Origin of the sequence: Verrucomicrobium sp. BvORR034 (assembly GCF_000739635.1) — a bacterium.
Taxonomy (GTDB): Bacteria; Verrucomicrobiota; Verrucomicrobiia; order Verrucomicrobiales; family Verrucomicrobiaceae; genus Verrucomicrobium.
Map to the genome: position 1 here is coordinate 1 of NZ_BATQ01000011.1, position 50,783 is coordinate 50,783.

General features: G+C 61.3%; 40 protein-coding genes. 25 read left to right on the forward strand and 15 right to left on the reverse strand.

Annotated features, from left to right (window positions below):
• From BV034_RS02170 to BV034_RS02190, 5 genes are all read left to right on the forward strand, one after another.
• A partial coding sequence (locus BV034_RS02170; RefSeq protein WP_050023671.1) for a TetR/AcrR family transcriptional regulator occupies positions 1 to 629 on the forward strand: 629 nt, incomplete at its 5' end.
• 93 nt (positions 630 to 722) lie between these two features.
• The gene (gene trxA, locus BV034_RS02175) at positions 723 to 1,043 is read left to right on the forward strand and encodes a thioredoxin (RefSeq protein WP_050023673.1); all 321 of its coding nucleotides are present in this window, start codon (positions 723 to 725) and stop codon (positions 1,041 to 1,043) included.
• 28 nt (positions 1,044 to 1,071) lie between these two features.
• Complete coding sequence (locus tag BV034_RS02180) at positions 1,072 to 1,515, forward strand: DUF5069 domain-containing protein (RefSeq protein ID WP_050023674.1); 444 nt, start codon at positions 1,072 to 1,074, stop codon at positions 1,513 to 1,515.
• A 26-nt stretch (positions 1,516 to 1,541) separates the two neighbouring features.
• On the forward strand, positions 1,542 to 2,147 hold the full coding sequence (locus BV034_RS02185; RefSeq protein ID WP_050023675.1) for a pyridoxamine 5'-phosphate oxidase family protein: 606 nt from the start codon (positions 1,542 to 1,544) through the stop codon (positions 2,145 to 2,147).
• A 4-nt stretch (positions 2,148 to 2,151) separates the two neighbouring features.
• On the forward strand, positions 2,152 to 2,562 hold the full coding sequence (locus tag BV034_RS02190) for a nuclear transport factor 2 family protein (RefSeq protein ID WP_050023676.1): 411 nt from the start codon (positions 2,152 to 2,154) through the stop codon (positions 2,560 to 2,562).
• Between the two features lie 421 nt (positions 2,563 to 2,983).
• Here BV034_RS02190 and BV034_RS02195 read toward each other — a convergent pair whose 3' ends face one another.
• A complete protein-coding gene (locus BV034_RS02195) occupies positions 2,984 to 3,643 on the reverse strand; it encodes a hypothetical protein (RefSeq protein ID WP_050023677.1) in 660 nt (219 codons plus the stop codon).
• Between the two features lie 780 nt (positions 3,644 to 4,423).
• On the opposite strand from BV034_RS02195, the gene BV034_RS02205 reads away from it, so the two are divergent.
• The 7 genes from BV034_RS02205 to BV034_RS02235 all read left to right on the forward strand — a co-directional run bounded on the left by BV034_RS02205 (position 4,424) and on the right by BV034_RS02235 (position 10,708).
• Complete coding sequence (locus tag BV034_RS02205; protein WP_265592528.1) at positions 4,424 to 6,430, forward strand: PAS domain S-box protein; 2,007 nt, start codon at positions 4,424 to 4,426, stop codon at positions 6,428 to 6,430.
• Between the two features lie 19 nt (positions 6,431 to 6,449).
• Positions 6,450 to 7,109 (forward strand): response regulator transcription factor, encoded by a 660-nt coding sequence (locus tag BV034_RS02210; RefSeq protein ID WP_050023741.1) that lies wholly within the window; start codon positions 6,450 to 6,452, stop codon positions 7,107 to 7,109.
• A gap of 212 nt (positions 7,110 to 7,321) precedes the next feature.
• Positions 7,322 to 7,918 (forward strand): isochorismatase family protein, encoded by a 597-nt coding sequence (locus tag BV034_RS02215; RefSeq protein WP_050023686.1) that lies wholly within the window; start codon positions 7,322 to 7,324, stop codon positions 7,916 to 7,918.
• Positions 7,919 to 7,976: 58 nt separating this feature from the next.
• The gene (locus tag BV034_RS02220; RefSeq protein WP_050023688.1) at positions 7,977 to 8,801 is read left to right on the forward strand and encodes an alpha/beta hydrolase; all 825 of its coding nucleotides are present in this window, start codon (positions 7,977 to 7,979) and stop codon (positions 8,799 to 8,801) included.
• Between the two features lie 41 nt (positions 8,802 to 8,842).
• Positions 8,843 to 9,595 (forward strand): glucose 1-dehydrogenase, encoded by a 753-nt coding sequence (locus BV034_RS02225; protein ID WP_050023689.1) that lies wholly within the window; start codon positions 8,843 to 8,845, stop codon positions 9,593 to 9,595.
• Between the two features lie 48 nt (positions 9,596 to 9,643).
• Entirely contained in the window at positions 9,644 to 10,138 is a 495-nt protein-coding gene (locus tag BV034_RS02230; protein WP_050023691.1) for a hypothetical protein, read from the forward strand.
• A gap of 75 nt (positions 10,139 to 10,213) precedes the next feature.
• Positions 10,214 to 10,708, forward strand: a complete 495-nt coding sequence (locus tag BV034_RS02235) for a hypothetical protein (RefSeq protein WP_265592529.1) — start codon at positions 10,214 to 10,216, stop codon at positions 10,706 to 10,708.
• Positions 10,709 to 10,729: 21 nt separating this feature from the next.
• Here the strand turns inward: BV034_RS02235 and BV034_RS02240 are convergent, their stop codons facing one another.
• The 3 genes from BV034_RS02240 to BV034_RS02250 are packed head-to-tail and all read right to left on the reverse strand — an operon-like array spanning position 10,730 to position 13,167.
• Positions 10,730 to 11,989 carry a cyanate transporter gene (locus BV034_RS02240; protein WP_050023694.1) on the reverse strand — a complete coding sequence of 420 codons (1,260 nt, stop codon included), beginning with the start codon at positions 11,987 to 11,989 and terminating at the stop codon, positions 10,730 to 10,732.
• Positions 11,989 to 12,498, reverse strand: a complete 510-nt coding sequence (locus tag BV034_RS02245) for a nucleoside deaminase (protein WP_050023696.1) — start codon at positions 12,496 to 12,498, stop codon at positions 11,989 to 11,991. Before BV034_RS02245 ends, BV034_RS02240 begins: the two co-directional genes overlap by 1 nt.
• A 27-nt stretch (positions 12,499 to 12,525) precedes the next feature.
• On the reverse strand, positions 12,526 to 13,167 hold the full coding sequence (locus tag BV034_RS02250; protein WP_265592531.1) for an ankyrin repeat domain-containing protein: 642 nt from the start codon (positions 13,165 to 13,167) through the stop codon (positions 12,526 to 12,528).
• A 115-nt stretch (positions 13,168 to 13,282) separates the two neighbouring features.
• Here BV034_RS02250 and BV034_RS02255 point away from each other — a divergent pair, with 115 nt between their 5' ends.
• The gene (locus BV034_RS02255) at positions 13,283 to 14,149 is read left to right on the forward strand and encodes a LysR substrate-binding domain-containing protein (protein WP_063768653.1); all 867 of its coding nucleotides are present in this window, start codon (positions 13,283 to 13,285) and stop codon (positions 14,147 to 14,149) included.
• A gap of 389 nt (positions 14,150 to 14,538) precedes the next feature.
• Here BV034_RS02255 and BV034_RS02260 read toward each other — a convergent pair whose 3' ends face one another.
• Positions 14,539 to 16,005: a Gfo/Idh/MocA family oxidoreductase gene (locus BV034_RS02260; RefSeq protein ID WP_050023698.1), complete on the reverse strand. Its 1,467-nt coding sequence runs from the start codon at positions 16,003 to 16,005 to the stop codon at positions 14,539 to 14,541.
• A 433-nt stretch (positions 16,006 to 16,438) separates the two neighbouring features.
• On the opposite strand from BV034_RS02260, the gene BV034_RS02265 reads away from it, so the two are divergent.
• Together BV034_RS02265 and BV034_RS02270 are read left to right on the forward strand one after the other, a co-directional pair.
• On the forward strand, positions 16,439 to 17,449 hold the full coding sequence (locus tag BV034_RS02265) for a HEAT repeat domain-containing protein (RefSeq protein WP_050023700.1): 1,011 nt from the start codon (positions 16,439 to 16,441) through the stop codon (positions 17,447 to 17,449).
• A gap of 94 nt (positions 17,450 to 17,543) precedes the next feature.
• Positions 17,544 to 17,924 carry a response regulator gene (locus BV034_RS02270; protein ID WP_050023702.1) on the forward strand — a complete coding sequence of 127 codons (381 nt, stop codon included), beginning with the start codon at positions 17,544 to 17,546 and terminating at the stop codon, positions 17,922 to 17,924.
• Between the two features lie 51 nt (positions 17,925 to 17,975).
• Here the strand turns inward: BV034_RS02270 and BV034_RS02275 are convergent, their stop codons facing one another.
• A complete protein-coding gene (locus tag BV034_RS02275; RefSeq protein ID WP_265592532.1) occupies positions 17,976 to 20,531 on the reverse strand; it encodes a response regulator in 2,556 nt (851 codons plus the stop codon).
• A 230-nt stretch (positions 20,532 to 20,761) separates the two neighbouring features.
• Here BV034_RS02275 and BV034_RS02280 point away from each other — a divergent pair, with 230 nt between their 5' ends.
• The gene (locus BV034_RS02280) at positions 20,762 to 21,331 is read left to right on the forward strand and encodes a carbohydrate binding domain-containing protein (RefSeq protein ID WP_050023706.1); all 570 of its coding nucleotides are present in this window, start codon (positions 20,762 to 20,764) and stop codon (positions 21,329 to 21,331) included.
• A 474-nt stretch (positions 21,332 to 21,805) separates the two neighbouring features.
• Here BV034_RS02280 and BV034_RS36780 read toward each other — a convergent pair whose 3' ends face one another.
• From BV034_RS36780 to BV034_RS02305, 6 genes are all read right to left on the reverse strand, one after another.
• On the reverse strand, positions 21,806 to 22,066 hold the full coding sequence (locus tag BV034_RS36780; protein ID WP_050023708.1) for a hypothetical protein: 261 nt from the start codon (positions 22,064 to 22,066) through the stop codon (positions 21,806 to 21,808).
• A 413-nt stretch (positions 22,067 to 22,479) separates the two neighbouring features.
• Entirely contained in the window at positions 22,480 to 22,638 is a 159-nt protein-coding gene (locus BV034_RS35555; protein ID WP_265592533.1) for a hypothetical protein, read from the reverse strand.
• 203 nt (positions 22,639 to 22,841) lie between these two features.
• The gene (locus BV034_RS02290) at positions 22,842 to 24,263 is read right to left on the reverse strand and encodes a DUF1501 domain-containing protein (RefSeq protein ID WP_050023710.1); all 1,422 of its coding nucleotides are present in this window, start codon (positions 24,261 to 24,263) and stop codon (positions 22,842 to 22,844) included.
• Positions 24,260 to 27,067 carry a PSD1 and planctomycete cytochrome C domain-containing protein gene (locus tag BV034_RS02295; RefSeq protein ID WP_265592534.1) on the reverse strand — a complete coding sequence of 936 codons (2,808 nt, stop codon included), beginning with the start codon at positions 27,065 to 27,067 and terminating at the stop codon, positions 24,260 to 24,262. Before BV034_RS02295 ends, BV034_RS02290 begins: the two co-directional genes overlap by 4 nt.
• 49 nt (positions 27,068 to 27,116) lie before the next feature.
• Positions 27,117 to 28,739, reverse strand: coding sequence for a LamG-like jellyroll fold domain-containing protein (locus BV034_RS02300; protein WP_050023714.1), 1,623 nt, complete (start codon positions 28,737 to 28,739; stop codon positions 27,117 to 27,119).
• A 10-nt stretch (positions 28,740 to 28,749) separates the two neighbouring features.
• The gene (locus BV034_RS02305; protein WP_050023717.1) at positions 28,750 to 29,292 is read right to left on the reverse strand and encodes a sigma-70 family RNA polymerase sigma factor; all 543 of its coding nucleotides are present in this window, start codon (positions 29,290 to 29,292) and stop codon (positions 28,750 to 28,752) included.
• A gap of 149 nt (positions 29,293 to 29,441) precedes the next feature.
• Here BV034_RS02305 and BV034_RS02310 point away from each other — a divergent pair, with 149 nt between their 5' ends.
• Together BV034_RS02310 and BV034_RS02315 are read left to right on the forward strand one after the other, a co-directional pair.
• Positions 29,442 to 30,587, forward strand: a complete 1,146-nt coding sequence (locus tag BV034_RS02310) for a M20 family metallopeptidase (protein WP_050023719.1) — start codon at positions 29,442 to 29,444, stop codon at positions 30,585 to 30,587.
• A 43-nt stretch (positions 30,588 to 30,630) separates the two neighbouring features.
• Positions 30,631 to 31,572: an amidohydrolase family protein gene (locus BV034_RS02315; RefSeq protein WP_050023721.1), complete on the forward strand. Its 942-nt coding sequence runs from the start codon at positions 30,631 to 30,633 to the stop codon at positions 31,570 to 31,572.
• 252 nt (positions 31,573 to 31,824) lie between these two features.
• Here the strand turns inward: BV034_RS02315 and BV034_RS02320 are convergent, their stop codons facing one another.
• Entirely contained in the window at positions 31,825 to 32,958 is a 1,134-nt protein-coding gene (locus BV034_RS02320; protein ID WP_050023723.1) for an aminotransferase class V-fold PLP-dependent enzyme, read from the reverse strand.
• Positions 32,959 to 32,964: 6 nt separating this feature from the next.
• Entirely contained in the window at positions 32,965 to 34,221 is a 1,257-nt protein-coding gene (locus tag BV034_RS02325; protein ID WP_050023725.1) for an MFS transporter, read from the reverse strand.
• A 235-nt stretch (positions 34,222 to 34,456) separates the two neighbouring features.
• On the opposite strand from BV034_RS02325, the gene BV034_RS02330 reads away from it, so the two are divergent.
• From BV034_RS02330 to BV034_RS02345, 4 genes are all read left to right on the forward strand, one after another.
• Positions 34,457 to 39,022 carry a hypothetical protein gene (locus BV034_RS02330; protein ID WP_265592535.1) on the forward strand — a complete coding sequence of 1,522 codons (4,566 nt, stop codon included), beginning with the start codon at positions 34,457 to 34,459 and terminating at the stop codon, positions 39,020 to 39,022.
• A gap of 101 nt (positions 39,023 to 39,123) precedes the next feature.
• The gene (locus BV034_RS02335; protein ID WP_063768654.1) at positions 39,124 to 40,404 is read left to right on the forward strand and encodes a Gfo/Idh/MocA family oxidoreductase; all 1,281 of its coding nucleotides are present in this window, start codon (positions 39,124 to 39,126) and stop codon (positions 40,402 to 40,404) included.
• Complete coding sequence (locus tag BV034_RS02340) at positions 40,401 to 41,534, forward strand: SGNH/GDSL hydrolase family protein (protein WP_265592536.1); 1,134 nt, start codon at positions 40,401 to 40,403, stop codon at positions 41,532 to 41,534. The genes BV034_RS02335 and BV034_RS02340 overlap by 4 nt, the downstream gene beginning before the upstream one ends.
• A 54-nt stretch (positions 41,535 to 41,588) precedes the next feature.
• The gene (locus BV034_RS02345) at positions 41,589 to 44,027 is read left to right on the forward strand and encodes a nucleoside hydrolase-like domain-containing protein (RefSeq protein ID WP_050023732.1); all 2,439 of its coding nucleotides are present in this window, start codon (positions 41,589 to 41,591) and stop codon (positions 44,025 to 44,027) included.
• 240 nt (positions 44,028 to 44,267) lie between these two features.
• On the opposite strand, the gene BV034_RS35560 is transcribed toward BV034_RS02345, so the two are convergent.
• The gene (locus BV034_RS35560; RefSeq protein WP_265592537.1) at positions 44,268 to 45,929 is read right to left on the reverse strand and encodes an SMP-30/gluconolactonase/LRE family protein; all 1,662 of its coding nucleotides are present in this window, start codon (positions 45,927 to 45,929) and stop codon (positions 44,268 to 44,270) included.
• A 326-nt stretch (positions 45,930 to 46,255) separates the two neighbouring features.
• On the opposite strand from BV034_RS35560, the gene BV034_RS02360 reads away from it, so the two are divergent.
• The 3 genes from BV034_RS02360 to BV034_RS02370 all read left to right on the forward strand — a co-directional run bounded on the left by BV034_RS02360 (position 46,256) and on the right by BV034_RS02370 (position 50,699).
• Entirely contained in the window at positions 46,256 to 48,565 is a 2,310-nt protein-coding gene (locus tag BV034_RS02360) for a redoxin domain-containing protein (protein ID WP_050023735.1), read from the forward strand.
• Positions 48,566 to 48,645: 80 nt separating this feature from the next.
• Positions 48,646 to 50,202: a tyrosinase family protein gene (locus BV034_RS02365; RefSeq protein WP_050023737.1), complete on the forward strand. Its 1,557-nt coding sequence runs from the start codon at positions 48,646 to 48,648 to the stop codon at positions 50,200 to 50,202.
• Between the two features lie 44 nt (positions 50,203 to 50,246).
• Positions 50,247 to 50,699: a hypothetical protein gene (locus tag BV034_RS02370; RefSeq protein WP_265592538.1), complete on the forward strand. Its 453-nt coding sequence runs from the start codon at positions 50,247 to 50,249 to the stop codon at positions 50,697 to 50,699.
• Positions 50,700 to 50,783: the final 84 nt, after the last annotated feature.

Below are 50,783 nucleotides of genomic sequence, written 5' to 3' on the forward strand. Positions count from 1 at the left end.
GGGCGCGAGGATGGACTGGGAAAATTCCTTTTGACAATACAGACAAGTCTGTCTATGATCTCGCCATGTCCGATGCTCGCAACCAGATCCTCAGCACCGCCGCCGCGTTGTTCGCGAGCCGCGGGTATGAGCTGGTGGGCATCAATGAGATCATTGAGAAGTCCGGTGTGGCCAAGGCGACGTTCTATGCCCACTTCAAGAGCAAGGAGAAGCTCTGCCTGGAGTGGCTGAAGGCCGATGCGGCAGAGACGGCGACAGCGCACGAGAAGCTCCTGGCAGATCCTCGGACGCCGCTGGAGAAGGTGGCAAAGAAGTTCGACGGACTGCGTCGGTATGTGAAGGGCTCCGACTTCCGCGGGTGCCCGTTTTCGATCACGGCCTCCATGTTGGAGGCTTCCAGCGAGGTTCGGGAAACGATCCGCGCGCACAAGGCGGGCAACCGCGAGTTTTGGCAGGAGCTGGCGGCGCAGGTCAGAGGCGGGGCTTCGGCAGAGTCCCGGCTTCTTGGTGACACGTTTTTCCTGTTGTACAGCGGTGCGGTGATGGAATCGCAGAACGCCCGCAATACCTGGCCGGCTGACTCTGCCAAGACAGCGGCACTGGCGCTGTGCGAGGGCCTTCCGGCATAAGCAGAAAGAGTTTTTCATTGAACACAAAACAGACAGACTTGTCTGTCTATATTAAACCCCAAAGATTAAATCGACTGCGAAAGTACCAAGTTTATGAAAGCCATTGAACTCAGTTCCCAATCCTTCGACCGTACGCTTGCCTCCACCTCCCAGCCCGTACTGGTGGACTTCCACGCCGAGTGGTGTGGTCCGTGCCGCATGATGGGCCCGGTGATCGAGCAGGTGGCGGGTGAGCAGCAGGGCAAGGCGGTGGTGGCCAAGGTGAATGTGGATGAGGCCCCCGATCTCGCCCAGCGCTACGGCATCAGCAGCATCCCCACGCTGATCGTCTTCAAGGACGCCCAGCCGGTGGCGACGGTGCGCGGCGCGCAGTCCAAGTCGGCCATCGAATCCCTGATCGCCCGCGGCGCTTAAAAGGCCCCATCCAACCGTATCACTCCCCATGAAAGCACCTGACCTCACCCAAGCCCCGCCGCGTAGCCCCCGAGTCCGTCTGGGCGGATACACCATCCTCCCCCGCATCCTCGACAAAGCGCGTGCAGCGATCGCTGGCACTCTTGGGGAGTACCGTTACGGCAACCCCACTGACTGGCACTTCTACCGCTTCACGGGCATCGATCCCGATGCCCTGCTGGAGAGAGTGAAGGCCGGTGGTGGGGACTGGGCGATCCTGCAATGGGTTCAGGAAACGGCGCCCAACAAGCGCAGCCCTTTTGAAATCGCCCAGTGGGCGGCCTGGACGGAAACCTTTGCCTACCATGGCGTCGAACGCCGCGACTGGTTTACGGCCGAGATCCGGCGGCTGAATCCGGAGCGGGATGACATTGCCACCGTGTTCGACCGTCTCGATCTTGACGATTATGTGGCCTTCGGTGGCGAGGCCTGATTTGAACTTCCAACTGTATCCTTGTCATGGCTGAGCGATATCGTGAAATGGTCAGCACCCCCGCCGTACTGGAGGCACAGCAGCATTACTTTGGCAAGGCCAGAGTGCCTGCCGCCGCCAGCCAGGATGACCGGTTGACTCCCGAAGAAGCGATGTTCATTGCCACCCGGGACAGCTTCTACATGGCCAGTGTGGCGGAGACCGGCTGGCCCTATCTGCAGCATCGCGGAGGTCCTCCAGGATTTCTCAAAGTCCTGTCACCCTCCGAGCTGGCCTTTGCGGACTTCCGCGGGAACCGGCAGATGCTCAGCACCGGCAATGTCTCCGTGAACGATCGCGTCAGCCTGTTCCTGATGGACTACCCCAACAAGGAGCGGCTCAAGATCATGGGCCACGCCAAGGTGCTGGATGCCCGCGAGCATCCTGATCTGGTGAAGAAGGTGGCTCAGCCGGAAATGGCCGCCCTCACGGAGCGCGTGTTCGTCATCCAGGTTGTTTCCTTTGACTGGAACTGTCCACAGTACATCACCCCGCGCTATACGGCTGAAGAGGTGGAGGCGGCGGTGGCGCCGATGAGAGCCCGCCTCGCTGAACTCGAAGCCCAACTTGCAAGCCAACCGAAAGCAAAATAGAACCATGAATCCAAGACCTCCCCTCCCTCCCTTCACCGAAGAATCCGCCCGGGCCAAAGTCCAAGCTGCGGAAGATGCCTGGAACAGCCGTGACCCGGAGAGGGTCTCCCTGGCCTACACCGAGGACACGGAATGGCGCAACCGGGCGGAGTTCGTCAACGGTCGTGCCGCAGTTGTCGAGTTCCTCCGCCGCAAGTGGTCGAGGGAGCTGGACTACCGGCTGAAGAAGACGCTCTGGGCCTTCACTGGCAACCGCATTGCCGTGCGTTTTGAATACGAGTGGCATGATGACAGCGGCCAGTGGTATCGCAGCCACGGCAACGAGAACTGGGAGTTTGATGAGCTGGGGTACATGAAGTGCCGCTATGCGAGCATCAATGACCAGCCCATTGCGGAGGCGGAGCGGAGGCTTTGAGGTCGGTGCGTCGGTGCGTCGGTGCGTCGGTGCGTCGGTGCGTCGGTGCGTCGGTGCGTCGGTGCGTCGGTGCGTCGGTGCGTCGGTGCGTCGGTGCGTCGGTGCGTCGGTGCGTCGGTTGGGGTTCGAGGTAATCTCTTAAGAAATCGCAATGATGGGCCTCGCGGTCCTGACCGCATAAATGCGGAACTCCAACCCTGCTGGAGGACCGGAGAGGGTTGGAGTTCCGCGTTTACGCGGTGTATCTACTTTGCCAGACCGTGCCGTCAGTAAAAGGAGCGAGGGACATTCCTGTCCCGGTTCGTTGCAAACGTCCCATGAGATTGCATGGGGTCTCGTGGCCAGGCCATCTGGGCTGTAGGGCGACACCGCATACTCCCAGCGTTCTTCATGGAAAGGCCCAGTGTCTGTCGAAGCTGCGCTACCGCGAATTTGTATCCTGGGGATAAGGTGTAAACTGGCGCAGGATCTCGTCGACTGTCTTTAGCACGGTCTTGGCCTCCGCACTCTCAGGGTTGGCTGGTATGACTAGTCGGCGCCCTTCGGTCCAGACGCCATGTGAACGCCAGTGGAACTGGGGGCGCATCCGCACTTGTTCTTCTGCTGTCAGAAATTCCAGGTAAGTGGCCCACTCCTCGGTAGATGTCGGAGCGAGAAACTGGTGCATTCGCATGTAAGGTACGTCGGGTGGAAACTTGAACGGAATAGTGTTCAAGGCCTTTTCCAGGGCTGCGTTGGCGGTTTCCTTCTGTTTTGTGGCCAGTTCTGTATAGTTTTCGGGATCAATGAAGGGCACCAACTTGATGGAGAAAGAGGACTGGCGAAGCTCATCTACCGATTCGCTCTTCAGACCTCCGTAGCGTCCATTCACCATGATAGTGCAGGTTAGGTTGATCGTCCTGTTGTTTGCGGCAAAAAACACGGTCCAATGCTCATCGATGATGGAGCTAAGCAACGCCAGCAGTTCGATTTCGGCCTGAACGGGAGACAGTTTTTTGTCTTCTGCGTGGGAACTACCAGCAACGATGCATGCGAGGAAAAACGTAAGAATGTTTCGCTTCATCTGGATTTGGGTCTTCATGCCTGACAGTCTGATCAATCTCGAGGCAGTTTGGTAAACATCACACTTTTCAAGTCGGGTGTAGTTGTCGATTCAATTGGGCTAGTGCGCCCTCGCTCCACTCCTCCAGCACATTGAGGAAATCAGCGATGCGCCTGGCATCGCGGGATCCTTCTCTTAACGCAGTTGTCTCGCTGCCGAACGAAGACTCGGACCTGAGGATGTGCACGGTTCGTTCCCTGCAGCGGGCTGTAATATAGTAGGGCCAGGAGTGCCTGGACCAGGCGGGTGCCACTACGATTGCGGTGCAGCCGGATATGTCAGACGTGTGCGGGCGATGCCCGCCCCACTGATGCCATATCCGCATGAACTGGCGGTCGATCACGAGTTGGTAGGGAAACACAAGCAGACGAAGCGACCAGAGCAACCAGAGTCCCGCAAAGCCGAAGGCGAAGAATGTAAGCCCCACAGCTGCCGCAATGGGAGAAAAATTCATGGAATGGAAAATGTCGATGCACGCTTTCCCTGTGGCGTAGAACCAAACTCCAAGAAACGCGGTCACCAGAATGGCGCACGCTGCCATGCCCCTCCGGGAGCCTCGTGAGCGTGGTGCCCGAACGAGCAGATGCGATGGGGGTCTGGCGGTTTGCTCCGCTTCCATGGGAAGTTTTTTGCCGTGAAATGGGAGAAGGTGCAAGCCAATTCCCGCAATCTGGTGCGCCGAAGGGGAGAGGAATGTCGCGCCTGCCTTTTCGACGTTGATCGCCTGCCAATTCATGGTTCGATGTCAGGGTGAGCAAGGTGCCGCCCGATCCCCAGACTCAACTCCCACCGGTCTCGGAGGCCGGATTGCGCCGGGAACTAGAGCGATGCCGGCAACGGCTCGCCGATTGCCATCGTCGCATGGAGCAGATGGAGGGTTTCTTCCACCACATCGCAGAGGCCGTTTTCATCGCGGAGCCCGATGGGGTGATCGTGGAGGCGAATCCGGCGGCGGTTGCTCTCACTGGCTACTCGGTGACGGAGCTCAAGGGAATGCGACCGTGGGATCTCGTGGTGTGTGCGGACAAGGAGGAAATTCAGGCGCATTTGGCTTCCGCCACTGCCGGAGAAGCCCGGACCGTGTGGCGCACACTCCGCTGTCAAAATGGCGTGACCAAGGAAGTGTCGCTGCGGCTGGCTCGAGGTCACTTTGGTGGACGGGAGCTGGTCATCTGCTCCTGCCGCGATGTCACCGAGCAGCGGGCCACTCAGACTTCATTGGAGTCCGCCCTGCGCGAGATGGAGGATCTGAAGGAGCAGTTCCAGCTCGCCACCCACACGACACCTGGCCTGATCTGGAGTGCGATGCCGGACGGGCACGTGGATTTCCTGAACCAGCGCTGGCTCAGCTACACGGGCCTCAGCATGGAGGAGGCAGCAGGGTGGGGGTGGGCGGCGGCGGTGCATTCCGACGACCTGTTGCAGCTCGAAGGCTACTGGCGGGCGATGCTGGTATCCGGCAAGGCGGGGGAAATGGAGTGTCGCCTGCGCCGTCATGATGGCGTGTACCGTTGGTTCCTCTTTCGAGGAGTGCCGCTGCATGATGCCTCGGGGACGCTCGTGAAGTGGTATGGCCAGACCACGGACATTGATGACCGCAAGCGGGCGGAAACGATGTTGAACTCGGAAAAGCGGATGCTGGAGATGATCGCGCGTGGCGATGACCTGACCGCAGTGCTGGAGCGCCTCTGTGAAATGATGGAGGAGGCCTTTCCCTCGACTCTCTGCTCCATTTTGCTCTACGAAGAATCGACTCAGAAGCTGTGGCACGCGACCTCATCGCGCCTTCCAGGAGCCTTGGTGAAAGCGGTGGACGGTGCCTTGGTGGGGCCTGAGACGGGGCCCTGTGGTCGTGCCGTGCACTTCCAGCAGCAGATTGTGGTGGCGGATATTGAGACGGATCCCTTTGGCTGTCTGTACAGAGATGCCGCACTGGGGAGCGGACTGCGTTCCTGCTGGTCGTCTCCTATTCTGGCATCCAATGGCCGGGTTTTGGGCACCTTTGCCAGTTATACACGCAAACCGGGCTGGCCGACCCCACGCGAGCAGCGTCTCGCGGAGCAGTGTGCCCATCTCGCCAGCATCGCCATCGAGCGCAAGCAGGCCGCGGACGATCTGCGGGCTTCGGAGCAGCGGAGGGCCTCAGCGGTGATCGAAGAGCGAAACCGCATGGCCCGTGATATTCACGACACTCTGGCCCAGGGTTTCACGGGGGTGATCATTCAGCTGGAGGCGGCGGCGGATGCCCGGGGCCAGCATCTCGAGGACGAAGCAGATCGACACATCGCACGTGCCAGTGAGCTGGCCCGGGAGAGCCTGGCAGAGGCGCGCCGTTCGGTGAGGGCCCTGCGCCCTCTCGCGCTGGAGACCCGGCCCCTGGTGGATGCCTTGGCAGAACTATTCCAGAAAATGACATCGGGAACGGGTGTGCAGGCTAGGCTTCACGTCGAAGGGACACCACGAGGCTTGCCATCCGGATGGGATGAGAATCTCCTGCGTATTGGCCAGGAAGTCCTGACCAACACCCTGCGTCATGCCGGTGCGACCGAGTTTGAAACGCGGCTCACGTTCGGTGCGGAATCGGTCCAGTTTCTGTTGCGTGACAATGGGAGGGGATTCGATCCCTTGGCGCGGCATGATGGATTCGGCCTGGTGGGAATCCACGAGCGTGCTGGGACCTTGGGTGGGACGGTGGCGGTCGAGGGAGGCCCCGGCAACGGAACCCGGGTGGTCATTGTCTTGCCCTGCGGCAAAAATGCGGAATGATACCGGGCATCTGCGCTCCATGACCCAAGGTTCTAGCACACACTCCCTCTGCGACGGTACCGGCACCATCCGGGTGCTGGTGGCGGATGATCATGTGACGGTGCTGGAGGGGCTGGCGTCCATCATTGGACGGCAGCCGGACATGGAAGTGGTGGGTCAGGCGGCCAATGGGAGGGAGGCGGTGGAGCTGTGGGGCAGGTGTCAGCCCGACGTGGCCCTGCTGGACCTGCGCATGCCGGTGCTGGATGGCGTGGGGGCGATCGAGGAAATACGGCAGCGGCAGCCGTCCGCCCGGGTGGTGGTGCTCACCACATTTGACACAGATGCGGACATCTCCATGGCGATCAAGGCTGGAGCGAAGGGGTATCTGCTCAAGGATGCGCCGCGGGAGGAACTGCTGGCCTGCATCCGGAAGGTGTATGCCGGGGAGACCGTCATTTCGCCCAGCCTCGTGGCGAAGCTGGCCTCTGGTCTGGCCAATGAGCCGCTAACCGGGCGGGAGCTGGAGGTGCTGGGGCTGCTGGCCAAGGGGCGGAGCAACAAGGAGATCGGCACGCATCTTTACATCGGGGAGACGACAGTGAAGTCCCATTTGCGGAGCATCTTCGCGAAGCTCAATGTCTTGAGCCGGACGGAAGCCGTGGCCGCGGCCAGCAGGCGGGGATTGGTGCAGCTTTAGACCGCCATAGGTGCCAGAGTGGCCGCATCCCTCTTCGAGGAAGAGCTGCCTTCCAGACTCGAAAACTGCGGGCATCTCATCCAAAAGGAGGAGGCATTTCTCATCCCTCGGAGGGGTGGGAAATCCGCCCGCCCGGGCAATGGCGGAAGACGAGGTCGTGGAGCAAACTGGAGGCGGTCAACTGACGCCCACCACGGGAAGGGAATGACGACATGAGTGTGAGCACCACCGACAAAGGCCTGCTGACCCCGGACAACTGCACGGTGATATTCATCGACTTTCAACCTGAGATGCTTCCTGAAGATTCCAGCCTGAATGAAAACTCGCCAGCGGGTCTGCTTGCCCGGACGACAGCGCTTTTCAGCCTCCCGGTGATCATCACAGTGGCGGGAGGCGGAGCTGCCGCTCCCTGGCTGTCGAGCCTGTTTCCTGAAACCCAAGTGGTACACAGGGCGGGGATCAACGCCTGGGACTGCCCGAAGTTCCAGAGGGAGCTTCGCCAGTCTGGGAGGAGGAATCTGGTGATGGCCTCACCTTTCGCAGAGGTTTCCCTGGCCTTGCCGGCGCTTCAGGCGCTGACGGATGGCTATGGCGTGTATGTTGTGGAAGATGCCTCCTCAGGGCGCAGCAAACGGGCACAGCGTGCCGCCTTCCGGCGCATGGAGCAAGCGGGTGCTGTGTCTCTCACGGCAGTCCCTTTCCTGCTGGAGCTGCAACGCGACTGGTTCGACGGACCGCACCGTGATGCCGTGAGGTCCCTCCTCGCGGACCAAGGGGTGCGAGTGCCAAGCCCTGGCTCCGCATCCTGACTTCATTTTCAGAACTCCTTCAAACGAGCAAGCAAAACCATCAAACCATCCATCCAACATGAGCAAGTTCACCACCAAAGACGGCACCGAGATCTACTACAAAGACTGGGGCAAGGGGCCGGTTATCACCTTCAGTCACGGCTGGCCTCTGACCGCCGACGCGTGGGAAGCACAGATGTTTTTCCTCGCATCCCAGGGTTTCCGCTGCATCGCGCACGACCGCCGTGGGCATGGGCGCTCCAGCCAGCCGTGGGATGGCAACCACATGGACCAGTACGCGGACGATCTGGCAGAGCTGTTTGATCTGCTGGATCTGAAAGACATCGTCATGGTCGGTCACTCGACCGGTGGTGGCGAAGTGGCGCGCTACATCGGTCGCCATGGCACGGCGCGGGTTTCCAAGGCTGTGCTCATGGGAGCGGTGCCACCGATCATGCTCAAGACGGAGGCCAATCCAGGTGGTCTGCCCATGGAGGTCTTCGAGGGCTTCCGCCAGGCTTACCTTGCTGATCGGTCCCAGTTCTTTCTGGACGTGGCCAGCGGACCCTTCTTCGGCTTCAACCGGCCGGGAGCCAAGGTTTCGCAGGGACTCATCCAGTCCTGGTGGATGCAGGGGATGATGTCTGGTCACAAGAACGCGTATGACTGCATCAAGGCCTTCTCTGAAACCGACTTTACCGAGGATCTCAAGAGGTTCGATGTGCCTACGCTCATCATCCACGGAGATGACGACCAGATTGTGCCCATCGGTGCTTCCGCCCATGAGGCGGTGAAACTCATCCCCAACGCCGAACTCAAGATCTATCCCGGTGGCACCCACAGCCTGGGGGACACCAGCAAGGATCAGCTCAATGCCGACCTGCTCGCCTTTGCGCAGAGCTGAGATCTCCCCCGGGGAACAAACTTTCATCCGTCCATCTTCCTATGTCCACTCAATCAAAACTGTCCGGCAAGACAGCCATCGTCACCGGAGCCTCCAAAGGCATCGGTGCCTCCGTTGCCAAGTACCTCGCCGCTGAGGGCGCGTCTGTGATCGTCAACTACTCGTCCAGCAAAGAAGCTGCTGATCAGGTGGTGGCGGAGATCATCGCCGACGGCGGAAAAGCCGCAGCCGTGCACGCCAACATGTCCGAACAAGCGGACATCGAGCGTCTCTTTGCCGAGACCAAGGCGCTCTATGGCCAGCTCGATATCCTGGTGAACAACGCTGGGGTGTACGACTTCGCTCCGCTGGGGCAGATCACGGAAGAGCACTTCCACAAGATGTTCAACCTCAACGTGCTCGGGCTCATCCTCGCCATGCAGGAGTCGCTCAAGTACTTTGGCGAGGCGGGAGGCGCCATCGTCAACGTGAGCTCGGTGGTGGCCACCTATTCCCCAGCCAACTCCGGCGTGTACAACGCCACGAAGTCTGCTGTGGACGGCCTGACTCGCACGTTCTCCAAGGAACTGGCTCCCAAAAAGATCCGGGTGAACTCGATCAATCCAGGACCTATTGAAACGGATGGCGTGCATGCCCAGGGGCTGGCTGACAAGTTCCGGGAGATGGGGGCGGGCCTGCCCTTGGGGCGTGTGGGCCAGCCTGCGGACATCGCCACCGGCGTGGTGTTCCTCGCTTCCGATGACTCCTCCTGGATGACCGGTGAGACCCTCTACGTCGCGGGCGGTCTGCGGTGAGTTCAGGAGTCAACACATCCTCTTTCAACCTCATCAGAAAGGAACACCATGGGATTGACCACATTGGGCCTCATTCACACCGTCATCAGTCTGGTGGCGGTCTTTGCCGGAATCTACGCCTTCATCAGGGACAAGCAGATCATCACCGGCAATACGGTGGGCCAGATCTACCTCTGGGGTACCGTTCTCACCTGCCTCACAGGATTTGGCATCTTCCAGCATGGGGGCTTTGGCGCTCCACATGCACTCGGCGTCATCACTCTGGTGGTGCTGTTGATTGCCTGGGGTGCTGGCACCCGCGGCTGGTTCGGCAAGTCCGGCAAGGTGGTGGAAGTGGTGAGCTACTCCGTCACCTTCTTTTTCCACATGATCCCGGCCATCACGGAGACCACGACACGTCTGCCGGTGGGCAATCCGTTGGTAAAGGATCGCGAAGGACCGGAGCTGCAAGCCGCGGCGGGTGTATGCTTGGTGCTGCTGCTGATTGGGGTCTTCTTGCAGGTGCGGCGACTGCGTGCAGGGAAGCCCGCAGGGGCGCGGTGATATTCCTTGTCATCCCAGGGTGAGGTGGCTTCAATCAGGACTCGTGGCTTGCCTGGTCGGCAGCCACTTTTCCTCATGAAAGCCGCTGCTCCGCTTCGCCTTGTCGTTCTGCTATTGTGCCTGCTTGGGGTGAGTTGCCGCACGCTGAGTCCAAGCGGTGAACCGCCTTCCTACTATGGAAGGTTGTTCAAGTCGGCCGACTCGGTGGTGCTTTATTCCCTGAATCCACGGCGAAGCCGTGATGCTGTCGATGAGACGCTGCATGGGTACAAGATCCTTGGGCAAACTCCCCTCGACAAGGAGCAGTCCCGGCAGGTGGCGGAGGAGCTGTATAGGGCACAGAAGGCGTCTGATGGATCGAGTGTGAGGTGCTTTGTTCCGCGGCACGCGGTGCGGACGGTGGCAGCCGGGCACATCCACGATTTCCTGATCTGCTATCAATGCTACCAGGTCTATTGGTTTCAGGACGGCACGCAGGTGGCGACGGTGACCGTGGAAGGTTCGCCTCGCTTCCTGAACAAGTTGCTTCAAGACGCAGGCATTCCCTTGTCTAACAAAGGTCCTGGCTGATCTGACCCCTTGTGGAAGGGTTCACGGAAGGGAAGCATCCGGCTCTGGAGACCGCCCCCGTGGGGTTGCGTTCTCCCTGCAGGCCAGGGCATCTGTATATCCTGCTGGGGACAGTCTGGCTGTCAGTCCTGCCACGACGGCGATGCAACCCAGATGCACCAGCCAGCCAGCGGTGAATCCGTCCGTGTAGTCGTGCAGCACGGCAGCCAGCCAGGGGGCAAGGGCGGCGAGGAGGAACCCGCCTCCTTGCATCACTGCGCTCAGAGCGGCGGCATGAGCCGGGCGATGGTCATGGTCCAGAGCCACCACCATAAAGAGAGCGAAGAAACCTCCCAATCCTGCGCCGCCGACCGCAGCCCAAAGCTTGGGGTAGAGGTCGGGCCATGCTACCAGTCCCATGAACGCAACTGCCTGCAAGGCCAGCGAATGCCAAAGCCAGGTGCGCCGGTCCAGATTGCGACGGGCGAGGATGGGCAGCAGCAAGGCGGCCGCTGCTTGAGAAAGGGTCATGACTGCCACCAGACTGCCGCTGCCCGCCGCGCTCCAGCCATGCGTCTGATAGAACGGGGCAAGCCAGGCCACGAGAGAGGAGTAACCGCCGTTGACCAGGCCAAAGCAGAGCATGAGCAGCCAGGCCCGTGGACAACGCAGGAGAGGCGCAAGAGGAACGGGGCGGGTCTGTGAGCAGGTGTCAGATGCCGGCAGGGCAATCCATGCCAGCCCCAGGGCCAGCAGACAGGGCAGACCCAGGATGGCGAGAGCAATGCGCCAGTCTCCCAAGGTGTGGGCCATCAGGGGCGAAAGTTGTGCTCCCAAGGCTCCGCCGCCCATCATGGCCGCAGAGTAGAGTCCCATCACGGGTGCCAGCCAGAGGGGCATTTGCGCCTTGATCACGGCAGGAAATACCGCCTGTACGACGGCCACACCCAACCCGCACAGGGCGGCCGTGCCAATGAGGGCGAGACCACTGTGAGCCTCAAAACGCAAAAGGGAACCCAGCCCAAGCATGGCGAGCGCGATCAGGATGGCGCGTCGCGAGCCAAGCTTGCGGGCTACCCAGGGTGAGGCAAAAGCTCCGGCCCCCATGAGAGCGACTGGCAGAAAGGTGAGCCAGGCCATGCCCTGCTGGGAGAGGCCTGTGCTACGCTGGATGTCCGCAGCCAGCGGGCCGGCGGCGGTGAGGAAGGAGCGCAGGTTCACACCCGTCAACACCACGGTGGCCAGCAGCAGAAGCGTGTGGGCCGGGCGGGTGGGCAAGGTTGTTTCCTCGTGGGGATGCATCACGAGAAGGCGGTGGCCGGGATGCCGCGGGCATTGGCCCATGCCTCGTAGGGATGCTGCCCTGTGATTTCAGGCGGGACGTGCACGAGGCGGAGGTGACGCAGGCTGGTCGTCATGCCCAGTTCCTCGTAAATCGCGGCCGTGGACAGGCCATAGGGCTCAGCCTCCCGGTTGGTAAAGGCGTAGGTGACCTCGCTAATGCCCGCCATCCGCATGGCGGCCAGGCACATGGGGCAGGGGTGCCCACTGGCATAGACGGTGCAACCCTCCAGCAGCGGAGACTGCAGCACCTGGCTGGCGGCGCGCACGGCCTGCATCTCCGCGTGCGCGGTCGGGTCGTTGGAGAGGTTTATTTCATTGACCCCGCGGGAGATAACCCGCCCGTACTTCACCACCACGGCACCAAACGGCCGGCCCCCTTCAGAGATGTTGGTCACAGCCAGATCAATGGCTTCCTGGAGAAAGACATCCGGTGCAACAGAGGTGGGGGTGACAAGGGTCGTCGTCATGATTTTGAGCAAGGCGTGGCGCTGACCTCAGCGACCGCCGGCGGCCAGGAGCAGTCCGGCCATTTCAATCTGCCCACGCTGGTTCGCGTGTTTCAAAGCCGTGACCCCTTCGCCATCGGGAAGGTTTACATCGGCCCCTGCATTCAGGAGCAGTCGGGCGATTTCCACATAGGCCGCGCCGCCATCGCCAAAGATCACTGCCTGGAGCAGAGCGGTCCAATCGAGCCAGTTGATGTGATCCACCTCCACCCCGCTCTCAAGGAGCACCTTCACCGTTTCCACATCCCCGCGCTCTGCGGCGGCCATGAGGGCGGTGCTTTCAAAGCGGTCCGTGCTGTGGACATTGGCCCCATGGCGGAGCGTCAGCGCCAGCAGATCCGGCAGGCCTTGGGAGGCGGCCGTCATGAAAGGACTGGCGAGCACGGCATCCCGGGCGTTCACGTCCGCTCCTGCTTCCATCAGCAGTCGGGCCGTTTCCACGTGATTGCCCTGCACGGCTGCGAGGAGGGCGGTGCGGCGACGATGGTCACGTGCCTCCAGCGGCACTCCTTCATGGAGGGCTGCCAGAACCGCCCTGCTGTCGCCCCGGCTGGCTGCCGCCACGAGTCGCACCGCCGATGAAGAATCGGTGGTGGCCGAGGCGTGAGCGGAAAAGGGGTCCGAGATCATGGCGCAGAGCGGGAAGCAATGGTGACCGGGACGGCATGGGAACAGGGGTTTGAGAGTTCCCGTACCGTTTTGGACGCTACGCAATCTGCTTAGTATTTGGAAATTAAATCATGACATGCTATCTATTGAATTTGTGAATGTTTCCCTGCTCGACCTGGAACTGCTCCGCACTTTTGTGTCGGTGGTGGACTGCGGCAGCTTCACGGTGGCGGCGGGGCGCCTGAGTTCCACCCAGTCCACAGTGAGCCAGAAGATCGCCCGGCTGGAGGAGCAGGTCGGTCATGCGGTGTTGGACCGCAGCCGTCGCGATGTCCGCCTGACGGCGGCCGGGGAGAGGCTGATTGGCTACTCGCGCCGTCTGCTGGCGCTGAACGAGGAGGCGGTGGATGCCCTCTCCCGTGGGGTGGTGGAGACGACGATTCGTCTGGGGGTGCCGGAGGATTTCGCTGCCGGGCGGCTCACCGGCATGTTGGTGGAATTCACCGGCAGGCACCCCAATCTGAAGCTGGAGATCACCAGTGGTCTGAGCCGCGACTTGCGGCGGCTTTTTGAGAGAGGTGAGCTGGATCTGGGGCTCATCAAGCAGCGCAAAGGGACGGAGGAAGGCGTCCAGCGGTGGCGGGAACCGCTCTGCTGGGTGGACAGCCGGGCGAATCCAGCCTTTGACCGGGATCCCGTGCCTTTGGTGGTGTTCCCACCCCATGGGCTCTACCGGGATGACATGATCCACACCTTTGAGACCCTCGGGCGGAGCTGGCGGATTGTCTATTCCAGCTCAAGCCTGGCGGGCATTCAGGCGGCCGTGGCAGATGGGCTGGGCATCAGTCTGTTGCCGGTGCGCACCGTGCTGCCCGCTCATCAGGTCTTGGGAGAGGCGCATGGATTGCCGTTGATCGACAACATGGAGATCGCCACCTACCACCGGACGGATGCCGGTGAGCTGATCACGGAGCTGGCGCATCAGCTTTCTCTACTCATCTAGGCCCTTTTAGAAGTGAGGTGATGCTTCGGGCTGGACGGGTCGAGAGAGGTTCGCGTGGGGTGCAAAGGGACGTCGCTGGCATCCGCTCCGGGATGCCATACCCATTTTGATCTTCCGGAGGTGTCAGTCGCTACGCTCCTTCAACCATCCGGCTAATGGCTGTGATGCCTCCGGCATCGGGTGGCGGACTGCGATACCGATGAGAGCATTTCAAGTAGCACCTCAACATTTAGACGAGGGCACTGCTTTGTGATCACAATAAGAAGAAAAAAGAACGCCCCGCCGGGGTGCGAATCCAGCGGGGCGCAGCGCCTGTCAGAGTGAGGAAGCTGGGCGGACGGTCCTGTGGGGCCGGCCACCCATTCTGGCGGACGAATTGTTGTCAGCGATCAGGCTTTGGCCTTGAGCCAGCCGTCGCGGTAGGAAGCGCGCTTGATGTACTTGTTGGCGCCTTCGTCGTTGGTCACCTTCATGGCTTCCTTGTCCCACTGCACGGTCTTGCCGGAGCGGATGGCGAGGTTGCCGAGGAGAACGAACTCCGTAAGCGGGCAGGAGTAGTCGAAGTTGGAGCTCGGGGTGCCACCATTGACGATGCAATGAGCCCACTCGCCCTGCGGATTGTTCGGCTTCGGACTGCGAGCCTCGGTCTTCTTGATGGTGCCGGCGGCCATGGCCTTCTTGGTGTCCAAGAACTTGGCGCTGGGGTAGATGGAAGGGCTGGCGCAATAGGCGTCGCCTTCGTACACCACGGCTTCCGTACCCTGGAAGATCATGCCGCTGCTGGCCTTCTTCCAGCCGTCTTCGCTGAGGTCGGCCATCATTTCGGGTTTGGCCGGCTTGTTGGCCTGACCGTCTTTGACGCCGTCCTGCCAGCTCACCACGAGAGGCTCGGGGTTGTTTTTGCCGGGGGCGAAGTGGTACTTCAGGCTGCTCCAGGTCGGGGCGCAATGCTCGCTGACCTCGCCGCTCTCCACCTCGATCTTCACCGGGATGGCCTGGCCGAGGATGCTGAAGGTGGCGTCCATGATGTGGCAGCCCATGTCGCCGAGGGCACCGGAGCCAAACTGCCACCAACCACGCCAGTTGAAGGGATGCACGCTCTTGCCGCGCTTGTTGGTCTGGCCAGTCGGGATGTCGAATTCAAAGTAGGGCTCGCTGGCCTCGCTGGAGAGCCACAGATCCCAGTCGAGCTCGGCCGGAGCCGTGGCGGCGACCTTCTTGAGGGGGCCTTGGGGCCAGATGGGGCGGTTCGTCCAGAGGTTGATGCCCTTGAGGGTGCCAATTGCGCCCTGTTCGATCCATTCCTTGGCGAGGCGCTGGCCTTCCATGGTGCGGCCCTGGTTGCCCATCTGGGTCACCACGCCGGCAGCCTTGGCAGCCTTGTGAAGTTCGCGCACTTCCCAGATCGTGTTACAAAGGGGCTTCTGCACGCAGACGTGCTTCCCGTAGCCGAGAGCCCACATGGCGGCCACAAAGTGGGTGTGGTCCGGGGTGCTGATGATGACGCCGTCGATGTCCTTGTGGTTCTCGTCCAGCATCTTGCGGAAGTCCTGGTAGAGCTTCGGCGAGGTGGAGGGGGCCGTCTGACCGGCATCGGTGAAGTACTTGGCGTGCTTGGCGGCGGCTTCTTCCACGCGCTTCTTGTCCACGTCCACGAGGGCCACGATGTTGTGGTCCAGAGCGATGGCCTGGGTGTCAGACTGGCCTTTGCCAAGCGCACCGATCACCGCGATGTTGAGCTTCTTGCTCGCGGTGTTTTGACCGTGGAGGAGGAGGTTCGGGAAGGTAAAGGCGCCCCCGGCCAGTCCGGCGGTCGTCGTGAGGAAGCGGCGGCGGTTCAGTGCTTTGCTTGACATGTGTGTGGTTTGGTTTGGTTTGACAGTGAAAAAGTGTGCAAAAACGGTCAGAAAAGGATCAAAAGCCTAGGCGAAACAAACGGGGCTGACCAGAGGTTATTGCGCGCCAGACCGTGAAAAATTGAGGATTGTCGAGGCATCTTTGCCTGGGGATGCCGCCATCGGCCCGGGATTTCACGTGGTATGAATTCGCCGGGCGGGAGACAGTGTATCGCGCCATCCTGGTGCCGTGGCTGGTGGGAAATTGAATCCGTCCCCGCCCCGCTAGCGCACCGTAGATGCCCGACTACCCCCATTTGTGGGACGGACGAGAAGATCGTGGATTTGCAGGTGAGAGATGGGGAAGAGTATGGTAATTTCCAGAAACAATGAAGTATCAAGTTCTTTTTGCTGAGGGAGTTACAGAACGCGCGAAGGCGACTGGTGAAGCAACATGAGCGGACTGCCCTATCTCTCCATCTGGATCGCCCTCCTGACGGCCGTCGTGGCTGGCTTGGCGGTGTGGGGTTTTCGCATCTGGCGCAAACGCCAGGCGGACGCTGTCAGCCATCGGCGTGAGCAGTTCTCAGACGCGTGGCTCCAGGAGTTGCTCCCGGTGCTGGAGGGTCAAAGCCAGATCTCTGCGCTGCCTCTTCCCGGCACGGCGGAGGAGATGAGCGAGGCTCTGCATTTGATCCTCGAACTCCTGGAACGCGTGCGTGGCCAATATCGCGACCGGCTTCGTCTGGTGTTGGACCACATCGGCGCGGAGGCCACGGCCTTGCGCGATCTGGTGTCTGGCTCGCCCGAGACCAAGATTTCCTCATGCCGTCTGCTGGCGTTGACCCAGGCGGATTCCAATGTGGACCTCCAGCTCTCCCGGGCGCTGTACGATGCCGACTGGAAGGTGCGTCTGGAGGCTGCCTACGCGCTTTCTGTCCGCCAGCCACTGGGCCTCACTTTGGAGTCCTTGCTATCACCTTTGCGGGCGACACCTGCCTTTGACATGGAACTGGCGCAAAAGGTGGTCAAGCAGTTCGCACCGTTGCCCGGCCGTGGCGATGAGCTGGCGAGGGCGCTCATGGGTTCAAGGAATCCGCAGGAACGGGTGGTCTTGCTGGCGGGAATCGCGGATGCAGATGACCTGATGCTGGGGGATGTGGTGGCCTGGCAGCTCTCAGACTATTCTTCAGCGGTGCGACTGGAGGCCATCCGAACCCTGGAGCGCATGGCAGATCCCGTGCAGATCATGAAGGTGACGTCTCTGACGGCTGATCCTGAACCGGCAGTGCGACAGGCCGTGGCGGCCTATGCGGGCTCCATGGGCGGTGGGTCAGCAGCACAACTGGCCCTCCAGGCCCTGGCAAACGACTCCTCCCCAGACGTCAGGCAGGTCGCGGAGGCTGGCCTCCGGCGTTGGCAGTCGGGTGGGCGCGTGCCTGCGGCGACCGACGCCAGCGCGTGAGATGGGGTGGAAGGCCACCCCTCGTTTGACGGGGGGGGAGCTGTTTCGGATTCGAGGATGCAAGTTTCTTGGTATAATGATAACTTCTACTTCAATGACACATCAAGTGCTTCTGGCCGATGACGATCCGCTGCTCCACCGTGTGGTGGGCTTCAAGGTGGCCCAGCAGCAATGGCAGTTGATCTCTGCCTACAATGGGGCAGAGGCACTGGAGCAGGCGCGGCTCAAGCGTCCGTCCGTAATCATCCTGGATGGCATGATGCCGGTCATGGATGGCTTTGAGGCCCTTCGCGAATTGCGTCGTGATCCCCTCACCGCGTCGATCCCGGTCCTGATGCTTTCCGCCCGCAATCGTGATGCCGATGTGGTGGGTGCCTTGGATCAGGGCGCAAATGATTATCTGACGAAGCCTTTCAGTCCGGCGGAACTGGTGGCCCGGGTGAGCAGGCTCATTCCGGGAGGAGCCGTGGCATGAGGGAGAGGCACCGTCGTATCGGTGGATGAGTTATTTCCGAGAGTCCGCGCATCATGAGGTCAGGGCCGCAGAGGGGTAGCCGAGTTCGTGCAACCGGGTGTCGAGCCGGGTGACGGCTTCGCGGAGCTCAGCAAGGATATCAGCCCGGTCGGCTTTCTGAATGGTGTCGAACTCTGCCCGTTGAAAGAGCATGGACAATTCCGTGAATCCCATGGTGGCCCCGGATCCCCGGCCGAGGTGGGCAGCCTGCTGCCAGGAGGTGTTGGCACCCTCATGCAGCGCGGTCTCCAGGCGGACGAGCACCTCCATCATCTGCTCTGCGGCCATGCGCACAAGGTCGAGGTCGAGCTCAGGGTCACCCGTCAGGCAGTACTTGAGCTGGGTCTCATCCACCACCGGAGGCTGGGGGAGGGGCCGGTCGTTGTTTCCGGAACCAGCTTCCGGCATAAAGGTCGCCGGTGTGCCCGGGGCGAGCCAGGCCGACAGGGCCTGCTGCAAACGGTCCACCTCCACCGGCTTGGGCAGGTAGCCGTCCATGCCTGCCTCAAGGCAGAGCTCTGCATCTCCCGCCATGACGTGGGCCGTGACGGCGATGATGGGCACGCGTTTCGTTCCAGTGTTCTTCTCCCACTCGCGAATCTTTCGTGTGGCCTCGAACCCATCCATGATGGGCATCTGGCAGTCCATCAGGATCACTTCGTGGCCGCCTTCCCTGGCGAGATTCACGGCCTCAGCGCCGTCGGAGCAAAGGGTGACTTTCATCCCCAGGTACTCGAGCTGATTTTTCAGCACCCGCTGGTTCACTGGATTGTCATCCGCCACCAGGATCCGGGCAGAGGACAGGTCCAGGCGCTCTGCCAGCTTTGCCGGGGAGGGAACAGGAGCGCCGGAAAGGAAACCATAGAGTTCGGAAGGGCGGAAGGGATACTTCAGCAACCCGGCAACCCCGACCTTCTCGACGAGTTCATCATTTAGCCCTTCACCATCCGACATGAGGTACACAGGGCACTGCTTCCACCATGATTTCTGACGGAGTACTCGCAGCGTCTCCAGCCAGTTCTCGCCTTGGGGGCTACCCACCACTACGGCACACAGTGGAAGCGGCTGGCCGTCTGAATCAACCCCGAAGGAATCCGGCACGTCTTTGGTGCTGGCGGCGATGAGGGGATGCAAACCCCAGCTGCTCGCATGGGTGCGGACGGACTCTGCCGTCAGCGCCCTGTTTTCCACGATTAACAACGCTCCTGTCGCAAGCTTCTGGGCGGCGTCCGGTTTAGCCACCCCTTCGAACACCACGGTGAACCAGAACTTTGATCCTTGCGCGGGAGTGCTCTCCACATTCAGGGTGCCGTTCATCCGTTGCACGAGCTCTTGGGAAACGGCCAGGCCCAGACCGGTGCCGGCCTGACGCCAGCCAGCCCTGCCACTGGCCTGGGCAAACGGCATGAAGAGACGCTGCTGGGCTTCGGTCGTGATGCCGGGTCCGGTGTCGCGCACGTCGATGCGAAGGCAGATGCGGTTCTCCGATTCCATCTGACGTCGGCGCATCACGTGAATCGAGACACTGCCAGCGTTCGTGAACTTTACAGCATTCGAGACAAGGTTTTGCAGCACCTGCCGGAAGTGTTGCCGGTCGCCCATGACCTGCGCAGGCAGATCGGGCTCCAGATGGGAGGTCAGCTCCAGGCCCTTCTTCGCTGCACGATCTGCATAGTGCGTGAGCACATCCTCCACGATCACCGCAGGTGAGAAGCTCTCGGTGACGAAGCTCATTTCTCCGGCCTGCAGTTTGGAGAGGTCCAGGATGTCATTGATGATCGCCAGAAGCGTCTTTCCAGAAGTGCGGATGGTTTCCACGCCATCTCGTTGTCGGGCGGAGAGAGAGGTGTCTCGTAGCAGCAGATCGGCCGCACCCAGTACCCCGTTCATCGGCGTGCGGATCTCGTGACCCACGGAAGCCAGGAAGGCCGAGGTGGTCTTCACGGAATCCAGTGCTGCATCGCGGGCTTCCGCCAGCCGGGCTTCGTACTGCATGCGGTTGCGATACTCCCGGTACACGATGCCGCCCCCTGCGAGCACCGCCAGAAGACCGACTACACAGGTGATGCCGGCAATGCGCTGAAACTGGCGACGTTCATCAAGGAACCGGTCGCGACGGGTGTCCAGGAGTTGGAGTTCTGCTGTCTTGACCTCGGAGAGCAGGCGTTCGAGTTCGAGGGACTTTCTCGCGCTCTTCTCCAACCGGGCGGCAAGGGCCGCGCTGCCGATGGTGTCCGCACTTTTGGCGTTCTCGTCCAGAAGACTGAGGCGCTCTGCCAGCACCTGGCGGAGGGGTTCCATCTTTGAAGCCTGGACCGGATTGTCCTTCACCAGGCGGGCCAGTGTTTCCAGGGCCTTGGGGGCATCATGGCGGTGCAACTGGTAGTCTTTGGAGAAAGCTTCACTCTGGGTGAGCATGAAGGCGCGTTGCTCGCTCTCGGCTTCGCGTGCCAGATAGCGGACTGCATCCACCTGGCTGAGCACATCGTGGGTGTGTTCCACCAGGATGTAGCTGGCCACTTCCTGTCTGGCCTGGTACACAAGCACCCCGCCGAGCAGGAGAGGCACGGACACTACGATCAAAATGCCTGTTGCCAAAACAAGCCAAATCCAGGCGCTGACGCGATAGCTCACCGGGCAAATCTACCCGGACGCCGGGATCGTTTCCAGTCAATTCCCCGCAGGATCAGCATGATACGCAGGAATCCGTGCCGGGTGTTGGGGAGGGATGATCTCCTATCGCCTGGCATAAATCTTTTGGATTGTAAAACCACCAAACTTTTTGCGTTATTGAATCAATGAAAACCACCCTTCCCCTGAGTCGCCTGTCTTTCGTTGGACTGGCTGTGATGATGATGGCCGCGTTTGCCAGCTCGTGTTTCGCCCAGCAACCGGACCGCAAACTGGATCTCTTGAAGAACGGATCGTTTGAAAAGGGTCTGGAGGGATGGCAAACCACCAGCCACCGCAAGAACGGCAAGATAGAGATCGACAAGGCGGAGCTCTACAAAGGGTTGCCGACGCTCAAGATCGACAACCTCGGTGCAGATGATTCCCTGGTGATGCAGAAGGTGACCGTGAAACCTCTCACCCGCTACCGGCTGACGGGCTTCGTGAAGACCAAGGACATCAAACCCGGCGATAAAGATGCCACGGTGGGGGCCAACGTGTGCCTGCGTGGTGGGTTCGAGCGCTCTGAGGACATCATGAAAACCCGCACCTGGGGGCGGTTGACGCTTGAGTTTGAAACCGGTCCCAAGACCGAGGTGGAAGTCGGGCCGCGGTTGGGCTTCTTCTCATCGGCCGTGACCGGCACCGCGTGGTTTGCAGATTTGTCACTGGTGGAACTGGGGCCGGCAAGGCGTTAAGGTGGGGATTGGGGACCCGTGATGCAGGCTTCCATGCCCAGGGTGGAGTCGCTTAAGGCTCATCTAACCCTGTGGCTGTGTTGCAAGTGTGGGCAGATAGGTGCTGCAAGTAAGCCACCCTCCACGGATTGCCCTCGAACCCGGAGGGTTCGAGGAATCCTGTGCCTGTGCATTCGTGGGTGGGCGGTCGTGTTGAGAGGCATCTGCAGAAGGGCGAGCCCTGTTGCTCGTGCTGTTTCTCACTTCCAAAGGAGCCGCATGCGCCACAGGGAGCGGATTCATCGTGCTCGTGATCACGCTTTCCGGGTCTGTATTCTCATGAAACACCTGTGAGCGAGTTTGAAAAGCGCGAGGAGTTGGCAACGGCGCGCCAGCGTCTTGGAGTACGGTGGCTCGACACCGTTTTCTGGCCGCGATCAAGCGTGGTCGTGATGCAGAGTCGAGCGAAGCGGATTCCCCTGTGCGCGCAGGGCATCAATCCAAGCCCAGGTCTCTCACAAAGTCGGCTTCGATAGTGACTTGGTGCGGGGAGACACCGGTTTGCTCCACGACGATCTCCCTTAGCCTCTGCAACACTTGCTCATCAGTGGGATTCAGCCCCTTCTCCTGCAATGACCGGACGATGAGATCGCGGAAATTGCCGACGGTAATGATCTTCGACGCATCCTCATCGGAGATGACGATGTCGAACTCCTTTTCCACCTCAAGGACAAGCTCAACAGAATCCAGGCCCATGGGGCATGGAATGCGGCGATCTTGGTGGCCGGTCAAGTAAACGTTTGGCAACAGATTCACTTTTCGGGCCCAAGGTTGGATGCGATGAGTCAACCCGGCCCTGAAGCCTCCAGTCACGATTCAGTAGACTTTCTCTAGGTGCATGCAAATCTGAGGTGCAGCGGGAGTGTCCGTGTTTTCGGTACTGACCTTCGCCAGCTCGATGAGTATCTCCGTCGCGTCAGCGTCGTGAAGTACGGTGGCTCGACACCGTCTTCTGGCCGCAATGCGATGCGGTCATGACGTAACAGTGAAGCGAAGCGGTGGTCTAGAGAAGGGGCGTCAATCGACGCCCAAGTCCCGGATGAAGTCGGCATCAGGTGTCACTTGGTGCGGGGAGACGCCGAGTGGATCCACAATAATGCTCTTTACCTTCAGCCAGACTGGTCCGCGTCCGTCTGGACGTCTTGGTCCCGCAATGCCCGGAGGATGAGATCTCGGAGATCTCCCGCTGTCGTCGCCGTGGAGGCGTCCTGGTCAGCGATGGTGATGCGGAACGCTTCCTCCACCGCCATGACGAGCACGGATTCCATGCCCATGGGTATGGAGTGGTGCAACGGCGACAGGCAGTCAAGGCCGATCCGCCGTCCCTCCGGGACGGGGAGCCTCTATTCACTGCCTCTTCCGGTGGTTCCCGGCTTGATGACAGGCCTTCACCACCGGCTACAGTCCAGCGTCGCGTCCCTTTGGGACGAGTTTCAAGGTGTAGCGTCCTTCGTGGGTTCAAGGTGCGTTCTCAAGCAAACACCTCTTTCACCACGTGGCCAAAGACGTCCGTGAGGCGGAAATCGCGGCCGGCGTAGCGGTAGGTGAGCTTTTCGTGGTCCATGCCCATGAGGGCAAGGATGGTGGCGTGGAAGTCGTGGATGTGGACCTTGTTCTCCTGCGCGAAGTAACCGTAGTCGTCCGTCGCTCCATAGGTGGAGCCGGCTTTCACGCCGCCGCCGGCGAGCCACATGGTGAAGCCTTCAGGGTTGTGGTCGCGGCCATCGGTGCCCTGGGCGGTGGGGGTGCGGCCGAACTCGCCGCCCCAAATGACGAGGGTGTCCTGTAGGAGGCCGCGGGAACGGAGGTCTTTGAGGAGGCCGGCGATGGGCTTGTCTACCTCGGCGGCGTTTTTGCTGTGGCCCTTGTAGAGATTCCCGTGCTGGTCCCACTGCACCTCACTGTCGCTGTGGGTGACCTGGACAAAGCGCACGCCGCGTTCGATGAAACGACGCGCCATGAGGCATTGCCGACCGAAGTTGGAAGTGACGGGGTTGTCCATCCCGTAGAGTTTCTTGGTCACCTCGGTCTCGTTGTCCACGTCCTGGGCGTCGGGCATGGCCATCTGCATGCGAAACGCGAGTTCGAAGGAATTGATGCGGCCCTCCAGGGCCTGATTGGGGCCGGTCAGCTCCAGATGTTCATGGTTCATCTGAGCGAGCAGATCGAGCTGCTGACGCTGGAGGCCTGTGCTGAGCTTCGTGTTGCGGATGTGCTTGACCATGGCCTGGTCTGAAGGCACGGCGGCATTGCCGATGGGCGTGCCCTGGCACCAGGCGGGAAGGAAAGCGGCCCCCCAGTTGTTGACGCCCCCATGGGCCAGCGTGGGACAGATCGTGATGAAGGCGGGCAGGTTGTCGTTCTCCGTGCCGAGGCCGTAGGTGATCCAGGAGCCCATGCTGGGACGGACCTGGACATCGCTGCCCGTATGCAGCTTGAGCAAGGCTCCGCCGTGAGCGGGGTTGGTGCCGTGCAGGGAGCGGATGACGCAGAGTTCATCCGCGCATTGGGCCACGTGAGGGAACAGTTCGCTGACGGGCAGTCCGCTCTGGCCGTACTGCTTGAACTTCCAGGGGGACTTCAGGAGCTTGCCTGTTTCCGCGAACTTGACGCGCGGCTGGGCAAAGGGGTAGGCTTTGCCGTGGTCCCGGTCAAGCAGCGGTTTGGGGTCAAAGGTGTCCACCGCGGAGGGGCCGCCCTTCATGAACAGGAAGATGACCCGCTTGGCCCGGGCGGCATGGTGTGGCAACTTGGCCGCGAGCGGGCTGAGGGGCGCGGAGGCACCCTGAGTCTGCTGGGCAAGCAGGGAGGCGAGGGCCAAATGGCCAAAGCCTGCGGCGCTGCGCTGCAGCATGGCCCGGCGGGAGAGGGGGGAGGCAGGAAAGGGGTTCATCGCAGGTACATGAATTCGTTGGCCGACATGAGGGTGTGGCAGAGCAGCGTCCACGCTTCAGGCGTGTCACCCTGCTGGCGGACAAAGGTCAGCGCACGAGTGAGGTCATGCGTTGTGGCTGGACGTCCGTAGAGGGAGATGTAAGCTTCTTGAACCCGGGCCTCTGCAGGTGCTTCTGTCGCCAGCAGTTTGGCGGAGAGCCTCTGAGCCGCCTGGGCGGCGAAGGGGGAGTTCATCATAATCAGGGCCTGTGGGGCCACGACGGTGGCATTGCGGCTGCCTGTGGGCATGGTGGGATCCGGATAGTCGAACTGCTCCAACAGATCGAAGAGGTGGTTCCGGATGATGGGGATGTAGAGGGCGCGGCGCAGAGCCTTGTACTGGGTGGCATCCTTGGAGGTGTGATTGAAGACGAACTCCCGGTTGCGCAGCGGGACGGTCTTGCCACCGACCTGGGCGGAGAGGGAGCCGCTGGCGGCGAGCATGGCATCGTGAATCTGCTCGGCCTCCAGGCGCTGCACATGGGCGCGCCACAGGAGCTTGTTTTCCGGGTCCAGCATGGCGGGATCCACACCTGAGGAGGGCTGACCTGCGCTCGGATGGGTGGAGGCCATCTGGTAGGCGCTGGACTTCATGAGCACCCGGTGCATGTCCTTGATGCTCCAGCCGCTTTCGATGAAACAACGGGCCAGCCAGTCGAGCAGGGCGGGATGGGAGGGTTTGTCACCCAGGATGCCGAAGTTGTCCGTGGAGCCGACGAGGCCACGGCCGAAATGCCAGCGCCAGAGTCGGTTGACCATGACCCGGGCGGTCAGGGGGTGCTCGCTGCTGGCCATCCAGCGGGCCAGTTCCAGACGGCCGCTTTGTTTGGCAGAGAGAATGGGCTTGGTGAAGGAGGTGCGCATGACCTCCGGGAAACCGCGCTCCACCTCGGCTCCGAGCGTGAGATAGCTGCCGCGGATGTGAATCGGAATGGTCTTGGTGATGGTGCCGTCACGTACGCCCATGAGGGAAGGCGGATCGGGAGTCTGATCTTCCAGAGTCATGAGGTCGTCTTTCATGACCTCAGCGGTGGCCAGCATCTCTCCGTCGAACGCATCGGCATCCTTGTCCGGGATGACGAGCAGACCGGCCACGTCATTAAGGGCGGCGTGCGCTTCGGCCAGCTCCGGTTCTGTTGGGGCGGTTGCTTTGGGATCTTTGGCCTTGGCTGCGGTGAGCGCTGCAGCAGTGCGGGTGAAGATGTCGCTGTAATATTTCCTGATTCCCTCCTGATCGCCTGAGGCGGCAAGTTCACGCCAGCGGGCATAGAAAGGGTGCTCGGGAGCGCGGGTGAGATACTGGCGGGCGGTGAGAAGGTAGCGGGGGCGGAGCTTGCGCTCGGCGGCCAGCTTCTGGACCTGGGCAAAGTCCGGGTCCTCTGGCAACAGAGCGGCCGCAGCGAGGTACTCGGGAGCGTTCGTCTGCAACTCCTGCTTCAGCTTCGCGCGGGTTTCGCTGGAGAACTTGGCAACCTTGGACCGCTGGGCGGCAACCTCTGCCTCATACTTCTTTTTGGCGGCCAGGTCATCTGGAGTCGCGAGTGAGTGCTCATACCAGAACTTGATCGCCCCCAGCTTCTCATCCGCGAGGCTCTTCGTGCTGCGGAAGATGGCGGCCAGCGCGTAGTAGTCCTTGTTGGTAATGGGATCGAACTTGTGATCGTGACACCTGGCACAGCCCAGCGTCATGCCCAGGAAGGCCTTGCCCAGGGTGTCGAGCTGTTCATCGATGATGTCCATTTCCAGCTTGCGCACATCAGGCTCCGCCAGCACGCGGGCGCCCAGCGCGAGGAATCCCAGGGCGGTCAGCCCCTCCCGACGCTCCTCTTCTGTGCGGGCAGGCAGGAGGTCGCCGGCGATCTGCTCGACGAGGAACTGGTCATAGGGTTTGTCCTCGTTAAAAGCGCGAACCACATAGTCCCGGTACTGCCAGGCATGGCCGTAGGCGACGTTTTCGTCCATGCCGTTGGAGTCCGCATAGCGGGCGACATCCAGCCAGTGTCGGGCCCAGCGCTCTCCGTATTGAGGAGAAGCCAGCAGACGCTCCACCACCTTGCTGAAGGCATCTGCGGAGCTGTCAGCGAGGAAGGCGTCAATCTCGTTGGCGGTGGGCGGCAGGCCGGTGAGATCAAAGGTGGCGCGACGGATCAGCGTTCGCTTGTCGGTGGCGGGAGCGGGTGAAAAGCCCTGCTTTTCCAGCTCCGCAAGCAGGAAGGCGTCGATGGGCGATTTGACCCAGGCGGTGTTCTGCACGGTCGGTGGAGCCGCTTCGGTCAGCTGGGTGAAGGACCAGAACTTGCGGCCCTCCTCCATGTTGATGGTGCGGTTCACCCCGCCGTGGGCCTGCGCAGCCGCGGCGGTCTTGCCCTCCCGGGGATCGGGTGCGCCCATCTCCACCCACTTCTCCAGATCCTGGATCTGGGCAGGAGTGAGGGCATTCTTTGGCGGCATCTGGAGGTCGCGGTTCTTGTATCGAACCGCCTCGATGAGTTTGCTCTTGTTCAGATTGCCCGGCACCACGGAGGGGCCGGCATCGCCACCGATGAGCAGCGCTTCGCGAGAGTCCACGGCCAGCCCGCCTTTGGTCTTGCCCGCTTCGACAGAATGGCAGTCGTAACAGGCGCTGACCAGGACGGGGCGGATCTTCTTCTCGAAGAACTCAATGCCCTCCGCCGTGGGAGCGGCGGCCATCAGGGGACTGGCGAGCAGGAGGCCTGCGAATCCGCTGCTGAGAGCGATGTGGAAGTGGAAAGGTCGGTTCATCAGGGGCATGGGAGCGGCCGGAGATGGGGTTTTAGGAAACACGTGGCATTCACTCCGCGAGGGCGCGGATCTCATCAGGACGGAGGGCGGCAGTGTAGAGGCTGAACTCGTCCATGCACCCTGCGAAGTTGCGCACGGGCTGCTGACGTTTGTCCGGGGAGGGGGTCCAGTTGCCGAGCTCCATCATCACGGGGGCCAGTTCCGTGGGGGTCTGCACCGGGTGCTTGGACAAGATCCCGCCGTTCAGGTAGAACGTGACCTCGCCACCTGCCAGGTCATAGACCACGGCCAGATGCACCCATTGGCCGAAGCGCTCTGGGGTGAATATCACCGGGGTAATGTAGTCATCCGAGCGGACGTTGGGGTTCTTGCCAGAACCCACACCGAGGCACAAGGAGCCATCGTGCAGGATCTGCCAGTGCATGTGACCTTCCTCAATCCCTTGGCTCATGCAGAGGGAACTCTGCCGGACGTTCAACCCATGGAGCTGCACCCAGGTAGCCATGGTGACCTGGCGGTGCGTGCCGGGCAGGCTGAGCCGCACGCGATCACTGACACTGCGGAACTGCAGCGCCTTCTTCTCCGGCCAGCGCCCCTGAGTCCAGATGCAACCAACAATGGTGCCGGGGGCGACCTCCTGGCCGAGGGCGGCGGAGTTCTTCAGCGAACGCGACCCCTGAGGGTCCTGGAAATCAAGCCTCAGCTTCAGACGTGGGTCGAGGTTCCACTGCCGCCCCTGCTCCTCCCAACGCACGAGTGACTGCCGCTGGGATTCGTTCATGCGGGCTTCCAGATCCCGGCTGAAGGCGAAGGCCACATCACTGGCGGGCAGGGCGCGGGCAGGAGTGCTTTTCTCGAACCCGGCGGCCTCACCGGTGGTGAGCATGCGCACTTGGGCCTCGGGCTGGTGCAGCTCCACTTCGCCCTTGAACACGTGGACCTCAGGTGTGGCGCTGTTGAGATCCAGACCGAAGTCGGTGCCGAGATCCACGACATCTCCATTGGGAGTGCCGAGACGGAATCCGCGGGCCTGGGGAGGCACGTGAGCACTGAACCGGCCGCTTACGCAGTAGGCTTCGCCAGCGGAGACGAGTTTGATTTCTGCCGGGCCTTCCACTACCAGCCGGGCACCCTGGTAGAACTCCAGCTCGGCAATGCCTGCTTTGAGTTTGAGCCAACCCGGGGAGAGCGGGGCATTCAGTGCCGGGGAGGATTGGGCGTCCACCCATTCCAGATTCACGCCGCGGGTCAACAGCGCCACGGAGGTGGTGGTCGCCTCATTTTCATCCTCGTCTAAGAGGGGGGCGGTCACCACCTTGGGAGGAGAGAGATGAGCGGGCTGACGCAGCACATTTACCACCATCACCAGGATGGCGAGCAGGGCCGCCAGCGGCAGCAGCCAGGTCAACCGTGCCCGAACCGGACGCGCCGGGGCAGCCCCCACAGGGGCAGTGAGGGCAGGTTCCTCTTCCACCCGTTGCCGTTCCTGCTGGGACCAGGAGAAGAGCGCAGACTCCACATCCTGGAAGGCATACCACTGGTGGCGGGCCTCGGCGGAGGTCTTCAGCATCATGCTGAGCCGCGCGTGGTCCTCTGCGGAGATGTGGCCGTCTGCCTTCGCCATGAAGAGGCGGTGCAGTTCGGCGGAGTCGAAATCAAGGTGAGGATTCATGGTCTTCGGGTCACGCCTCAGGTGCGGTTTTCCGGTTCACACAGTCCGCCAGCAGACGGCGGAGGGTGTTGAGCTTGTTGTAAAGGGTCTGTGGGGCCCGGCCGAGGCGCTCCGCCAGCACGGCCAGATCCACGTTCTTGAGATAAAACTCGCGCACGAGGTCGCGCCCCTGGGGCTCTACCTCCTCAATGCAACGCTCCAGGGCGGCGAGGCGCTGCTCGCGATGCTGGAGATCGGCGGGGCGTTCTTCCGCGAACCTCTGCAGCAGCTCGTCGTCGAAGTGCAGGGGGGAGCGCAGCGCCATGCGCTGGAAGTTCTTGGCCTCGTAGAAGGCAAAGCTGCTCGCCCAGGCGAAGAAATCGGTCCCTGGGGTGAAGTCACCAAACTTCCGCCACAGGGTTAGGCTGGCGCGTTGCAGCACGTCCTCTGCATCCGCCCGATTCCCCAGCATGACGAGCAGAAAGCCGAGCAGGCGCCCATGGGCACCGTTGAGCAGGGTGATGAACTGCTCGCTCAGCCCGGGATCGGGCGCTGGTTGGGGGGCGTCACTCATGCTATCTGCCAAGTAATGTGCGGGCTGAACGGCTTTTACCGAAGATTGATAAAAAAATGATTCTCTGCATGGGTTGATGGAAGTTGCCTGGATAGAGCGGCGTAAGGAGTTGGCATTCCGGTCTCCTGCCCGGCTCTGTCCCAACTCCGATGAGCGACTCTTCCCTTCTTTTGACCCTTGCTGAACTGGTCAACATCAACAGCGTGAATTCCTCCTATGACGGAGGTCCTGGTGAGGCGGAGCTGGCGGCGTATGTGCGGATGTTCTTTGATCATCGCGGCATCGAGACGTGGGAGCAGGAGGTGTTCCCAGGACGCAACAACGTCATCGCCCGCCTGCCGGGTCGCGATTCCAGCCGCCGCATTGTGCTGGAGGCGCACATGGACACGGTTTCGGTCAAGGGCATGATCATTCCACCCTTTGAACCACGCGTGGCAGACGGGCGCATGTACGGCCGCGGATCCTGCGACACCAAGGCGGGCCTGGCCACCATGATGCATGCGCTGGCATCATTGAAGGCAGAGGGCATCACCCCGCCGTGTGAGGTGTGGCTCGCCGCAGTGGTGGATGAGGAGTACTCCTACCGTGGGGTGGTGAAGCTCTGCGAGGGAATCTCTGCCGTAGCCTCCATTGTGGCCGAGCCCACGGAGTTGAGGGCCGTCATTGCCACCAAGGGGGTGTTGCGCTGGCGCATCGTGGCGCGGGGGAAGGCGGCTCACAGTTCCAAACCACATCTGGGGGTGAATGCCATCCACCACATGTCGCGGGTGGTGCTGGCGCTGGAGGAGATGCATGCCCGCCTGGCGGAGGATGCGCCTCATGCCCTGCTCGGTACCGCGACGGGAAATGTGGGCGTGATCACGGGTGGCACACAAGTGAACTTTGTGCCGGATCAATGCGCCATTGAAATCGACCGTCGGCTGCTGCCCGGAGAAAAGGTGGAGGAGGTGCTGGCCCGCTATGAGACCCTGCTGGTGGAACTCCGGCAGAGTCATCCGGGACTGGACGTGTTCATGGAAGCCCCGATGCTCACGGATGAAGCCCTGGAGACGCCGGAAAGTGAAGGCGTGGTGCAGGTGGCATCCAGCGTGCTTTCGGATCTGGGGTTGAATGCGAGCCCCTGCGGTGTGTCCTTCAGTTGTGATGCCAGCAAGCTCGCGCGAGCGGGTGTGCCCACGATCGTGTTCGGTCCGGGCAGCATTGATCGCGCTCATGCTGCGGTAGAGTACGTGGAGCTGGACCAGGTGCAGCTCGCCCTGGAGTTCCTCAAGCGCTTCCTGAAGTCATTTGTCTGATCTGCTGTTATTGCCTAAAACCTCATCATCAACCTTCGTCATCATGAACTCTTCTCCCATTCTCACGGCTCCCCATTCACGGCGTCAGTTTCTTGTCACCTCCCTGGCTGCAGCCGGAGGCGTGCTGACCACACAGGCGGCCAATCCACCAGGGGACATCGACGCGCATGTGCACGTGTGGACGCCTGATACGGAGCATTATCCGATCGCCAAGGGGTTCACCAAGAAGAAGGACATGGTGCCGGCGAGCTTTACGCCGGAGCAGTTGTTTGCCCATACCGTGCCCAACGGCGTGGCACGGGTGGTGCTCATTCAGATGAGCTTCTACAAGTACGACAACCGCTACATGCTGGACACCATGGCGCGTCACCCCGGTGTGTTCAGCGGAGTGGGCATTCTGGATCATGATGCCCCGGATGCGAAGGCAACGCTGAAGGCGCTGGCAAAGCAGGGCGTGCGCGGGCTGCGGCTGTACGCCAACAAGCCGGATGTGGAGGCGTGGTTGAACTCACCCGCCATGCATGCGTTGTGGACCCAGGCGGCGGATGAAGGGGTAGCCATGTGCCTGCTGGCCAATCCGGATTCATTGCCCGCCATCAAGCAGCTGGCACTGAAGTTTCCCAAGACCCGCGTGGTGATTGATCACTTTGCCAGGGTGGGGATGAAGGGGCCGGTGCAGGAGACGGACCTGGAGAACTTGTGCCGTCTGGCGGAGCTGCCGCACAGCTATGTGAAGACCTCGGCCTTTTACGCCCTAGGGGCGAAGAAGCCGCCGTACAAGGACCTGGCTCCGATGATCAGGCGTTTGCACGGGGTGTACGGAGCCAAGCGCCTCATGTGGGCCTCGGATTGTCCCTATCAGGTGGAAGAAGGCCAGAGCTACCAGGCCGCGATTGAGCTGGTGCGTAACGGGCTGAACTTCTTAAGTGCAGATGACAAGAAGTGGATGCTGAGGGGCACAGCGCAGAAGGTGTTTTTTAGTTGAGATGGGGAATGGCCGCGATGCACAGTCGAGTGTAGTTGCATTGAACCCTCCGGGTTCAGGAGATAACGCATTGGGGAGGAGATGGGTGTTGCGCAGCGATCCGCCGCCCCTCCGGGACAAGCTTCGGAGGGGGGCGGTGAAGGGGCAATCACGTAATTCCGTGTGCCACACATGCCCTCACTTCAGCAACCCACCCCCCAACCTGTCCCCCTCATGTCTTTGGTCTTCTGTCTTCCAGTCTTTTGTCTCCCCTCATACCTTCCGCAAGATGGTCTCCAGAACACGCAGCAGATTGCCGACATCTTCCTGGGTGTTGTATCCGTGGACGGCGATGCGGATGCGCCCGGCCTGGTGCATGATGTGGATGTGTTCATGTTCCAGGGCAGCATGCAGGATGCTGCAGTCGGGGTGTTTGAAGGCGACGATGCCGGAGGGGTTGTCTGCGCGCCAGGGGCAGAGGGGTTGCAGGCCCCGTTCCTTGAGTCCGGCTTCCACCTCGGCGGTGAGCGGATCGGCATGGGCGACGATGTTCTCGATGCCCACGTCTTCCAGGTAGCGGAGGGAGGCGTTCAGCGCGTACAGGGAGACAAAGTTGGGCATGCCCACGGAGAAGCTTGCTGCGCCCGTCTTGGTATCGGCGCGCTCAAAGCGGTCGGCATCGAACGCATTGCGCAGGTGGTACCAGCCGCCGGCGTGGGTGGTGAGCCGGGAGGCGTTGCGCTGGGGGATGCCAATGATGCCGCCGCCGTGGATGCCGAGGGTCCACTTGTGGGTGCTGGAAATAACAATGTCCGCATCCACGCAGTCCAGCAGAACCCGCCCGAGAGCCTGGGTGACATCCACCGAGATCAGGGCCTGCGGGGCGAGATTGCGCACGGCATCGCAGAAGGGACGCCAGGCCAGGCGGTGGCCGTTGTAGAAGCTCACCAGCGATACCTGCACGAGGCGCGTGCGTTCGTTGAGCAGAGGCAGGAGGTCCTCCACCTGCAGTTCGCCGTCGCGTGCTTTCCAGAGTCGCGTTTGCGGTGACTCGATGGCGGTCAACCAAGGGGTGGCCCCGGCAGGGAAGTCCAGGTCCGTGACCGCCACTTCATCGGTGGCCCCCAGATTCAGGGCGGACGCCAAGAGGTTGTATGCCTCGGAACTGCAGGAGCAGAAGGATACTTCGGAGGGCTCTAGCCCGATCATCCGTGCGGTGACTTCACGACACGCTTCCACTTGGGCAAAGTGGGCATCCCGCCCCTTCATGCCGCGTTCCTTGTCCCGCCAGTAGGTCTGGATGGCCTCGCCCACGCACAGGGGCGGGATGCTCTCAGCGGCGGTGTTGAGGTAGGTGATGCCCTCCAGGGCGGGGAAATCACGACGACGGGTCGAATCGGTGAGCATGAGCGTTTACTTGGAAGTGGCCGGAGACTTGCGCCAGAGAAATATCAAGGCCAGTACTCCCAGCCAGGGAGCCAGGCCCGCGAGCACAAGGCCTGCATCATAGCTGCCCGTGCGGTCCACCACCATGCCAAAGAAGCGATGCATGGGAGAGGTGACCGCCCAGACCCACATGCTGAGGATGCCGGTGAGACGTCCGACATGATCGGCGGACAGCTCCTGCACAAAACTGTAGTAGCAGGGGAAGAGCGCCAACGCGCCCGCGCCGATGAGCAGGAGTACGCCAAGCAGCAGCCAGCCCTGACCCAGCCAGGGGATGAAGACGCTCAGTGAGGTGAGCAGGCAGGCTCCGAAGTACACCTTCCGCCGGGCCCCGTGAGGATCGGCCAGGCCGCGGCGGACCAGCCAGAGGGACAGGAGGCCAGCAAGGAAACAACCCACGTCGGTGGCGATGAAATAGGCGGAGTTGAAGTTGAGCGATGCCGTCTCGCTATAGCCGCGGCCGGTCTGCAGGAACTTCATGAGCCACACGCGGTAGATGTGCCAGACGGTCTGGGCACCAAGGATGAGGATGGCCACTGACCAGAAGGGGCCGCTGCGCAGAACCGTCCAGATGCTGGTGGCAGGGGTGGATGCTTTGGGAGCTCCGTCTGGCTTTGTAGTCGCTTGAGGCGCATCCAGATCTCGTGGACGCAGCATGAGGAACCACAGGGCGATCCAGGCAAATCCCACTGCGCCCACGACGATGAAGGTGGTGCGCCAGGAGCCGGGTTGATCGGTGAGCAGCAGCTTCATCACCTGCGGCGTGATCACCGCGCCGATGGAGGCTCCGCTCTGGAGGATGCTGTTGCCCATAGTGCGGTCTTTTTCATTGAGCACGGCAAAGGTGGTCTTCAGCGCGCAGGGCCAGTGCCCGGCCTCGAAGAAGCCCAGCAGAGCCCGACACACGAGCAGGCTCTCGTGACCGTTGACCCAGCCACTGGCCATGCCCATGAGGGACCATCCGCCCAGGACCATGGGGTAGAGCCAGTAGATGCGGAGCCGGTCCGCCAGGAAGCCAAAGACAAGAGACCCGATGGCGAATCCCCAGCCAAACACCACCTCCAGATCCCCGTACTGCCCTTCGCTAAGTCCCATCTCCTTGGTGACCCGCACGGAGGCGACCGCGAGCGTGACGCGGTCCATGTAGTTGATGGTGGTGGCGAGCAGGAGCAGGCCGGTGATCCACCAGCGCCAGGAGGAGGAACGGGATGACAATGAAGGCATGAGGACGATGGGAGGGGGAGAGCTCTGGGGAGGAGAGAAAGTGGCGCGTCAAGCATATCGCCGACCCTGGCAATCATGTTTCCTCATCACGGTCAGCCCGTCACAATACTATCAGGATTGCGGACTATCCGGATGCGCCGGATGGATTTGGCTGGTGGGAGTTTTACCATCAAGGTAGTGTGATGGGCAATTTCCATCAGACTCCCGTCGGCATGGATGAGTCAATCTTCCTCGCATGAAAACTTCCCTTGGTTGTGGTTTGCTTTTGATGGCGCTGTTTTTTCTTCACGCAGCGGACACAGGTCCGGCGCGCGCCCAGGGGATCATCGTAAACAATCCCCCTCCCATCCCCATGGGGGACATCGACTCTGTGCGAAGCAAGTTCAGGGCCGATCAGGTCGAGGAAGGAGCCCGGAAGGGGGCGGATGAGCTGTGGGCGCTGACTGACTACCTGCTGCAACATGGCAATGCCCACATCATGTTGCGCATGACAAAGACTCCCACTCCTTATCTGGCGCTCGCACGCTGGCGGGACTTTGCGGAAGACACTGGCACCGGAGAGCCGATACGGGTGGAACTGGAAAAACGGCATGGCTCCGACAAGACGCCCGCCATACAGCTCAGGCTGGCCCTGGCGCGTGCGGTGATGGGAGATGAGACCTCTGCGCTGCCAGTCTTTCGGGAGTGGATCGAGGATCATCCGTTGGACTATCTGGTCACGCTTCAGCTGGTGGAGGCGCTCATGAAACAGGAGCATGGATTGAAAGAGGCAATGGAGAGGCTCAACACCATGCCGGTGGAGATCTGGCGAGAAGCCGTACCAGACTGGGTGCAGGCCAGTTCCATCTACGGTAATCTGGAGGGAGCGACTGGACTGGCCCGTCTCGCGGCGGCGTGGTTGAAAAACGATCCTCCACCGTACAGCATGAGCTGGACGCTTCCGGTGCTGGATGACGTCGTGAAAGAGCGGTGGGAACGGAAGCGCGGATACCCGAGTTTGTTGAAGCTGCCTGATGGGAAGCCGACCCCCCAGGCTGAACCTGGGCACGAGCCTCTGCCGGAATTGATCCTGGCCAGGGAACTGGCTTATGAGGAGTTGCGCGAAGCCATGCGCGATTGTCCGGTCACGGCGTCACACGTCATCCCGATCTATGCCCGGGCAAGTTATCTGGCCGGACGGGACACGATGGTCTGGGCGCAGGAGGCACTGACGACGCTGAAGACCTTGCGGGATCAGCCGGAGTTCGCGGAAAGCAGATTTCTTCAACCATTGAGCGGTCCGTGGGAGGACTACGGAAGCGGCAACCACAAGTGTCCCAATGTCGCTGAACTGCTCATTCACTCGGCCTTTAAACTTGGCAGGAAAGACTGGTTTGAGCACGAAGTGCTTCCGGTGCTCAAGTCTCTCTATGGCAACTACTCTGCGCTGCTGGAAGCGCGTGGGAGCCTGTACTTCTGCGAGCGCGGCGAATTCGTCGCCCGCGCCACGGCCTACCATGAAATTCGCACCCGCAACTACTCGCCCCGGCAGGATCTGACCTTGGAACATCTTCGCCCGATCCTGGAGGTGGTGCGTCAGCGCGGACTGGGGACTGAGGAAGATCAGCTGGTGAAAGAAGCGCTGAAGTGGGAGATGGATCGCGAGAGAAACTTCAACACGTCACAGTTGGAGGAGCACGCGCTGAAGCTGGAGGCGGATCGTGGGGAGGATGCGGTGAAGACCTTCATGAACGATCTGGTGTCTGCCGCTGCGGCTCGCGATGCCAGCCTGCAGCCCGTCAGGGAGGTGCTCTCGAGCCTCGCCCGGCACGAGGCCTTGTTCTTTCCTCTGATGATAGCCTGTTACGAACAGGGGCATGGTGGGAAGCAGGCGGTGGATGGGGCGATTGAGAGCATCCGCAGCAATCGTCAAGTTCGCGCCAATCCCGAGGGCTTGCTCAACAGGTCTTCTTTCCTGAAACCGGCTGCGGACTTGCAACCCTTCCTGAAGCGGGATCAGAGCATCAGTGCGCTGGCTTATCTGGGCATCCTGATCCGGGACTGCCCCCGTGCCAAAGAGATGACGGTGAGTCTGGCGGACCGGCTGGAGAAGGAGCCCAGCTTCGGCCTGCGTCTGCTGCTGGCATCGATCGACAAAGCGTACGCGGACCCGGCCCGGTACCTCTATCCAGCGGCGGCGGAACTTGCCTCGCTTTCCCTGGAAAAACGGCGCGCTCTCTGGCCCGTGATCCTGCGTGCCTATCCCACTCTGGAAAAGGACGGCCAGGGTGTCCGCCCGGCCATTTTTGTTGAACTGATCGCCGAACGCCGGGAAAGCTTTGTCAAAGCGCTCGAAGACGCGCCGAATCTGGAGAGTTTGCAAATCTCCGGGGAGAGTTTTGAGAAACAGCTGTTCGCGACATTGCGTGAACTGGCCAAGTCCGATCCTGCTCAGATGCACCGTCTTTTCGTCAAGGGCGTGGCCCTTGCCTCGGCTTACGAGAAGAACCGCGGTTGGTGGCACTTCACCGGCGATGGCTGGACGCTGCCGTGCAGCATGCTGGAGGAGCTGGCCTCAATCGCCCGCAACGATGCGCGATCCCTGGGTGAGAATGAGTATCGCCGTCTGGTGCTGGACCTCTGCACTCCTCCGGAGCAATGCACGTATTTCCTAAAATCCGAATCCTGGAGTCAGCGGTGGAACCGTGGCCTGGAGATGAGCTTTCTGGATGCGGGTGGAGCAGGCGATGTGAGAAAAGGCTTTCGTGGAATGATCCGGACGTTGCAGCATCCCCACGCCGATGCGGCTGCACTCGTTGCCGCACCGGCGTTCCGGGAGCTGCTCGTGCGATCCTTTGCCCCCTGGCAGATTGCCACCATGCAGGCGGAGGCGATGTCTCTGGTCGGGGACGAGCCTTCTTTGCGCCCCGTGTGTGAGTTGTTTGCAAGCGAGGCTGTGCTGGCAAAGCTGGACGCCTGTCAACCGTGGGGCGCGGAGCCAGGAGAGGATCTCATGGTCCAGATCCGTCGTGAATGGGAGATCGTGACCCGTCGGATGGAGAACGAGAGTGTGAATCCGCTTCTCCGACTGTCCTATGCCGCTCATCGGGCACGATCTGATGGTCGTTTTCTGAACCCGTCTGCGGTTCGGGCCGGCATGAGGCTCCTGACGCAGGCGCTGCAGCAGGAATGGCCGGTCAGTGGCAACAGCCTGGCTCCGCTGGTGCAGGCGTTTCTGCATCTGCCGAAAGATGAACCGTGGAGGGCGGCATCGCTGGCCTTCCGGAGTGCCTGGCTGGAGCGTCTGAAAAACGACCGCAAGAATTCCTCAAAAGGAGGCGGCTTCTGGCCGCAGGAAATCATGCTCTCCACCTCGGTGGCGGTCTTTGCCGCAGAGCGGGACCTCTCGGGCCTCAAAAAGCTGTGGGAGCTGGAGGGGCACTCCCGCCAGCACCCGGGGACATTTGGTCAGGAACTGGTGAGGGCGGGATTGTTTGAAGAAGCCCTGGCCTACGTGCGACCTGCCATGAGGTTGGAAGACATGGCCTTCAACGTGGCCTGGCCCATCGATTCCAGTGATGTGGAGACGCTGCGCAGAGTGGACGCGCAATCGTTACTGAATCCCGAGGATCGCTTCGCACTCAAGGTCATGCTGACAAGACTGCGGAACCCTGTCTTCGGCATCGGCCAGCCCGTTCCGGTCCCCTTGTGGAATGAGAGATCCGGAGCCCTGGCGCGCGAGTTTGTTCAACTCAAGCATGGAGATCCAGGATGGCTGCGGCATTGCCTGTGGTCGGCGGATGCTGTCCAGGCACTGGCCGCGTGGGGGCACAGCCAAAAGCAGTCGGACGAATGGGCAGCAGGACTGTGGGAGGGGCGCGCCTCGTGGCAGGGGCCCGCGTTGGATCGCATGTATGCCCCGCTCTGCATCGCCCTCAATGCAGCCCTGGAAGGGGATGCTGCCCCATGGGACCGGACCATGGAGGAACTGCGGGATGCGTGGGGCAAGGATGAATCACGCGGTGCCAAAGTCTATCGTGAGGCAGGGCAGGCGGCCTGCTGGACCTCGATGAACTATGTGTTGGGCAAGGACCTCGAGGAGATCCGGCGGGTGCAGCCGCTGCTGCAGGGTTATGTGAAATCACTGCCCTACCCCTCCGGCAGCGGCATTGAAGGATGCTGCCTCACCTTGCAACTGGCAGCCTCGGCCCTGCTGAATGAGAACGATGCGGTGATGAACGCAGTGTGGTCGGCCATGCCGGCGCGGAAACAGGCGACTTTCCAGGATATGGATCTGAGCCTGGCCTGGCCGAATGCCCTGGCGGCAAGCTCGACGGCCAAGGGAGCGTGCGATGAAAAACGGCCGCTGGAGATGCGGTTGCGTATCGTCACCAGGCTGGCCGCTCATCCCGCGTTGAGAGGTCATCTGAGACGCACGCCCAACGCCGTTCATCAGCTGATGAGCGTGGGGGTGCTGACGCCTGAGGAAGTGCGTGCTCATGCTGGGGAACTCGCGGCCTGTGCGCCCTGCGCCAGCTGGCTGAGGGAGCTCGCCAGTGTGCTGGATGAGACTGGTGCAGCGGGATCGATCGTGACGATGTTGAAGGAGGGGGCAAGCAAGTGCCCGGCTGCGGATGACCCCTGGGTGGCGCTCACGTTGGGCGCGTATGCCGCGGAACGAGGCCAATGGAACGCCGCGCTGGACTTTGCCACCCATATCTTGCCTGCGGCTGCGGATCTGGCTGCGGATGACTTTGACAACCGCCGCATCGAGGCCGGTCGGCAGGCGCTTATGGATCGTATTCAAAGCAGCAGCAGGTAACATTTTCATCAGTATCCATCCCGAAAGGTGGATGAATCGGCGGAGGCGCGGCCCGTTTGGTTGCTACAGGGCAAATGCCCTGATTCATCGCTTCCGACGCCATGTCCTCCCTACGCTCGCCCTCCCGTCGTCACTTCTTGAAGTCATCGTTCCCCTTGATCTTGTCCTCCGCAGTACTGGGCAGGGCAGGAGCCGTGGGGCCCAACAGCAAGATTGGCCTGGCGTGCATCGGCACGGGTGGCCAGGGCATGGCCAACTTGCGGTCCTTCCTCACGGATGAGCGGGTGCAGGTGGTGGCGGCTTGTGATGTGGATGTGGCGCATCGGGAAGCGGCCGCCAAACTGGCGAAGCTGACCGCAGGCGATCTCTACAACGACTATCGCGAGGTGCTCAAGCTCCCCAAGGTGGATGCGGTGATGAATGCCACGCCAGATCACTGGCACGCGGGCGTGGCCATCGCAGCGGCGAAGGCGGGCAAGGATCTCTTTTCCGAGAAGCCGTTGGGCGCGAGCATCGCGGAGGGGCGCGCGATCTGCAACGCGGTGGAGGAGAACAAACGGGTGCTTCAGTGCGGGACCTGGCGGAGATCAGGGCTGAAACCGCGCATGGCCTGTGAACTGGTGCGCAATGGTTATATTGGCGAACTCAAGGAGATTGAGGTGGGGGTGCCGGGCAAGTTCGCCATCCGGGGCAAGTTCACCGGGATGGAAGCACCTGAGGCAGTGCCGGCGGGATTCGACTACACGATGTGGCAGGGTCCATTGCCGGATCGTCCTTACACCGCGGCACGATGCCACTTCAACTTCCGCTGGATCAATGACTATGCGCCGGGCTACATCACGGACTGGGGCGCGCATTTCCTGGACGTGGCCCAATGGGGGGCGGGCATGGATGACACCACGCCGGTGGAGGTTGAGGCGAAGCATGTGAAACGTCGCGCTCAAGGACTGTATGATGCCCCGGAGGAATATGAGATCGAATACCGTTACAACAACGGCGTCAAGATCCGCCTGGTGAGCACCACGGACACGGCGATGTACGGAGTGAAATTCATCGGCACCCAGGGCTGGATCTTCAGCGAGAACGAGACTCTCAAGGCCAGCTCCATCGACATTCTGCGCACGAAGCTGAAGGACTCTGACGTGCGGCTCTTCGAGTCGAAAAATCACCATCGTAATTTTATCGATGCCATGCTCTCCCGGGGGCAGACTGCAGCCCCGGCCCAGATCGCCCAGCGCACGGCCACGGTGTGCTACATGGGCAGCATCGCGGCGGCCCTCCAGCGGCCGCTCAAGTTTGATCCGGGTGCGGAGAAGTTTGAAGGCGACGCGGAGGCCAATGCCCTGCTGGCCAAACCGGTGCGGGGGGGCTGGAAGGCGTGAGGTGGCGTTGTTTCATCGCGCCCGTGCTGTGCCTGCTGGTCTGCCGGGCACTGTCCGGCGCCGGGGCGTTGCAGCTCACCCTGCCGCCGGTCTGGTACGGTGTGCCTGGTGTGCCGGTGAGCCTCTACTACGAGAACGTGGTGCTCACGGAGCACCCGGAGGAGTTGCGGTTTGAGGTGAAGTGTGACCTCGGAAAGTCCGAGGCGCGTCGGTGGACGGTGACTCCGGAGGACAAGGACGTGGGGGAGCACGCCATGGAGGTGGTGGTGCGGGATGTAGCGGGCAAGGAACTGGAGCATACCCGCCTGCTTCTGAAGATCTCCCCGAAGGAAGCAGGCGTTGGCAGGCCCTTGAAGCTGCTGATCGTGGGGGACAGCCTGACAGCTGCCACGGCATACCCCAACGAACTGGCCAGACTTTTTTCCCTGCCGGGAAATCCGGCGTGGAAGATGTTTGGCCAGCATCAGCCCATGGCAGCCCAGCCCGGCGTGGCCCACGAGGGCTACGGTGGCTGGACTTGGGCGGCATTTCTGACCCGGCATGAGGCAAAGGAGGAACGGACTCCAGATGGCAGGGGCTGGAAGAAGCGGAGCAGCCCCTTTGTCTTTGTGAATGACAAAGGAACTCCTGCTCTGGACGTGGGGCGCTATCTCCGTGAGACCTGTGGAGGTGAGCCGCCTGACGTCGTGACTTTCCTCCTGGGGATCAACGATTGTTTTGGAGCGAACCCGGAGGCTCCGGACAAGACGATCGACACGATGCTCGCCAATGCAGATCAATTGATCGCCGCCTTTCGCGAGGCATCGCCCGGGACGGCCATTGCCATCGGCCTGACCACACCGCCCAACACGCGGGAGGGGGCATTCGAGGCCAACTACAAGGGCAAATACCACCGTTGGGGCTGGAAGCGCATTCAGCACCGGCTGGTGCAACGGCAGTTGGAGAAGTTCAGCAACAGGGAGAAGGACCAGATTTTTGTCGTCCCCACGGAGCTGAATGTGGATCCCTTGAATGGATACCCGGTGAACAATGCGGTGCACCCCAACGCAGAGGGCTATGCCCAGATAGGCAGCAGTTTCTACGCATGGCTCAAGGCGTGGCTGGCAATGCAATCTGGAGCGGTAAAGTAGGACACGCTCTGGGATCACGCTTCCGGGGCGGTGGAGGATGTGTATCATGGGCGGATGCGCCTTGGCCAAGTCACACTCCATTTCCGGCATGTCACCTACGCGGGACTGGCGGCGTGGCTGCTGAACTCTGGCGGCCCGTTGCTGGCTCAAGACCTGGATTCCCGCCCGCGCATTCTCATCGAGACGGATGCTGGCGGAGATCCTGACGACGAGCAGTCACTGGTGCGATTCCTCGTCTATGCCAGCGAGTTCGACATAGAAGGCATCATCGCCACCCGTAAAGAGGCCCGGGTAGGAGAGAACAAGAACCCGGTGCGGGATGGCTTGGGGATTGTGCAGGCGATGGTGCGCGCCTATGGCGAGTGTCATCCCAACCTCGTGTTGCATGATCTCCGCTTTCCTTCATCGGAAGCACTGCTCAAGACCTGTGTGGCGGGTTATCAGGATGCGGAAGACGGGGTAAATCTCATCATCACGGCTGTGGACAAGGATGACCGGAGACCCGTGTGGTTCTCCAACTGGGGAACGGACCGGGGCAGTGCTGAGAGCTGCCTGAAGCGGGCGCTGGACAAGGTGCTGAAGGAACGGGGACAGGAGGGGTATGCCAAGTTCAAGAACAAGCTGCGCCTGTGCTCCTCGGACCGGTTCGCGGAACATACTGCCACCTTGAAACCGGCCTTCCGTCGGTGGGTGGATACCAGCCAGCCTGAGCAGGAGGGGAAACGGTGGTACCACCAGTTTTCCCGGATCACGGCCCAGTCGGGAGGCTTCGACATTCAGCGGGATGTCATCCAGGATCACGGCCCGCTGGGGCGGCTCTACCCGACCAATACCAGCCTGCCGCAAAAAGAGGGGGACACCTCCCTGTTCTTGTACCTGGTACCCAATGGCCTCTCAGATCCCAATGAGCCCGGCTGGGGAGGCTGGGGCGGGAGGTTGGGGCAGAACCCGAACCACCCGGACAAAGCGTATTACTGGGCCAACGTGCAGGATACCTGGGAGGGGACGACGCATCGCGACCAGACGCTGGGGCGGTGGGCGGCCGACTTGCAGAACGACTTCAAGGCTCGTATGGACTGGTGTGTGGCGGATGCTTATGACAAGGCCAATCATGCGCCTATCCCGGTCCTGAATGGGAACGAGGGCAAAGGCGTGATGCATCTGGTGGTGCGTGAAGGGGACAAGGTGGAGCTGAGCGCCAAGGGCACCCGGGATCCTGATGGGCAACCTATTCGCATGGAATGGATGGTCTATCCTGAAGCCGGAACGTATCGCGGCGAGGTGGTGCTTTCAGCGACGGAAGGCGGGCAGACAAGTTTCATCGCACCCAAGCCCGATCAGTATGGGGCTTGCACGATCCATGTCGTGCTGCGGCTGCAGGATCAGGGGACGCCTCCTTTGTGTGCCTATCGTCGTGCCGTAGTGGTGGTGGAAAGTCCACCTGCTCCTGCGGCCGGCGTGTTTCCGGGCAGTGAATGGGAAATGGCAACGCCGGAGTCCCAGGGGGTGCGTGGCGTGAAGCTGACAGAGGCAGTGCGCTACCTGGACAACTCCCTGGGCCAGGACGGGGTGCGGGAACTGGTCATCATCCGCCATGGGAAGATGGTCTGGAAGGGGGCGGACATCGACAAGGTGCATGGCACGTGGTCGCTCACAAAGAGCTTCACCAGCACCGTGATGGGTCTGCTCGTGGATGACGGCAAGTTCACGCCTGACACCCGGGTGGCAGTGGTGTTGCCAGAGATGGAGGCTCTCTATCCGGAACTCACCCTACGGCATTTCGCCACGATGACCTCGGGCTACCGTGCCCAGGGGGATGAGACGACGGGCAGCTACAAACATGGTCCGAGCAAGACACCGTTCATTCCGGGGGATCCGCTCTTTCGCCCGCCGGGCAGTCAGTTTGCCTATTGGGACTCAGCCATGAACCAGTTTGGCCATGTGCTCACCCGCATTGCCGGGGAGCCCATGGCGGAGGTATTCAAGCGCCGGATCGCGGATCCCATTGGGATGCACCCGGACCGTTGGAAATGGGGAAACCTGGGGCGAAAGGAGGGGCTGCTGATGAACTGCGGTTCAGGAAATCGAGGTCAGTCGGTGCAGATCAGTGCAGGTGATCTGGCCCGCTTTGGCTGGTTGATGCGGAATGTTGGGCGCTGGGGCGACAGGCAGTTGTTGAGCGCCAAATGGGTGGAGGAGGCGACCCGAGTGCAGGTGCCTGCCACGCTGCCATGGGGGCATGCGGAAGGCAGCGCCGATGGCAGGGGGTGCTATGGCTACAACTGGTGGATCAACGGTGTGCAGGCAGATGGTTCACTGAAATTCCCCCACGCCCCGGTGGGTGCCTATTGTGCCGCCGGGCACAACAACAACCGTTGTTTTGTCATTCCACAGTGGGACATGGTGATCGTCCGATTGGGCCTTGACGGAGATTCGTCCGACATGGTGTGGAGTGATTTCCTAGATCGTGTGGGAGAAGCGGTAGAGCGATGACGGTGCAGCACTTGGCCATGGAGGCAGTGATGGCGAATGGGGAGAGAGCTGATTTCCCCGGCCTCCACACCTGATCCTCCTCTTCGTCCTACCCAACGTTGACTCGCTGGAAGCTCGTCCAACGTTGGGCTGTGCTAAATATCCCTTTCAGGGATGAAGTTTCATGTTGCTGCCTGATGCACAATTGCATCGAACCCGAGCTCCACCACTCCTCGTCTTGTAAATCTAAACAAAATCTTGTTAATCCTGTCTCTGTATCCGCGCCCACTCCAGCCCGGGCTGGTCCACGCGGAACTGCACCACGCGCCGCTGCTCCGCATCGGTCACATACACCGTGCACCCATCCGTGCCGCCGAAGCACAGGTTGGTCGGGCTCTTGCCCAGCACATCAATTTCCTGCAGCACTTTGCCCTGCGGGCTTAGCTTGACCACAGTGCCTTTGCCATGACGGGTGATGTAGAGGTTGCCTGCCACATCGCAGCGCATGCCGTCGAAGCCATGGTCGGGGAATTCCTTGAGCAGACGCTTCTCGCCGAGGGTGCCATCGGTTTGGATGGGAAAGGCCCAGACCTTGCGCTGCACGCTTTCGTTCACGTACAGCGTTCTGCCATCGGGGCTGACGTCCAGACCGTTGGTGATGCCCATGTTGCTGGCCACCTTGGAAACTTTGCCTTCCCGGCTCACGTGCCAAAGCTGGCCAGTGCCGTCCTTCCAGGCCGGATCGCTGGCATAGAAGTCGCCTTCTGCAGTGATGGCGATATCGTTGGGCTGGTTCATGCCCGGTTCATTGGCCAAGACGGAGACGGCCTTGCTAGTGAGATCCACTTTGAGAACGTTGTGCTTCGTGTAATCCGCGACAAAGAAGCTTTTGCCATCCCGACTGAAGCGGATGCCGTTGCCGATGCTCCCCTCAGGAAGTTTCACGAAGACCTCGGCTTTCCCGTCCGGACTCACTCTGCCAATGGTGCCCTGCTCCTTGAAGTTCACGGCATACAGGTTGCCCTGGTGATCGCAGGCCGGACCTTCAATGCCATCGGTGAAGCCATTGGGTTCGGTGAGGGGCGTGGTTTTGAAGAGGGGACTGGCAGCCACCGTTTGTTTCCTCTCCCGCATGAGTCTGGCCAGATACCTGGCCGTCTCATCCGCGATCACCTGGTAGCCAGCCTGGTTGGGGTGGCGGTCGCCATACCATCCCGGCAGGTCGCCCAGATGGGCATCCAGCTGATTGTCCATCACGACCACGGACTTGCCGTTGATGAAGGGCTTCACCAACTCCTGAAACTTGTCCGGCACCTTCTCGATGGGATAACGCCGGTAGTTCAGCATGTTTGGGCCCTTTTTGAGCTCCTCCGCATAGCGAGGGTGAATGTCGAAGAGCGGCAGTCCTTCGGCTTCCGACACCTTTTTGTTGAGCTGATTGATCTGGATGACCCGCTCTTCCTCGCCGTAGGGGATCACTGTCATAACGATGATCACGGCTTCTGGATGGTCGCGCTTGAGGCGCAAGACTAGTTCATGATAGTCCTTGGCGAAGTTTTCCGCGAACCCCTGCCGCCGGGCCTGGTCGTTGATGCCGTAGCGGATGAAGATGTAGTCGGCACCAGGGATCTTCGCGATCTCCTTGTCATATCGGCCGGAGTCCAGCAGTCGCTGGATGTACTCTCCACTGAGTCCCAGATTGATGACGTTCACGGGTTCGAGGTCTTTCTCCGCGGCCAGGAGGATGCTGATCACGTCCTCAAAGTGGGGGCCTTGAGGCCGCAGCATCTTTGGGATCTTCGCCTCGGTGGTGCTGTCACCCACCAGCAGGACCTGACGTTTGCCTTCATGGAGGGCGTAGGCCTGGGGCAGGCAGGCAAGCAGCAGACCGACGGCGAGCGGGAGATGGAGCAGGGGTTTCATGGCAAAAAAACGGCGCAACATGAAACCACGAGTCACAGCCAGCGTCACCGCAGGCAATGCCGGGATGTGGTGAATATGTGACAAAAAACCACGAGACTTTGCGCGCTAATAATCCATAGAATTTATATTAAACATATTTCTTGCATTCACAAGCCCGTGAACTAATACATTCCCCTATAGAGAAATAGTTCATTTCGCTAAAAACGTGAGCCCGCGCCGCAGAGAGACGACTCCTCTCGCCTTCGTCGGTGGCCCACCCTTCATCGTCCTGGGGTGATTCCCCTGGCTACGGCACCTTTGTGCCGTGGTTGCCAACTTCCGACGTCATGAAAACTTGTCCCACGGTCCTCCGTTTCTGCGCCTCGGCGCTGTTCCTGCCGCTTGCGATTGCGGCTCAAGACAATCCCCAACCCCCTGCCATGGATGCCACCGCGCACCGACAGGCGGTGGAAGGGGCTCGCAAGCGACTCCAGAACGCCTGGCGGGAGTTCGGGGAACGAAATGCCCGGGGGGAGATGGCCCCGGACATCTTTTCCCTGCGGGTGCAGCCCAAGATCCTCACCACCGGAGAGATGGAGGGCCTGATGAACCAGGCGCAGGCGGCGACTTTTCCCGAGCCGGAGGTGGTTCGATCCATCAATGGCAAGCTCAACGTCACCCTGAATGTCTTCAAGGCCCGCAACCAGATCGGTGCGGACCCCGTGTATCTCCGGTCCTACAACGGGAAGCTGGTGGGCCCCACGCTGCGCTGCCAGCCGGGGGACACACTCTACATCACCGTGAAAAATGCCCTCGAACCCGAGCCGGGCATGGCGGACGTGATGAACACCCTGCATGGGTTTAACACCACGAATCTGCATACTCATGGGCTCCATGTGTCGCCTTCTGGCATCAGCGACAACGTGTTGCTGGAGATCCCACCCGGGGCGAATCAGAGCTACGAGATCGTCATCCCCAAGGACCACCCCGCAGGGACCTTCTGGTACCATGCCCACAAGCATGGCTCCACGGCAGCCAATGTGGGCAGCGGCATGTCCGGTGCTTTGATCATTGAAGGCGGTCTGGACACGGTGCCTGAGATTGCCCGCGCCCCACAGCGCGTCATGGTGCTGCAACAGATCCCGTATGTAAACAACGCCAGCAAGCCAGTCTGTCCGGCGATCTCCAAAGACACCAACCTCACGGTAGGGGTGATCGAGGCCGAATACGCCGACTGTAGCTTTGGTCCACGGACCTGGGACAAGCTGGGGCGCTACACCACGATCAACGGGGTGAAACTGCCCGTGATCCGCATGCAGCCTGGCTCCGTGGAACGGTGGCGCTTGATCGACAGCGCCATTCGGGAGGTCATTCAACCGGAGCTGGTACGTGTGGATCACAGTGGGCAGAGCGCACCCTCGCGCTTGAACTTTCACGAGATTGCCGTGGATGGACTCGCGCTCGGGCGTGTCGCCGCGCGCTCCCAGCTGGAATTATGGCCCGGCTACCGCTCGGACGTGCTCATTCAGGCACCACCGGTGGCGGGAGTGCAGTATGTGCTGCGGGATGCACGGGTGCCCGGAGGCGGCGTGATCATTCCCGAGGAGCGTCGCTATCTTGCATTGGTGATCGTGGAAGGGCCTCTCAATCCCATGCCGCTGCCCACGGATGAGGCCGTGAAGCGGTTCCGACTGCCTTCCATCGATCCCAAGCGGGTCACGGCGCGCCAGGCTGCCGCCTATGGGATCATCCCCAAAGGGGACGGCGTGGTGTTCACCATCGACAGGCAGCCGCTTGATTTCAACGAGGCGCGTCAGAACACCCTGGGAGAAGTGCAGGAGTGGACAGTTATTTCCAGGAACAACGTGGGACCGGTGAGCCATCCCTTTCACATTCATGTGAATCCATTCGAAATCTTCTCCATCCTGAATGAGCAGAGTGTGGAGCAGCTGGATCGAGACCCCAGAACCGGTGCGGTCCTGCCTGTCTGGCGGGACACCATCATCCTCAACGAGGGGTGGAAAGTGAGCTTCCGCACGGAGTACACCGACTTCGATGGGGTCTTTGTGCAGCACTGCCACATCCTGGACCACGAGGATGAAGGCATGATGGAGCTGGTGGAGATCTCCAAGCCGCCAGCCCCCATGCCCATGGCAGACACTGGCAACATGGAGCCCAAACGGCTTGGTGCGCCGTATCCTGCGCCCGCCTGGTCACTGCCGGATGCCACCGGCAAGGTGCAGAAGTCAGCGGATTTACTGACCCGTCCCACGGTGCTCTTCTTCTATGAGGGCTTTGCCTGCCTGCGCTGCAACGAGCAGATGACGGCGCTGGTGGAAAAAGCGGAGGCCTTCCGCAAGCAAGGGGTGCAGGTCATTGGCATCAGCACCGACTCCGTGGCAGACTTGGGCAAGGCTCTGGATGGCACGCCCTGCCCGTTCCCGCTGCTGGCAGATCCTGAGAAGCGTGTCTTCCGTTCCTATGGGTGCTATGCGGACGGGCCCTTGCACGGCCTCTTCGTGCTGGATGCCTCCGGGAAGGTGCACTGGCAGAACGTGTCCATGACCCCCTACATGGATGTGGATGCCCTCCTGCGCGAAGCAGGGCAGGTGGCTGCACCGGCACGATCCGGCGCTGTGGCCAGCCGTCAGCCGTGAAAATCCACCCTCGGGGCAGATGCTCTGTCCCGGGGTAAATCTATTTTCAAACTGTTAGAACCACGAACTCGTCATTCCTCATGTCTATTCCCAATACCTCCCGTCGTCGCTTCCTCGTCACCGCCGGTGCGGCTGCCGCCAGTGCCAGCTGGTCCTTTGGCCAGGAACCCGCCCAGGCTGCTGCGGCGAGATACCACCGGCTGAATCTGCAGAATCCTGCTGCGGCGCCCTTCCTGGAAAGCTACAAAAAAGCCATCACGGCCATGCTGCAGCTCCCGCCCTCGGATGCGCGCAACTGGTATCGGAACGCGTTCATCCACACCCTGGACTGCCCGCACGGGAACTGGTGGTTCGTCGTCTGGCATCGCGGCTTCACCGGCTGGTTTGAGCGGACCGTGCGTGAACTGAGCGGAGATGCCAACTTCGCCTTCCCCTATTGGGACTGGACGGCGCTTCCGCAGCTGCCGGACTCGTTCTTCAACGGTGTGCTGGATCCCAACAACCCGGCCTACATTGCCAGCTACAACGAGTTCTTCGCCCAGCTCTCCAATCCCATGAGCGCACTGTGGAACTCTTTCTCCACGGCGCAGCTCCAGCAGATGCGGAACCGGGGATTCCGCTCGGTGAATGATGTCTGGCAGGCGGTGCGGGACAGCCCCATGTTCTTTCCTAGAGGCCGCGCCCGCACCCTCACACGGCAGAACCCGGGATTCGATGCCACCACCCGCCGGGCCGTGTCCATCGGCACCATTCGCAGCGCCCTCGCTCCGACGGACTTCATCAGTTTCGGCAGTGGCAAGACCGCCAACCACAGCGGCAGCGCCACGCAGGGCATCCTGGAGAGCCAGCCCCACAACAACGTGCACAACAACATCGGTGGCTTCATGCAGGATCTGCTGTCTCCCACCGACCCGGTGTTCTTCGCTCACCACTCCAACATTGACCGGCTCTGGGACGTGTGGACACGCAAGCAACAGCGTCTTGGGCTGCCTACGCTGCCCACAGGAGCGGACCTGCCACCCTGGGCCAATGAATCGTTCCTCTTTTTCATCGGGCCGGATGGCAAGCCGGTGGCGAAGAACAAAGCTGGCGACTACGCCACGATTGGCGACTTCAACTATGACTACGAGCCCGGCTCTGGTGAGACCGTGATCCCGGCTGCCACTCGGCCTGGGGACATGAACAACAAGGTGTGGCTCGGCACCCTCGGGGCATCTGCCCTCAATCTCGGAGCCTCCGCCCGCGCTGAGGTAATGGTGCCGCAGGCCGTGCCAGAGGCGGCGATGAAGGAGGATGGCCCTGCCGTTTTCGCCAAGATCACCATCGAGCCGATGGCGGACACCAAGGGAGTGGAGTTCCACGTGCTGGTCAATGCGCCAGAAGGGGCCAAGCAGGTGGATCTGGACTCGCCCAGCTTTGCCGGGACCTTCAGCATCTTCGGCGCCCGACTCGGGGGCCATGAAAATCAGCCCCTCAGCTTCCTCATGCCGCTGACGGAGGCCGTGCAGAAGCTGACGGAGGCCAACGAACTCAAGCCGGGCCAGCCGCTGCGGGTGCAGGTGGTGGCAGAAAGGAAAGGCGTGAATTTGACGCCTTTGCAGGCTAAGGTGTCAGAGATTTCAGTGGGCACCTTCTAACCGGGGGAGCGCCTCCTGGATGGACCTCTTGTTCCGGTATGTGGATGCAAGCCTCATTTCTCACGATCCTGGCAGGGTTGGGGGTGACTTGTTTCCTCATTCCGGCATGCGGGAGGTCGTCGTCCGAGACCCCGCCTCAAGCTGTGAACGAGTCTTCTCCAGAAGGAAAACTGCTGCTCACCCTGCCTCGCGCAAGGGAGGCGGATGAGGCCGTGGCTGTGCGTATCACGGTCGGCACCATGGCCAAAGGTGCCCGCATCATCGTGAAGACGGCTGAGGGCGACGTGGTGGGGGCGGTGGCACCCTTTGGTGTGCTGCCCGGCCGGAAGGCCGGCTCTTTCATGGTACCAGTGCCGGTGGCAGCTGTGAAGGACGGCAAGGTGAGCCTGCAACTGGAGGTGGAAGAGTCGACTGCTGGGAAAACCCGTGCCCCGACGAAGGCGGAGGTGGAGGCGGCAAACCTGGAACTCATGCCAGTGAGCGGCACGCCGGAGTAGGAGGGCCACCAGTGCGGGAGCTTCTGAATGACGCCGGGCTTTCAGCCCTCAATTTCTATTTGCTTTCCAATTCCTGGGGCGTTG

Coding starts and splice junctions, on each gene's coding strand:
- trxA (WP_050023673.1), top strand. CDS start 723: ATGAAAGCCATTGAACTCAGTTCCCAATCCTTCGACCGTACGCTTGCC.
- BV034_RS02180 (WP_050023674.1), top strand. CDS start 1,072: ATGAAAGCACCTGACCTCACCCAAGCCCCGCCGCGTAGCCCCCGAGTC.
- BV034_RS02185 (WP_050023675.1), top strand. CDS start 1,542: ATGGCTGAGCGATATCGTGAAATGGTCAGCACCCCCGCCGTACTGGAG.
- BV034_RS02190 (WP_050023676.1), top strand. CDS start 2,152: ATGAATCCAAGACCTCCCCTCCCTCCCTTCACCGAAGAATCCGCCCGG.
- BV034_RS02195 (WP_050023677.1), bottom strand. CDS start 3,643: ATGAAGACCCAAATCCAGATGAAGCGAAACATTCTTACGTTTTTCCTC.
- BV034_RS02210 (WP_050023741.1), top strand. CDS start 6,450: ATGACCCAAGGTTCTAGCACACACTCCCTCTGCGACGGTACCGGCACC.
- BV034_RS02215 (WP_050023686.1), top strand. CDS start 7,322: ATGAGTGTGAGCACCACCGACAAAGGCCTGCTGACCCCGGACAACTGC.
- BV034_RS02220 (WP_050023688.1), top strand. CDS start 7,977: ATGAGCAAGTTCACCACCAAAGACGGCACCGAGATCTACTACAAAGAC.
- BV034_RS02225 (WP_050023689.1), top strand. CDS start 8,843: ATGTCCACTCAATCAAAACTGTCCGGCAAGACAGCCATCGTCACCGGA.
- BV034_RS02230 (WP_050023691.1), top strand. CDS start 9,644: ATGGGATTGACCACATTGGGCCTCATTCACACCGTCATCAGTCTGGTG.
- BV034_RS02235 (WP_265592529.1), top strand. CDS start 10,214: ATGAAAGCCGCTGCTCCGCTTCGCCTTGTCGTTCTGCTATTGTGCCTG.
- BV034_RS02240 (WP_050023694.1), bottom strand. CDS start 11,989: ATGCATCCCCACGAGGAAACAACCTTGCCCACCCGCCCGGCCCACACG.
- BV034_RS02245 (WP_050023696.1), bottom strand. CDS start 12,498: ATGACGACGACCCTTGTCACCCCCACCTCTGTTGCACCGGATGTCTTT.
- BV034_RS02250 (WP_265592531.1), bottom strand. CDS start 13,167: ATGATCTCGGACCCCTTTTCCGCTCACGCCTCGGCCACCACCGATTCT.
- BV034_RS02255 (WP_063768653.1), top strand. CDS start 13,283: ATGCTATCTATTGAATTTGTGAATGTTTCCCTGCTCGACCTGGAACTG.
- BV034_RS02260 (WP_050023698.1), bottom strand. CDS start 16,005: ATGTCAAGCAAAGCACTGAACCGCCGCCGCTTCCTCACGACGACCGCC.
- BV034_RS02265 (WP_050023700.1), top strand. CDS start 16,439: ATGAGCGGACTGCCCTATCTCTCCATCTGGATCGCCCTCCTGACGGCC.
- BV034_RS02270 (WP_050023702.1), top strand. CDS start 17,544: ATGACACATCAAGTGCTTCTGGCCGATGACGATCCGCTGCTCCACCGT.
- BV034_RS02280 (WP_050023706.1), top strand. CDS start 20,762: ATGAAAACCACCCTTCCCCTGAGTCGCCTGTCTTTCGTTGGACTGGCT.
- BV034_RS36780 (WP_050023708.1), bottom strand. CDS start 22,066: ATGGGCCTGGATTCTGTTGAGCTTGTCCTTGAGGTGGAAAAGGAGTTC.
- BV034_RS35555 (WP_265592533.1), bottom strand. CDS start 22,638: ATGGAATCCGTGCTCGTCATGGCGGTGGAGGAAGCGTTCCGCATCACC.
- BV034_RS02290 (WP_050023710.1), bottom strand. CDS start 24,263: ATGAACCCCTTTCCTGCCTCCCCCCTCTCCCGCCGGGCCATGCTGCAG.
- BV034_RS02295 (WP_265592534.1), bottom strand. CDS start 27,067: ATGAACCGACCTTTCCACTTCCACATCGCTCTCAGCAGCGGATTCGCA.
- BV034_RS02300 (WP_050023714.1), bottom strand. CDS start 28,739: ATGAATCCTCACCTTGATTTCGACTCCGCCGAACTGCACCGCCTCTTC.
- BV034_RS02305 (WP_050023717.1), bottom strand. CDS start 29,292: ATGAGTGACGCCCCCCAACCAGCGCCCGATCCCGGGCTGAGCGAGCAG.
- BV034_RS02310 (WP_050023719.1), top strand. CDS start 29,442: ATGAGCGACTCTTCCCTTCTTTTGACCCTTGCTGAACTGGTCAACATC.
- BV034_RS02315 (WP_050023721.1), top strand. CDS start 30,631: ATGAACTCTTCTCCCATTCTCACGGCTCCCCATTCACGGCGTCAGTTT.
- BV034_RS02320 (WP_050023723.1), bottom strand. CDS start 32,958: ATGCTCACCGATTCGACCCGTCGTCGTGATTTCCCCGCCCTGGAGGGC.
- BV034_RS02325 (WP_050023725.1), bottom strand. CDS start 34,221: ATGCCTTCATTGTCATCCCGTTCCTCCTCCTGGCGCTGGTGGATCACC.
- BV034_RS02330 (WP_265592535.1), top strand. CDS start 34,457: ATGAAAACTTCCCTTGGTTGTGGTTTGCTTTTGATGGCGCTGTTTTTT.
- BV034_RS02335 (WP_063768654.1), top strand. CDS start 39,124: ATGTCCTCCCTACGCTCGCCCTCCCGTCGTCACTTCTTGAAGTCATCG.
- BV034_RS02345 (WP_050023732.1), top strand. CDS start 41,589: ATGCGCCTTGGCCAAGTCACACTCCATTTCCGGCATGTCACCTACGCG.
- BV034_RS35560 (WP_265592537.1), bottom strand. CDS start 45,929: ATGAAACCCCTGCTCCATCTCCCGCTCGCCGTCGGTCTGCTGCTTGCC.
- BV034_RS02360 (WP_050023735.1), top strand. CDS start 46,256: ATGAAAACTTGTCCCACGGTCCTCCGTTTCTGCGCCTCGGCGCTGTTC.
- BV034_RS02365 (WP_050023737.1), top strand. CDS start 48,646: ATGTCTATTCCCAATACCTCCCGTCGTCGCTTCCTCGTCACCGCCGGT.
- BV034_RS02370 (WP_265592538.1), top strand. CDS start 50,247: ATGCAAGCCTCATTTCTCACGATCCTGGCAGGGTTGGGGGTGACTTGT.